Raw genomic sequence first — 57,671 nt, 5'->3', positions numbered from 1 at the left:
CAGCTGAACGCGCGCAGCATATCCGCGACCGTATCGCTGAAGATAAAAAGTAAACTGCCTCATCTTCCGGGCTGATGCTCTATCAGCCCGCTATAATTGCACAATTCTTCCGCATTAGATTTCCAGTTATCCGTAATTTACAACCAATGCTCACTTTCCGTCGAAGAGATGCGTATAATGCGCGGCGTTTATATATTTATGCGCCTTGCTAAAGGAGAAAAAGATGACGGCAACAGTTCCGGTAATCACCATTGATGGGCCTGGCGGTGCGGGCAAAGGCACGTTATGCAAGGCAATGGCAGAAACGCTGGGCTGGCATCTGCTGGATTCTGGAGCGATTTATCGCGTTCTTGCTCTCGCTGCGCTGCATCACCATGTTGATGTTGAATCCGAAGAGGCGCTGGTGCCGCTTGCCGCGCATCTTGATGTCCGTTTTGTCTCCACTGACGGTAGCCTGGAAGTCATTCTGGAGGGGGAGGACGTTAGCGCGGAAATCCGCACTCAGGATGTAGCCAATACGGCCTCTAAAGTCGCCGCTTTTCCGCGCGTGCGCGAGGCATTGCTGCGCCGTCAACGAGCCTTCCGTGAGCTGCCCGGTTTGATCGCTGACGGACGCGATATGGGAACCGTGGTATTCCCCGATGCGCCGGTGAAAATTTTCCTTGACGCTTCCGCGGAAGAACGTGCGCATCGCCGCATGCTTCAGTTGCAGGAGAAGGGCTTTAGTGTTAACTTTGATCGCCTTTTATCCGAGATAAAAGAGCGCGACGACCGCGATCGCAATCGTACAGTGGCGCCGCTTATCCCGGCTGCCGATGCCTTAGTTCTTGATTCCACAGAACTAAACATTGAGCAAGTGATTGAAAAAGCGCTACAATATGCGCGCGAAAAACTGGCTTCCGCTTAATCTTATCGTCGATAAAGCACAATAGCCTGCGAATTATAGCAGTACCCCGCAGCAACGGACTGTTAGCGGGTATGTTAAACAACCCCATCCGGCATGGAGCCTGGTGGACGTTAAATATGAAACCTGAAGATTAAACATGACTGAATCTTTTGCTCAACTATTTGAAGAATCCTTAAAAACAATCGAAACCCGTCCGGGTTCCATCGTTCGTGGTGTTGTTGTTGCTATCGACAAAGACGTAGTACTGGTTGACGCCGGTCTGAAATCTGAGTCTGCCATTCCGGCAGAGCAGTTCAAAAACGCCCAGGGCGAGCTGGAAATCCAGGTTGGTGACGAAGTTGACGTTGCTCTGGATGCAGTAGAAGACGGCTTCGGTGAAACCCTGCTGTCCCGTGAGAAAGCTAAACGTCACGAAGCTTGGATCACGCTGGAAAAAGCTTACGAAGACGCTGAAACTGTAGTCGGTATTATCAACGGCAAAGTTAAAGGTGGCTTCACTGTTGAGCTGAATGGTATTCGTGCGTTCCTGCCGGGCTCCCTGGTAGACGTTCGTCCGGTGCGCGACACGCTGCACCTGGAAGGCAAAGAGCTTGAATTCAAAGTCATCAAGCTGGACCAGAAACGTAACAACGTCGTTGTTTCTCGTCGTGCCGTTATCGAATCCGAAAACAGCGCAGAGCGCGATCAGCTGCTGGAAAACCTGCAGGAAGGCATGGAAGTTAAAGGTATCGTTAAGAACCTCACTGACTACGGTGCATTCGTTGATCTGGGCGGCGTTGACGGCCTGCTGCACATTACCGATATGGCATGGAAACGCGTTAAGCATCCGAGCGAAATCGTAAACGTTGGCGACGAAATCACTGTTAAAGTGCTGAAGTTCGACCGCGAACGTACTCGTGTATCTCTGGGCCTGAAACAGCTGGGCGAAGATCCGTGGGTAGCTATCGCTAAACGTTATCCGGAAGGTACCAAACTGACCGGTCGCGTGACCAACCTGACTGACTACGGCTGCTTCGTTGAAATCGAAGAAGGCGTTGAAGGCCTGGTTCACGTTTCCGAAATGGATTGGACCAACAAAAACATCCACCCGTCCAAAGTTGTTAACGTTGGCGATGTAGTGGAAGTTATGGTTCTGGATATCGACGAAGAACGTCGTCGTATCTCCCTGGGCCTGAAGCAGTGCAAAAACAACCCATGGCAGCAGTTCGCGGAAACCCACAACAAGGGCGACCGTGTTGAAGGTAAAATCAAGTCTATCACTGACTTCGGTATCTTCATCGGCCTGGACGGCGGCATCGATGGCCTGGTTCACCTGTCTGACATCTCCTGGAACGTTGCAGGCGAAGAAGCAGTTCGTGAATACAAAAAAGGCGACGAAATCGCAGCAGTTGTTCTGCAGGTTGACGCAGAGCGCGAGCGTATCTCTCTGGGCGTTAAACAGCTCGCAGAAGATCCGTTCAACAACTGGGTTGCACTGAACAAGAAAGGCGCAATCGTAAACGGTAAAGTGACTGCAGTTGACGCTAAAGGCGCAACCGTAGAACTGGCTGACGGCGTTGAAGGTTACCTGCGCGCTTCTGAAGCTTCCCGTGACCGCGTTGAAGATGCCACCCTGGTTCTGAGCGTAGGCGACGACGTTGAAGCTAAATTCACCGGCGTTGATCGTAAGAACCGTGCAATCAGCCTGTCTGTTCGTGCGAAAGACGAAGCTGATGAGAAAGATGCCATCGCAACTGTTAACAAACAGGAAGATGCAAACTTCTCCAACAACGCAATGGCTGAAGCTTTCAAAGCAGCTAAAGGCGAGTAATCTTAGTCTTTCGGGTTACAACAACCTGAATTATGACGAGTTTACTTGACAGATTGCAGGATTCGTCCTGTAATCAAGCACAAAGGGCGGCTACGGCCGCCCTTGTTTAAGCTGTTAGCTAATTTTGCCTTGAAGGAAACCGGAGGAATAATGACCAAGTCAGAATTGATAGAAAGACTTGCCAGCCAGCAATCTCACATTCCTGCGAAAGCAGTGGAAGATGCTGTTAAAGAAATGCTGGAGCATATGGCCTCAACGCTTGCTCAAGGCGAGCGCATTGAAATCCGCGGTTTCGGCAGCTTCTCTCTGCATTATCGAGCACCCCGCACCGGGCGTAACCCAAAAACTGGCGATAAAGTTGAACTGGAAGGTAAGTACGTTCCCCACTTTAAGCCGGGCAAAGAATTACGCGACCGCGCCAATATTTACGAAGAGTAAGTTTCGCTGAGCGGCGACAACATACTTAAACGTTAAAAAAGCACCTTTGGGTGCTTTTTTTATGCCTTTAAAGCTGTACTGGAAGTTGCCTCGCAAAACGTCAGTTCTTTTGCGTTAACAGAGAAAGTTCTCTGGATCGCGCAATCCACTTCTTTTCTGTCCTCAAAGACACTTTCTCTATTTAGCGCAACACTCCCTCTGACAGGGAGGTGCTAATGCGTTTACCACAACTTGCTGGCTGTGTGATTATCGGCATTCTGCCGCTGCTCTGGTTGCCCGATTTGCCCGGGCGTTCGGTTACCTGGGGACTGATGCTGCTGGCGCTGCTTATTGCGCAATGTCGCCGTAGAGCTGCGCAATACGCGGCATTGATAACGCTGTTTTTTGTCTGGGGAGTACTCAGCGCTCGCCAGGCCCTATGGCCGACACAGACGTTAACAAACGGGAATCGTCAGGTTGAGGTTGTGCTGACCGCAACAGATGGGCAGACAACTCATCAGGGCAGAATTGTCCGTCTGGATGGGCGACGGCTATTTCCCGCGCCAGGGGTAAGCCTCTACGGTAATTATTTGCCTGAACCGCCCTGTGCAGGGCAGGTTTGGGCCATGACGCTACGCGTGCGTCCGGTACATGGTCAGCTCAACGAAGGCGGGTTTGACAGCCAGCGCTATGCGCTATCACAGCATCGTCCGTTAACCGGACGCTTTATCAGCGCTGAAGTTCGCGAGCGAAACTGTAGTGTACGAGCGCGTTATCTGGCCTCGCTCAATCAAACCCTGGCGGAACTGCCCTGGCAATCGGTGATGCTGGGGTTAGGCATGGGGGAACGTCTGGCGATCCCTCGCGAGATAAAGATCCTGATGCAGGAAACCGGTACATCGCACCTGATGGCGATCTCAGGGTTACATATCGCGTTAGGAGCCACTCTGGGCTGGTTGCTGCTAAGGGGTTTGCAGTTCTTTCTTCCGTGCCGCTGGCTGGGCTGGCGGGCGCCGCTGCTTACTGGCCTGGCGAGCGCTATTTTTTACGCCTGGCTAACCGGAATGCAGCCGCCCGCGCTGCGCACCTGTGTTGCCCTGATCGTTGGCTGCGCGCTGCGGCTATCCGGGAAACGCTGGTCGCCATGGCAACTATGGCTCTGCTGCATTGGTGCAATACTGTTTGCCGATCCGCTGGCAGTGTTGTCAGAAAGCCTCTGGCTATCGGCGTTTGCCGTTGCGGCGCTTATCTTCTGGTATCAGCTGGCCCCGATGCCTGGCGGTAAAAGGTGCTGGCTGCTGCGCCAAAGCCTCGCGTTATGTCATCTGCAGATCGGCTTGATGTTTTTACTTGCACCTTTACAGATTGCTCTCTTCCACGGCATCAGCTTAACGTCGGTGCTGGCGAATTTGATTGCCGTGCCTCTGGTGACTTTTATCGTTGTTCCGCTGATTCTGACCGCCATGTTTTTACACCTCTGTGCTCCGCTCACCATTGAGATGGTGATATGGCAATCAGCAGACCGTATCCTGGCGGCGCTATTCGGGTTCCTGCGGCAGCTGCCGCCCGGCTGGCTCGAGCTGGATGCTCGCTGGCTTGGGATAAGCCTGCTGCCGTGGCCGGCGTTAATTCTCTGGCGTTTTCATGCGTGGCGCACGTTGCCGGCGTTTTGTTTAGCATGTCTCGGGCTATTAAGCTGGCCATTCTGGCGGAGTACGGCTACCAACGAATGGCGAGTCACCATGCTGGATGTCGGGCAGGGGCTGGCTATGGTGATTGAACGCCAGGGCGCGGCCCTTCTCTACGATACCGGACTCGCCTGGCCTGAGGGTGACAGCGGTGAGCAGATTATCATCCCCTGGCTACGCTGGCATCACTTGCATCTGGAAGGCGTCGTACTCAGCCACGAGCATCTCGATCACCGCGGGGGATTCAACTCGGTGTTAAAAGCATGGCCTCAAATATGGATACGAAGCCCTTTAGGCTGGGCGGGCCATTTAGCATGCCAGCGCGGTGAGATCTGGCAGTGGCGAGGTTTAACCTTTCGTGCGTTCTGGCCGCTGCCCGGCGCGACAAAGCAGGGGAATAATCGCTCATGCGTGGTGCGTGTTGATGACGGCAAGCACAGTATCCTGCTCACCGGGGATATCGAAACGCCAGCGGAGCAAGCGATGATTAGCCACTACTGGCAACATCTTGCGTCTACACTTATCCAGGTTCCCCATCACGGCAGTAATACGTCGTCCGGGACCGCCCTGTTGCGCAGCGTTGGCGGGGAGGCTGCGCTAGCTTCTGCTTCCCGCTATAACGCATGGCGTATGCCGTCAACCAAGGTGAAACAGCGCTATCGAAACCAGAATTATCAGTGGTTCGACACGCCGCATCAGGGGCAAATTACGGTTATTTTTTCCGCGGATGGCTGGCAAATCCATAGCTTACGGGATCAAGTTTTACCGCGATGGTATCATCAGTGGTTTGGCGGGAACGTTCAGAACGGGTAGAATATGCGGCTATTTCAACACAAGCTGGTTTATTGAATGCAGAACGATAAAGATCTTTCCACGTGGCAGACCTTCCGCCGACTCTGGCCGATTATAGCGCCGTTTAAACCCGGGCTAATCGTTGCAGCGGTAGCGTTAGTGCTTAACGCGGCTAGTGATACCTTCATGCTATCGCTTCTTAAACCGTTACTGGATGATGGTTTTGGTAAAACGGATCGCTCGGTGCTGATATGGATGCCGCTGGTGGTGATCGGATTGATGGTTCTGCGCGGCATCACCAGCTACGTTTCGAGCTACTGCATCTCGTGGGTGTCCGGCAAAGTCGTGATGACGATGCGCCGTCGTTTATTCAGCCACATGATGGGAATGCCGGTTGCATTCTTTGACAAGCAGTCCACCGGGACGCTTCTATCACGTATTACCTATGATTCGGAGCAGGTGGCCTCTTCCTCCTCCAGCGCGTTGATTACCGTCGTGCGTGAAGGCGCGTCGATTATTGGCCTGTTTGCGATGATGTTTTATTACAGCTGGCAGCTGTCATTGATTCTGATCGTTCTGGCGCCGATCGTGTCTATTGCTATTCGCGTGGTCTCGAAGCGTTTTCGTAATATCAGCAAGAATATGCAGAACACCATGGGCCAGGTGACGACCAGTGCAGAGCAGATGCTGAAAGGGCATAAAGAAGTGCTGATGTTTGGCGGTCAGACCGTCGAAACCAAGCGCTTTGCTAAAGTCAGCAACAAGATGCGTCTGCAGGGGATGAAAATGGTCTCCGCGTCCTCAATTTCTGACCCTATTATCCAGCTAATCGCCTCCCTGGCTCTGGCTTTCGTACTTTATGCGGCAAGCTTCCCGAGCGTAATGGAGACGTTAACGGCTGGTACAATTACCGTTGTCTTCTCCTCAATGATCGCGCTGATGCGTCCGCTAAAATCGCTGACTAACGTCAACGCGCAGTTCCAGCGCGGGATGGCCGCTTGTCAGACGCTTTTCGCTATTCTTGACTCCGAGCAGGAGAAAGATGAAGGCACGCGGGTTATCGAACGTGCGAAGGGCAACCTCGAATTTAAAAACGTTACCTTCAGATATCCGGGGCGTGAAGTCGCTGCGCTGCGCAATATTGACCTCAATATTCCGGAAGGGAAAACCGTGGCGCTGGTAGGGCGCTCGGGGTCGGGTAAATCGACCATCGCCAGCCTGATTACGCGTTTTTATGATGTTGATGAGGGGCAGATCTTGCTGGACGGCCACGACCTGCGTGAATACACGCTGAGTTCTCTGCGCGATCAGGTTGCGCTGGTTTCGCAAAACGTCCATCTCTTTAACGACACCGTGGCGAATAATATCGCCTATGCCCGAACCGAAGAGTACAGCCGCGAGCAGATTGAAGAAGCGGCCCGCATGGCTTATGCCATGGACTTTATCAATAAAATGGACAATGGCCTGGATACGATTATCGGTGAAAACGGCGTTATGCTTTCCGGCGGCCAGCGCCAGCGCATCGCTATCGCTCGCGCCCTGCTGCGCAACAGCCCGATTCTGATCCTTGATGAAGCAACTTCGGCGCTGGATACCGAATCAGAGCGCGCCATTCAGGCTGCGCTGGACGAACTGCAGAAAAACCGCACCTCGCTGGTTATTGCTCACCGTCTCTCGACGATTGAGCAGGCTGACGAAATTGTGGTAGTGGAAGATGGCCAGATCGTTGAACGCGGCAGCCATGCCGATCTGCTTGAACATAAGGGCGTTTACGCTCAGCTGCATAAGATGCAGTTCGGCGCATGATTGCGCGCATCTGGTCCGGCGAATCGCCTTTATGGCGGTTACTGCTTCCGCTCTCCTGGCTCTATGGCCTGGTGAGCGGGTTAATACGGCTAAGCTATAAACTGGGATGGCGAAAAGTGTGGCGAGCGCCGGTGCCGGTAGTGGTGGTTGGCAATCTGACCGCCGGCGGCAATGGCAAAACGCCGGTTGTTGTCTGGCTGGTGGAACAGCTTCAGCAGCGCGGTATTCGCGTCGGCGTTGTGTCACGCGGCTATGGCGGAAAAGCCGCGAACTATCCGCTGCTGCTTAATGTGGATACGCATACCGGGGAAGCGGGCGATGAGCCGGTGCTTATTTATCAGCGTACCGGCGCGCCGGTTGCCGTCTCGCCGGTACGCAGCGATGCGGTTCAGGCGCTGCTCGCCGCCAACGATCTTCAGCTTATCGTCACGGATGATGGTCTGCAGCACTATAAGCTGGCGCGTGACAAAGAGATTGTGGTGATTGACGGCGTACGTCGTTTTGGTAACGGCTGGTGGTTGCCTGCGGGTCCTATGCGCGAGCGCGCTTCGCGTTTGCGCAGCGTGGATGCGGTTATCGTTAACGGCGGTCTCGCCCGCCCGGGAGAGATACCTATGCAGCTTCGTCCCGGGCTGGCGGTGAATCTGCTGACCGGTGAACGCCGGGATGCGGCGGCGTTGGACAACGTGGTGGCGATGGCAGGAATCGGCCATCCGCCGCGTTTCTTCGCCACCCTCGAGAGCTGCGGCGTACGTCCGGTGAAAACCATCTCCCTGGCCGATCATCAGGCTCTGTCGCAGAGCGATGTCGCCGCGCTGGCGGCGCCGCAGCAAACTCTGCTGATGACCGAAAAAGATGCGGTGAAGTGCCGCGACTTTGCGCAGGCAAACTGGTGGTATCTACCGGTCGACGCGATAATGACTGACCAGCGCGCACAGCGCCTGCTCACGGATTTAGTGACGCTGGCGCAGCGCTAATTTCGCTTATCACCGCCTGCGCCGGAACCTTTTACGGAGAAGCTGCATGCCGGTATTGTCCCTCTCGCTTAAAGAAGCTCGCCATCTTCACCTGGCCGCGCAGGGGCTGCTGAAAAAGCCCCGCCGTCGCGCCAAACCCGAGGATGTTCTGCAAACCATTAAGCAGATGTCCCTGCTGCAAATCGATACCATCAACGTTGTTGCCCGCAGCCCTTATCTGGTGCTTTTCAGCCGCCTTGGCCACTATCCGCAGCGCTGGCTGGATGAGGCGCTTCGCGCCGGTGAACTGATGGAATACTGGGCGCATGAGGCCTGTTTCTTACCGCGCAGCGACTTTTCACTGGTGCGTCACCGTATGCTGACGCCGGATAAAATGGGCTGGAAATACCATACCGCATGGATGACCGAGCACGCTCCGGCCATTCAGGAACTGCTGGCCCATATTGCCGAAAATGGCCCGGTTCGCTCGGCAGACTTTGAACATCCGCGTAAGGGCGCCAGCGGATGGTGGGAGTGGAAACCGCATAAGCGCCATCTTGAAGGTTTATTTACCGCTGGAGAGCTGATGGTTATCGAGCGGCGCAACTTTCAGCGCGTTTACGATCTCACGCAGCGGGTCATGCCGGACTGGGAGGATGAGCGGGATGGCCTCTCTCAGGAGCAGGCCGAAGCCATTATGTTACGCAATAGCGCACGCAGCCTCGGGATCTTCCGCGCGCAGTGGCTGGCGGATTATTATCGTCTACGTCGACCCTCGCTACCCCCGCTGCTGGCGAGCTGGCAGGATGAGGGGCTGGTGAAACCGGTAAACGTTGAAACCCTGGGGGAAATGTGGCTTCACCGTGATGCGCTGAAGCTGCTGGAGTCCTCACCCGGCGGCAGGCTCGCCGCCAGCCACAGCGCGGTGCTCTCGCCTTTCGATCCGGTGGTGTGGGATCGCAAGCGGGCTGAGCAGCTATTTAACTTCACCTATCGCCTGGAGTGCTATACGCCCGCGCCGAAACGTCAGTATGGCTATTTCGTATTACCGCTGCTGCATCAGGGGAAGCTGGTGGGCAGAATGGATAGCAAAATGCATCGTAAAACCGGCGTTCTGGAAATTATCGCTCTGTGGCTGGAGGAGGGGGTCAAGGTGACCTCGGGACTCGAGAGCGGGCTAAAACGCGCCATTGATGATTTTGCCCTCTGGCAGGAGGCGACACGGGTGAGCTGCGGGAAGCTGCCGGCGGAACTTTTTGCCGGGCGGCAACAGGGTTGGGAAATTGACGCCGCCTGAGTCAGCGTATGATATGCTGCTAAAGAATCTATTCGGTCCATCTGGAGGAATCATGGATCACCGTTTACTTGAAATTATCGCCTGTCCGGTTTGTAACGGTAAGCTCTATTACAGCCAGGATAAGCAAGAACTGATCTGCAAACTCGATAGCCTGGCTTTTCCGCTGCGTGAAGGTATCCCCGTACTGCTGGAAACCGAAGCCCGCGCGCTTGCTGTAGAAGAGAGCCAGTCATGAGTTTCGTGGTTATCATCCCCGCGCGCTTCGCTTCTACTCGTCTGCCAGGCAAACCGCTCCAGGATATCAACGGCAAGCCGATGATTGTCCACGTCCTTGAGCGAGCCCGTGAATCCGGGGCCGAGCGTATTATCGTTGCCACCGATCATGCAGACGTAGCCCGAGCGGTTGAAGCCGCCGGCGGTGAAGTCTGCATGACGCGTGAAGATCATCAGTCTGGCACCGAGCGCCTGGCCGAGGTGGTTGAAAAATGCGCTTTCAGCGATGACACCATCATTGTGAATATCCAGGGCGATGAGCCGATGATCCCGCCCGCCATCGTGCGCCAGGTAGCCGAGAATCTGGCTGCCAGCACGAGCGGTATGGCAACCTTAGCGGTGCCAATCCACGATGCGGAAGAGGCGTTTAATCCGAATGCGGTCAAGGTTGTCATGGACGCAGCTGGCTATGCCCTCTATTTTTCTCGCGCCACCATCCCGTGGGATCGCGATCGTTTCGCTAAATCCCGCGAGGCTATCGGCGATTCGCTGCTGCGTCATATCGGGATCTATGGCTATCGCGCCGGTTTTATTCGTCGCTATGTTAGCTGGGCGCCAAGCCCGCTTGAACAGATCGAGATGCTCGAGCAGCTACGCGTGCTGTGGTACGGCGAGAAAATCCATGTCGCGGTGGCGGAAGTGGTTCCCGGTACAGGCGTCGATACGCCGGAAGATCTGGAACGCGTCCGCGCGGAGCTACGTTAATTTCCCTCCATCCCCTCCGCCAGGAGGGGATATCTTCAGGCCGTTTTTCCATACTTTTTTACGTCAATTTTGATCTTACCCGATGACAACCCCGGCGCAGGCGCTCATTATGAAACCAGTAGTGTTCATAGGGGTAATCAGAAATGGAACAGTTGCGTACCGAGCTGAGCCACCTGCTGGGTGAAAAACTAAGCCGCGTGGAGTGCGTCAGCGAGAAACCCTCGTCGGCGCTGTGGTCGCTATATGATGCGCAGGGAAACCCAATGCCGCTGCTGGCGCGCAGCTTTACGACGCCGGGCGTGGCGCGTCAGCTGGCGTGGAAGATATCAACCCTCGCGCGAAGCGGTACTGTCCGTATGCCGGTGGTCTACGGCGTAATGACGCACGAAGAGCATCCGGGCCCAGATGTACTGCTGATCGAAAGACTGCGCGGCGTTTCGGTAGAAGCCCCCGCCCGTACGCCGGAGCGTTGGGAACAGCTACAGGAGCAGATTGTTGAAGCGCTGCTGGCCTGGCACCGTCAGGATAGCGGCGGCTGCGTCGGGATGGTCGACAGCACTCAGGAAAATCTCTGGCCATACTGGTACCGCCAGCGTGTAGAGGTGCTATGGAGCACGCTGAACCTTTATCAGGATACCGGCCTGACGATGCAGGACAAACGCATTCTGTTCCGCACTCGCGAATGCCTTATGGATTTGTTTAAGGATTTCAATGATAACTGCGTGCTGGTCCACGGTAGCTTCACGCTGCGCAGCATGCTTAAAGATCCGCGCAGCGATCAGCTGCTGGCGATGGTAGGTCCGGGCATGATGCTCTGGGCGCCGCGTGAATATGAGCTATTCCGTCTGGTTGATAGCGGCCAGGAAGAGCAGCTGCTGTGGCACTATCTCCGCCGGGCGCCGGTAGCGGAAGCGTTTCTCTGGCGGCGCTGGCTGTATCTGCTGTGGGATGAAGTGGATAATCTGGTCAATACCGGACGCTTTGACCGCGTCCGGTTTGATCTGGCGGCTAAATCAATCCTGCCCTGGCTCGCCTGAAGATCCTTTCAGTCGCTGCCAGATGCGACCTAACGTTTCGTAACCAACCCGATCGCTATGCATTAGCCAGACCGGCGAGGGGATTGCCCGCTCCCATGGGTTGAGCGGTGACTCAATCGCCAGCTGGTTGGCCGGGGCGGGCAAGGGCGCCAGCCCGGCGCGGCGAAAGAAAATCATCGCCCGCGGCAGATGTGAAGCGGAAGTGACCAGCAGGAAAGGCGCATCGCCAATCGCCTCTTTCACCGCGGCGGCTTCCTCTTCGGTATCTTTGGGTTTATCGAGAACGATAATTTCGCTGCGCGGTACGCCCAGGGTCTCGGCTACCCGGGCACTGGTTTCCGCAGAACTTACCGGGTTGGTCTTCGCTCTTCCGCCGGTAAAGATCATTTTGGCTCCCGGATTTTCCTGCCACAGGCGGATGCCCTCCGTCAGCCGCGGCAGGCTGTTATTAATGAGATTTGAGCTGGGCGCCCAGGCTGGATTCCAGGTGTATCCTCCGCCCAGTACGACGACGTACTGTACGCGCTCTTCTCCCCGCCACGTCGGGTATTTATCTTCAATCGGTTTGAGCAAACTATCGGCCACCGGTTGCAGGCTTAATAGCAGCAACAGCAGCCAGCCGAAGCTGACGCAGAGCTTGCCGGTGCGCTGGAAACGGCTAAACCACAGCAAGGCGATGCCGACCACCATAAGCAACAGCAGCAGGGGAAGCGGCAGCATCATGCCGCCTAAAACCTTTTTCAGCGTAAAAAGCATGCCCAATGGTTCCTTTTTTAACCATATAACCAAAGATATACCCGGATCTTACAACAGATCGCTTCATTCTCCGCGCGGGTATGACAAAATAGCGGCTTTGTGTTGGCTTGTGGAGTCACCCGTGCAGGATCGTAATTTCGATGATATTGCTGAAAAGTTTTCGCGCAATATATACGGCACCACCAAGGGCCAGCTGCGGCAGGCGATCCTCTGGCAGGATCTACAACCGCTGCTGAACCAGATGGGGCCTGGGCCATTGCGAGTTCTTGACGCGGGCGGCGGCGAAGGGCAAACGGCGATCAAAGTGGCGGAAATGGGCCATCACGTCACGTTATGCGATCTCTCTGGTGAAATGGTGGCTCGCGCCAGGCAGGCGGCTGCCGATAAAGGTGTGATCGACAACATGCATTTTGTACAATGCGCGGCTCAGGATATTGAGCAGCATTTGGAAAGTCCGGTCGATCTGATACTGTTTCATGCGGTGCTGGAATGGGTAGCCGAACCACAGGCGATGTTGCGTACGCTGTGGTCGATGCTGCGCCCCGGCGGCGCGTTATCGCTGATGTTCTACAATGCTAACGGCCTGTTGATGCACAATATGGTCGCCGGCAATCTGGACTATGTGCAAATCGGCATGCCGAAAAAGAAAAAACGCACGCTGTCGCCGGACTATCCGCGCGATCCGCAGCAGGTTTACGGCTGGCTGGAAGAGATTGGCTGGCAGATTACCGGTAAGACCGGCGTGCGGGTGTTTCATGATTATCTGCGTGAAAAACACCAACAGCACGACAAATTTGCGGCGCTGCTGGAGCTGGAAACGCGCTACTGTCGCCAGGAGCCGTATATTAGCTTAGGCCGTTATATTCACGTCACCGCGCTTAAGCCGCAGATGCAAGGATAAACTATGAGTGAATTTTCCCAGACAGTCCCCGAACTGGTTGCCTGGGCCAGGAAAAATGATTTTTCTATTTCGCTGCCGGTCGACAGACTCTCTTTTCTGCTGGCGATTGCCACGCTGAACGGCGAGCGGATGGAAGGGGAAATGACCGAGGGAGAACTGGTGGACGCGTTCCGCCACGTCAGTGATGCGTTTGAGCAGACCAGCGAAACCATCAGCCAGCGCGCCAATAATGCCATTAACGATATGGTGCGCCAGCGTCTGCTGAACCGCTTTACCAGCGAAATCACCGAGGGTAACGCTATTTATCGCCTGACGCCGCTGGGCATCGGGATCACCGATTACTATATCCGTCAGCGCGAGTTCTCCACCCTGCGCCTGTCGATGCAGCTCTCCATCGTTGCCGGCGAACTCAAGCGCGCCGCCGACTCGGCAGAAGAGGGCGGCGATGAGTTCCACTGGCATCGTAACGTTTTCGCTCCCCTGAAGTACTCGGTTGCGGAAATTTTCGACAGTATCGATCTGACCCAGCGGATCATGGATGAGCAGCAGCAGCTGGTGAAAGATGATATTGCCCAGCTGCTGAATAAAGACTGGCGGGCGGCGATCTCCAGCTGCGAGCTGCTGCTGTCGGAAACGTCCGGCACCCTGCGCGAGCTGCAGGATACTCTGGATGCGGCGGGCGATAAGCTGCAGGCAAACCTGCTGCGTATTCAGGACTCGACCATGGCGCGCGACGATCTGAATTTTATCGATCGTCTGGTGTTCGACCTGCAAAGCAAGCTGGACCGCATCGTCAGCTGGGGTCAGCAGGCGATAGACCTGTGGATCGGTTACGATCGCCACGTGCATAAATTTATCCGTACCGCTATCGATATGGATAAAAACCGCGTCTTCGCGCAGCGTTTACGCCAGTCGGTCCAGACTTACTTCGACGCTCCCTGGGCGCTCACCCATGCGAATGCCGATCGTCTGCTTGATATGCGCGATGAAGAGATGGCGCTGCATGATGAAGAGGTTACCGGAGAACTTCCGGCGGATCTGGAGTACGAAGAGTTTAACGAAATTCGCGAACAGCTGGCAGCGCTGATTGAAGGTCAGCTGGCGGTCTATAAAGAGAAGGGACTGCCGCTGGATCTTGGTCTGGTGGTACGCGAATATCTGTCGCAGTATCCTCGCGCTCGCCACTTTGATGTCGCGCGCATTGTTGTCGACCAGGCGGTACGTTTGGGCGTAGCGCAAGCAGATTTCACCGGACTGCCGGCAAAATGGCAGCCGATTAATGATTACGGAGCCAAGGTACAGGCGCATGTCATCGACAAATATTGAACAAGTGATGCCGGTTAAACTGGCGCAAGCGTTGGCTAATCCGTTATTTCCGGCGCTGGATAGCGCCCTGCGCGCGGGCCGTCATATCGGCCTTGACGAGCTGGATAATCACGCATTTTTAATGGATTTTCAGGATTACCTGGAAGAGTTTTATGCTCGCTACAACGTCGAGCTGATTCGCGCGCCGGAGGGGTTTTTCTATCTACGCCCGCGCTCGACCACGCTGATCCCGCGCTCGGTGCTCTCCGAGCTGGATATGATGTTGGGCAAAATTCTTTGCTATCTCTACCTCAGTCCGGAGCGCCTGGCGAATGAAGGCATCTTCACCCAGCAGGAGCTTTACGACGAGCTGCTGACCCTGGCGGACGAAGCCAAGCTGCTGAAGCTGGTCAATAACCGTTCGACCGGCTCCGACCTTGACCGCCAGAAGCTGCAGGAAAAAATGCGCGCTTCGCTCAACCGGCTGCGCCGCCTCGGCATGGTGTGGTTTATGGGCCACGACAGCAGCAAATTCCGCATCACCGAATCGGTGTTTCGCTTCGGCGCCGACGTGCGCGCCGGTGACGACCCGCGCGAAGCGCAGCTGCGTATGATCCGTGACGGTGAAGCCATGGCGCTGGAAAATCGTCTGCAGCTTAATGATGAGAATGAAGAGAATCAGCCGGATAGCGGGGAGGAAGAGTAATGATTGAACGCGGTAAATTTCGCTCGCTGACGCTGGTTAACTGGAACGGCTTTTTTGCCCGCACCTTTGATCTTGATGAATTAGTGACCACGCTTTCCGGCGGTAACGGCGCCGGTAAATCCACGACCATGGCGGCCTTCGTCACCGCGCTGATCCCCGACCTGACGCTGCTGCATTTCCGTAATACTACGGAAGCCGGGGCCACCAGCGGCTCGCGAGATAAAGGGCTTCACGGTAAGCTGCGCGCAGGCGTCTGTTACTCGGTGCTGGACGTCATTAACTCTCGCCACCAGCGAGTGGTGGTTGGCGTACGCCTACAGCAGGTCGCCGGTCGCGATCGTAAAGTTGATATCAAGCCTTTTGCGATTCAGGGGTTGCCTACCTCCATCCAGCCGACTCAGCTGCTGACCGAAGCCCTTAACGAGCGCCAGGCACGCGTGGTGACGCTCAACGAGCTGAAAGATAAGCTCGAAGCGATGGAAGGGGTACAGTTCAAGCAGTTTAACTCTATTACCGAGTATCACTCTCTGATGTTCGATCTGGGCGTGGTGGCTCGCCGCCTGCGTTCAGCTTCCGACCGTAGCAAGTACTATCGCCTGATCGAAGCGTCGCTGTACGGCGGCATTTCAAGCACCATTACCCGCTCGCTGCGCGACTACCTGCTGCCGGAAAACAGCGGCGTGCGTAAAGCATTCCAGGATATGGAAGCGGCGCTGCGTGAAAACCGCATGACCCTGGAAGCGATCCGCGTAACGCAGTCGGATCGCGACCTGTTCAAACATCTGATCAGCGAAGCCACCAACTACGTTGCCGCCGACTATATGCGCCACGCAAACGAGCGACGCATTCATCTCGACAAAGCGCTGGAGTATCGCCGCGATCTGTTCAGCTCCCGCGCTCAGCTCGCGGCTGAACAGTATAAGCACGTCGATATGGCCCGCGAGCTGCAGGAACATAACGGCGCGGAAGGCGATCTGGAAGCCGATTATCAGGCCGCCAGCGACCATCTGAACCTGGTGCAGACCGCTCTGCGCCAGCAGGAAAAAATCGAGCGCTATGAGGCGGATCTTGATGAACTGCAGATTCGCCTCGAAGAGCAAAATGAAGTCGTTGCGGAAGCGGTTGACCAGCAGGAAGAGAACGAAGCCCGCGCCGAAGCCGCCGAGCTGGAAGTGGATGAGCTGAAAAACCAGCTTGCCGACTACCAGCAGGCGCTGGACGTGCAGCAGACCCGTGCGATTCAGTACAACCAGGCGCTGCAGGCGCTGGAAAGAGCAAAAGCGCTTTGCCATCTGCCGGATTTAACCCCGGAGAGCGCCGACGAGTGGCTGGAAACTTTCCAGGCGAAAGAGCAGGAAGCGACGGAGAAAATGCTGTCGCTGGAACAGAAAATGAGCGTGGCGCAAACTGCGCATAGCCAGTTTGAACAGGCATACCAGCTGGTGGTGGAGATCAACGGTCCGCTGGCGCGTAATGAAGCCTGGGACGTGGCGCGCGAGCTGTTGCGCGAAGGCGTTAATCAACGCCACCAGGCAGAGCAGGCGCACGGGTTGCGCAGTCGCCTGACGGAACTTGAACAGCGTCTGCGTGAACAGCAGGATGCTGAACGCCAGCTGAACGAATTCTGTAAGCGTCAGGGCAAACGTTACGATATCGACGAACTGGAAGCTCTGCATCAGGAGCTGGAAGCCCGCATAGCCTCGCTTTCCGACAGCGTTTCCTCCGCCAGCGAACGGCGGATGACCCTGCGTCAGGAGCTGGAACAGCTGCAGACGCGGACGCAAACGCTGATGCGCCGCGCGCCCATCTGGCTGGCGGCGCAGAACAGCCTCAATCAGCTGTGCGAACAGAGCGGCGAGCAGTTTGAGTCGAGCCAGGAAGTCACCGAATATCTCCAGCAACTGCTGGAGCGTGAACGCGAAGCTATCGTAGAGCGCGACGAAGTTGGCGCCCGTAAGCGCGCAATCGATGATGAAATCGAGCGCCTTAGCCAGCCGGGCGGTTCAGAAGATCAGCGCCTGAACGCGCTGGCGGAACGCTTTGGCGGCGTACTGCTGTCGGAAATCTATGATGACGTTAGCCTCGATGATGCGCCGTATTACTCGGCGCTGTACGGCCCTTCCCGCCACGCTATTGTGGTACCGGATCTGTCGCTGATTGCCGAGCAGCTGGAAGGCCTTGAAGATTGCCCCGAAGATCTCTACCTGATCGAGGGCGATCCGCAGTCGTTTGATGACAGCGTATTTAGCGTCGATGAGCTGGAAAAAGCCGTTGTCGTTAAGATTGCCGATCGTCAGTGGCGCTATTCACGCTTCCCGACGCTGCCGCTGTTTGGCCGCGCCGCGCGTGAAAGCCGCGTTGAAACGCTGCACGCCGAGCGTGAAAGCCTCTCCGAGCGTTTTGCGACCCTGTCGTTTGATGTGCAGAAAACCCAGCGCCTCCATCAGGCGTTCAGCCGCTTTATCGGTAACCATCTGGCGGTGGCCTTTGAGGACGACCCGGAAGAAGAAATCCGCAAACTGAATACTCGTCGCGGCGAGCTGGAACGGGCGCTGACCGCCCATGAGAGCGATAACCAGCAGAACCGGGTGCAGTATGAGCAGGCGAAAGAGGGTGTATCCGCGCTCAACCGCTTGTTGCCACGTCTGAATCTGCTGGCCGACGACTCGCTGGCCGATCGCGTCGATGAAATCCAGGAGCGGCTCGACGAAGCGCAGGAGGCCGCGCGCTTTGTGCAGCAGTATGGTAACCAGCTGGCTAAGCTGGAACCGATCGTTTCCGTTCTGCAGAGCGACCCGGAGCAGTTTGAACAGCTAAAAGAAGATTACGCGTACTCGCAGCAGACTCAGCGCGATGCGCGTCAGCAGGCGTTTGCGCTGACCGAAGTCGTGCAGCGTCGCGCCCACTTTAGCTACTCTGATTCCGCAGAGATGCTCAGCGGTAATAGCGATCTGAACGAGAAGCTTCGCCAGCGCCTGGAGCAGGCGGAAGCGGAGCGCGCCCGCACCCGCGAAGCGCTGCGTACCCACGCCGCGCAGCTCAATCAGTACAACCAGGTGCTGGCATCGCTGAAAAGCTCCTACGACACCAAAAAAGAGCTGCTCAACGATCTGCATAAAGAGCTACAGGATATTGGCGTACGCGCCGACGCCGGCGCCGAAGAGCGCGCCCGTTTGCGTCGCGATGAGCTTCATGCTCAGCTCAGCAACAACCGCGCGCGGCGTAACCAGCTTGAAAAAGCCTTGACCTTCTGCGAAGCGGAAATGGATAACCTGACCCGCAGGCTGCGCAAGCTGGAGCGTGATTACTGCGAAATGCGCGAACAGGTGGTCAGCGCCAAAGCCGGCTGGTGCGCGGTCATGCGCCTGGTGAAAGACAACGGCGTGGAGCGTCGTCTGCATCGCCGCGAGCTGGCCTACCTTTCGGCTGATGAGCTGCGCTCAATGTCGGATAAGGCGCTCGGGGCGCTGCGTCTGGCGGTCTCTGATAACGAACATCTGCGCGATGTGCTGCGTATTTCGGAAGATCCGAAACGCCCGGAACGCAAAATCCAGTTCTTTGTCGCCGTTTATCAGCATCTGCGCGAACGTATCCGCCAGGATATTATCCGTACCGACGATCCGGTGGAAGCGATTGAGCAGATGGAGATTGAACTCAGTCGACTGACGGAAGAGCTGACCAACCGCGAGCAGAAGCTGGCCATCAGCTCTCGCAGCGTGGCCAACATCATCCGCAAGACAATCCAGCGCGAGCAGAACCGTATTCGCATGCTCAACCAGGGGCTGCAGAGCGTCTCCTTCGGCCAGGTCAACAGCGTGCGGCTGAACGTCAACGTGCGGGAAACCCACTCGATGCTGCTGGACGTGCTGTCCGAGCAGCATGAACAGCATCAGGATTTGTTCAACAGCAATCGTCTGACCTTCTCGGAAGCGCTGGCGAAGCTGTATCAGCGCCTGAATCCGCAAATTGATATGGGGCAGCGTACGCCGCAGACCATTGGTGAAGAGCTGCTGGACTACCGCAACTATCTGGAGATGGAAGTGGAAGTTAACCGCGGTTCCGACGGCTGGCTGCGCGCTGAATCCGGTGCGCTATCGACCGGTGAGGCTATCGGTACCGGGATGTCGATTCTGGTTATGGTGGTGCAGAGCTGGGAAGATGAATCCATGCGCCTGCGCGGCAAGGATATTTCGCCGTGCCGCCTGCTGTTCCTCGATGAAGCCGCGCGTCTGGATGCCCGTTCTATCGCCACGCTGTTCGAACTGTGCGATCGACTGGAGATGCAGCTGATTATCGCAGCGCCGGAAAATATCAGCCCGGAAAAAGGCACCACCTACAAACTGGTGCGTAAAGTGGTGAACAATCACGAGCATGTGCATGTAGTAGGTCTGCGTGGCTTCGCGCCGCAGCTGCCTGAAACGCTGCCGGGAACGGCTAATGCTTCATAAGCTTGTACAATAAGTAGCCAAGGGGCGACATGATGTCGCCCTTTTTGTTATCCGTACCTGTATTTTAGGATTGTATAATCTTTTAACTTCTTTACATTTGGGAAGGCAAAAGCGTTTTCGTCTTCATATACTGAAAGTAAGCCCCATTTTAGCGGGCAGCAATGTGTTAACAGGGGGCAAGGGATGTTGCTTAAGAAACGGTATGGTCGTCAATTGTCAGCGCTCAGTCTGGGCCTGGCTTTTGCATTCGCTCCACTGTTCAATGTCCAGGCCGAAGAGCCTGAAATTGTACCATCGGATAGCTCAGCCACCATCAGCGAGCTCTCTTCCGCGCTCAGCCAAAGCGCAAACCAGTCTGCGGCGGTTGCCAAAATGGCTGGCGAGCAGGCGCTTCCTGCCGATGCGGCGGCGAAAAGCCGTGCCGATATTCAGGCGGTGCTGCCGTCCGGTTATCAACCCGTCTTTATGAATCCGCTGGTCTCGCTGTATGCGGCCAGGGATATGAAGCCGATGTGGGATAACCGTGAGGCGGTGCAGGCGTTTCAGCAGCAGCTGGCTGAAGTCGCTATTGCCGGTTTTCAGCCGCAGTTCACCACCTGGGTTGAGCTGTTAACCGACCCGGCGGTGAACGGTCTGGCGCGGGATGTTGTTTTGTCTGACGCCATGATGGGCTATCTGCATTTTATTAGTGGTATTCCCACTCAGGGCAACCGCTGGCTGTATGGCACCAAACCGTATGCCATGTCGACGCCGCCGCTATCGGTGGTTAATCAGTGGCAGGTGGCGCTGGATAGCGGTTCGCTGCCGCAGTTCATTGCGGGCCTGGCGCCGCAGCATCCGCAGTATGCCGCAATGCATCAGGCGCTACTGGCGCAGGTTGCCGATTCACGTCCGTGGCCGCAGCTCACCGGTAAGACCTCGCTACGTCCCGGGGAGTGGAGCAATGATGCCGGTGCGCTCAGGGAGATTTTACAGCGCACCGGTATGCTCGATGACTCGGCGAAAATTGCCCTGCCGGGCGATGACGTGGTGAGCCCATCCGCCGGGAAAAAGGCTAAAAACAGCGGCCGCGGCGTTTACGATCGCCAGTTGGTTGAAGGCGTTAAGCGCTTTCAGGCGTGGCAGGGGCTGGGCGCTGATGGCGTGATCGGTCAGGCGACCCGCGACTGGCTCAACGTCTCTCCCGCGCAGCGCGCCGGCGTGCTGGCCTTAAATATCCAGCGTTTGCGTCTGCTGCCGGGTAATCTTGCGACCGGTATTATGGTGAATATTCCAGCCTTTTCGCTGGTTTATTACCAGGATGGCAGCGAGGTGCTGGCATCACGAGTTATCGTTGGCCGCCCGGACCGCAAAACGCCGATGATGAGCAGTGCCCTAAACAATGTGGTGGTCAACCCGCCGTGGAACGTACCGCCGACGCTGGCGCGCAAAGATATCCTGCCGAAGGTGCGCAATAACCCCGGCTATCTTGAACAACACGGCTATACGATGATGCGCGGCTGGAACAGCAAAGAGGCCATCGATCCTTATCAGGTGGACTGGGAGACGATAACCGCATCGAATCTGCCGTTCCGCTTCCAGCAGGCTCCCGGCGCGCGTAATTCGCTGGGGCGCTATAAATTTAATATGCCAAGCTCAGATGCCATATATTTGCACGACACGCCAAATCACACTCTGTTCCAACGGGATGGGCGAGCGCTGAGCTCTGGATGTGTGCGGGTGAATAAAGCTTCAGAGCTGGCGAATATGCTGTTGCAGGACGCGGGCTGGAACGACGCGCGTATTTCGGATGCCCTCAAGCAGGGAAATACCCGCTATGTGAATATTCGTCAGAATATCCCGGTTAATCTCTATTATTTGACCGCCTTTGTCGGGGCTGATGGACGTACACAATATCGAACAGATATTTACAATTACGATCTCACCGCGCGATCCAGCGCACAAATCCTGCCTAAAGCTGAACAATTAATCAGATAAATGAAGTAGTTCAACGGATTCGGTTGTCCTATCTGTGTGTGAAAACGGGTCTTGCAGTCTGCAAGGCCCGAGTTTACTGGGGGGAGGCTGCCTTGACGTTGGCAATAATGCCCGGTAAGGTGCCTTTCGTGCGCCAGAAGTGCATATACATATAATCCTGCAAAAGCGTAATGGTGGTGAGCAAGCCAGGCCTTCGTCGCTGATATCGATTAGCCGCCGGAGAACAAGCGTATGCTGGCGGCTAACGGGCGGATTGCGGGAAAAGTATATTACGATTCATTTACCTGTAGACCTGATTATCATGGACAAATTTGACGCTAATCGCCGCAAACTGCTGGCGTTAGGTGGAGCCGCGCTCGGTGCTGCTGCCATTCTGCCTGCGCCGGCATTTGCCACCCTCTCGACCCCACGACCGCGTATTTTGACGCTGAACAACCTGCATACTGGTGAATCACTCAAGGCGGAGTTTTTCGATGGCAGAGGCTATATTCAGGATGAATTAGCAAGACTTAATCATTTTTTCCGCGACTATCGCGCGAATAAGATTAAGTCCATCGATCCCGGTTTGTTCGATCAACTCTATCGTCTGCAGGGATTACTTGGTACGAACAAGCCTGTCCAGCTTATTTCCGGTTATCGCTCTGTTGATACCAATAATGAGCTTCGCGCGCGCAGCCGGGGAGTAGCGAAACACAGCTACCACACCAAAGGCCAGGCCATGGATTTCCATATTGAAGGCATTTCGTTAAGCAATGTTCGCAAAGCCGCGTTATCTATGCGTTCAGGTGGTGTAGGATACTACCCACGTAGCAACTTTGTGCATATTGATACCGGGCCGGTACGGCACTGGTAACGAAAGGAGCCTCATGAACTATCGTATTATTCCGGTTACCGCGTTCGCGCAGAACTGTTCTTTAATCTGGTGCGAACAAACCAGGCTGGCGGCGCTGGTGGATCCCGGCGGTGATGCTGAGCGAATCAAACAGGAAGTCACCGCGGCAGGCGTCAGCCTGATGCAAATTCTGCTGACGCATGGCCATCTCGATCACGTTGGTGCGGCGGCGGAGCTGGCGCAACATTATGGCGTGCCGATTATCGGGCCGGAAAAAGAAGATGAGTTCTGGCTGGAAGGATTACCGGCACAGAGCCGGATGTTTGGTCTGGAAGATTGCCAGCCGCTTCAGCCGGATCGCTGGTTGAACGAAGGCGATGTAGTCAGCGTGGGGAACGTCTCTCTGCAGGTGTTGCACTGTCCCGGTCATACTCCAGGGCACGTGGTCTTCTTCGATGCCGCTTCCCGACTGCTGATTTCTGGCGATGTCATATTCAAAGGTGGGGTGGGGCGTAGCGATTTCCCTCGTGGCGACCATAGCCAGCTGATCGATGCGATTAAACGCAAACTCTTGCCGTTGGGCGATGACGTATCGTTTATTCCTGGCCATGGCCCTATGTCGACGCTTGGCTATGAGCGTCTGCATAACCCATTCCTGCAGGATGAGATGCCTGTCTGGTAAATTTGCCGGAAGAAAATAGATGAAAAGGCCGCGAATGCGGCCTTTTGCTTTTGCTACAGAGCGGGCTTACAGTACGGCAACAATCGCTTCGCACAGCGGCGCCATATTGTCTGGCGTCATGCCCGCGACGTTAATACGCCCGGATGCCACAGCGTAAATCGCAAACTCTTCGCGTAACCGCAGGACCTGCTCTTTGGTCAGGCCGCTAAACGAGAACATCCCGTTTTGCTGAATGATGAAAGAGAAATCACGGCTGGCGCCTTTTTCCTGCAGGGTATTAACGAACAGCAGACGCATGCGCTGGATGCGTTGGCGCATGTCGGTTAACTCTTGTTCCCAGATGGCGCGCAGCGCGTCATTGCTGAGAATGGTCGCCACTACCGAGGCGCCGTGAGCCGGCGGGTTAGAGTAGTTTGCGCGGATAACGGACTTCATCTGGCTGAAGGCGCGGTCTACCGTTTCCTGGTCAGCGGCAACCAGCGTGCAGGCGCCTACGCGTTCGTTATACAGGCCGAAGTTTTTCGAGTAGGAGCTGGCTACCAGCAGCTCTTTATGCAGCGCGGCGAAAGCGCGCAGGCCTTCAGCGTCCTCTTCCAGGCCCCGGGCAAAGCCCTGGTAGGCAAAGTCAAACAGCGGCAGCCAGCCTTTCTCTACGGAGAGCTGCGCCAGCTGTTGCCACTGTTCCAGCGTTGGATCGATACCGGTTGGGTTGTGGCAGCAGCCGTGGAACAGAACCACGTCACCGGCCTGCGCTTCGTTCAGGCTGGCCAGCAGTCCATCGAAGTCGAGTTTGTGGTTTGCGGCATCGTAGTAGGTATATTCGCGAACGTCGAGTCCGGCTGAATTGAATACGCTTTTATGGTTCGGCCAGCTTGGGTTGCTCACCCAAATACGTTTAACGTCGGTATTCTTCGCCAGAAAATCAGCGGCGACGCGCAGGCCGCCTGTACCACCGGGAGTCTGGGCGGTACGAGCGCGTTTATCATTGATAATCGCGCTGCCTTTCCCAAACAGCAGCTCCTGAGTGCAGCGACCAAACTCTGGAATACCATCAATACCCAGGTAATTTTTGGTGGTTTCATTTTCCAGCAGATACTGTTCTGCTTTCTTCACGCTAGTCAGGACCGGTGTTTTACCCGTTTCATCTTTATAAACACCAATTCCAAGATTAATTTTTGTTGGGCGGTCATCGGCACGAAACAGATCGGCCAGGCCCAGAATTGGGTCGGCAGGGGCGGCGGTAATGTTCTCAAACATGACGAGGTTCCATTGTGATTACTGAAGGGAAATCCGCTATCAGGTTAACGGGAGTTATGTTAATTGCCAACCGTTTGCGACAAAAAGCGAGAAGGTTTTTAAAAGTTACGATCTTCCTCTCAGGAACGCAGAAAAGCAGGACCGAAGTCCTGCTTTTTAGGCATATCACGAAGGGGTGTACTGCAAATTAGAACTGGTAAACGATACCAACCGCTGCCTGATCGTCGGTCGCGACTTTCGCAGCACGGGTGTAGTCGTTGTCGTCCAGCTGGTTGAATTTATACGCAGCGTAGACGTTCATGTTTTTGTTGAAGTAGTACCAGGTACCCACTTCGACGTATTTAACCAGGTCAGCATCGCCGCCGGAGAAGCCAGCGCGGGAGCGCAGGTCTTTACCTTTAGTCTGTACGTAGCCGATGGACGGACGCAGGCCGAAGTCGAACTGATACTGAACAACGGCTTCAAAGTTCTGAGTTTTGTTAGCGAAATAGTTGCCTTCGTTTTCCGGAGTCATGTTGTAGGTCTGAGAGTACATGACTGCAGCGTAGATGTTGTTCGCATCATACTTAGCGGAGGTTGCCCATGCTTCAGCTTTTTCGCCCTGACGGTCTGCTTTCTGGTCGCCGCTGCGGCTGGAGTTAGCATAACCAGCGGACAGCGCTACACCGTTGTCAAACGCGTAGGTAGCCGCGGTGCTGAAGCCGTCGCCGTTTTGTTTCTTCACAGCGCGTTCTTTGTTTTTACCCTGGTACTGCAGCGCAAAGCTCAGGCCATCAACCAGACCGAAGAAATCAGAGTTACGGTAGGTCGCAACGCCGTTGGTACGCGCGGTCATGAAGTTGTCGGTGTTGGTCCAGCCGTCGCCGCCCCATTCAACCAGCATATCGGTCGCCGCTTCAACGTCGTAGATGGCGCCGTAGTTACGACCGTAGTCGAATGAACCGTATTCACCGGCTTTTAAGCCAGCGAAAGCCAGACGGGTTTTCGTGGTCTGGGAGCCTTCAACGTTGGACGCATCCATGTTGTATTCCCACTGGCCGTAACCGGTCAGCTGATCGTTGATCTGGGTTTCGCCTTTCAGGCCGATACGGGCGTAGGTGGTGTCGTCGCTGCTGGTGTCACCGTTAGTGGTCCAGACGTGCTCGCCAACCATTTTTCCGTAAAAGTCGAGTTTGTTGCCGTTTTTGTTATAGATTTCTGCAGCGTTAGCTGCACCGGCTACCAGCAGGGCAGGAATTACCGCTGCCAGAATTTTGCGCTTCATCATTATTTATTACCCTCATTTATATTTTTTTATGAACACTTGCCACTGCCGCCAATACGTTTCGTCAATAAAAATTTACGGAACTATTGATGATAGTTTGGTGTCTGGAGGCATCTTTCCATTCAGAACAACGTTTCGCTAGCCTGAAAATGCTACCAATATCTCATATGAGTAACAAAAGGAAATTCTATGTAACTAAATGTGTATTTTTGGGAACTTTGTGAACTCTATCAACATTCCGTCCCTGTTCGCTGACAAAATCAGCTCTCTTTATATATCTATATGAATTAATTATGATTAATTTAGATAACAGAGGGGTTGTGCATTTTACAGCTGCTTTTTGCTTTTTTTTTATTCAGATCTTGTCGTTGCAAGATGTGCGGTGGTTGATTAAATAGTGAGCAATATAATCAGCAGGTTTGACGATTTTTGGGCATTAAGTGCGATTTGTAACTTCAGGTATGAGCGAAATAGTGCGTAACATATTTATGAATTTCGCGGGTTGATGTTTAAATTTCCTGAAATTCGTTAACGTAAATTGACATAAAAAAAGGCCGGCTTGCGCCGACCTTTGCGTGAGATAACAAAAAAATCAGAATGTGGCGTTACGTGGAGTGCGCGGGAACGGAATCACGTCACGAACGTTCTGTACGCCGGTCACGTAGGCAATCAGACGCTCGAAGCCCAGACCAAAACCGGAGTGCGGCACGGTGCCGTAACGGCGCAGGTCGCGGTACCACCAGTAGTCTTCTTTATTAAGACCCATTTCCGCCATGCGCGCGTCAAGTACGTCCAGGCGTTCTTCACGCTGGGAGCCGCCGATAATTTCACCGATACCCGGCGCCAGAACGTCCATTGCGGCGACGGTCTTCCCGTCTTCGTTAAGGCGCATATAGAACGCCTTGATCTCTTTCGGGTAGTTTTTTACGACTACCGGCGCTTTAAAATGCTCTTCCGCCAGATAGCGTTCGTGCTCGGAGGAGAGATCCACGCCCCAGTACACCGGGTTTTCGAACTGCTTACCGCAATTTTCCAGAATGGTGACCGCGTCAGTATAATCCACCTGAGCGAAATCCGCGGAAACGAAACGTTGCAGACGATCGATCGCATCTTTATCAACGCGTTCGGCAAAGAACTGCATGTCATCTGCCCGCTCTTCCAGAACGGCTTTGAAAACGTACTTCAGCATCGCTTCCGCCAGACCTGCCACATCGTTCAGATTAGCAAAGGCGACTTCCGGCTCCAGCATCCAGAACTCTGCCAGGTGGCGGGTGGTGTTGGAGTTTTCCGCACGGAAGGTTGGGCCGAAGGTGTAGATTTTGGATAGCGCGCAGGCGTAGGTTTCGCCGTTCAGCTGGCCAGAAACGGTCAGGAATGACTCTTTACCAAAGAAGTCCTTATCGAAATCGACTTTGCCCTGATCGTTGCGCGGCAGGTTTTCCAGATCCAACGTGGAAACGCGGAACATCTCGCCCGCGCCTTCGGTATCGGAAGCGGTAATCAGCGGGGTAGAAACCCAGAAGAAACCCTGTTCGTCAAAGAAGCGGTGCAGCGCCTGCGCCAGGGTATGGCGAACGCGCGCCACGGCGCCAATCAGGTTGGTGCGCGGGCGCAGGTGGGCAACTTCACGCAGGTATTCAATGCTATGGCGTTTAGCCGCCATCGGATAAGTTTCCGGATCGTCTACCCAGCCGCTTACTTCAACATGACTGGCCTGAATCTCAAAGCTCTGGCCCTGACCCTGGGATTCCACGACTTTACCGGTCACGATGACTGAACAGCCGGTGGTCAGGCGCAGCACTTCCTGATTGTAATTGGGAAGAGAATTACTAATAACGGCCTGTACAGGATCAAAGCAGGAACCGTCATAGACGGCGAGGAAAGAAAAGCCAGCTTTAGAATCTCGGCGGGTACGCACCCATCCGCGCACGGTGACTTCGCTGTCAACGGCAACGCGGCCCTGGAGTACGTCGGCTACAGGCACAACGCTCATAATAGTCTCTCTTGTTAGTCCAATAGAAAAATCTGTATACCCCTTCGACAGGGGGATATCTATGTTACCTGTCATCTTCCATCAGACAAGTAGATTTCGCGCAAGAAAGGGGTGTTTTAGGAAATAAATAAGGAGATTGTCTCCTTTACGACGGGAGAGCCTGATATTAAGAGAGTTTTGAGCATTGCCTTTATCCCGCGCAGGGCATTTCGCAATGAAAACAGGGCGGTGAATATGAAACACTTTTCTGAACGGAAAGGGGGATGATAATAAAAATGCGTCCGGTTTTACGGACGCATTTTTTCGCACAGTGTTAGCTGGCTTTTTTGACCGGCGGCAGATCGAAGGCTTTACGCAGGGCGCGCACGAAGGCTTTATCGTGGCAAATCGTTTTACCCGGGCTATCGGAAAGTTTCGCTACCGGCTTGCCGTTGCACTCCACCAGCTTAATAACAATATTCAGCGGCTTAACCTGGGGAATATCGCAGGTTAAACGTGTGCCGATACCGAAGCTCAGATTGACCCGTGAGGAGAAGTGGCGATAAAGATCGACCGCTTTCGCCAGGTCGAGATTATCAGAAAATACCAGCACTTTGCTCAGCGGATCGATGCCCAGCTTCTTGTAATGGGCAATAGCCTTCTCGCCCCATTCTACCGGGTCGCCGGAGTCGTGGCGCAGCCCCTGATAGCGGGTTGCAAATTCCGGCCCGAAATCGCGCAGGAAAGCGTCCATCGTGATGCAGTCAGTCAGTGCGATACCTAACCGATCGGGATACTCTTCCAGCCAGGCCGCGAGGGCCGCGCGCTGGCTGCTGGCCAGGTTCGGGCTGATCTGCTGGTGCGCCTGGAACCATTCGTGCGCCTGGGTTCCCATTGGCGTCAGGTTAAGCCGACGCGCCAGATCGTAGTTGCTGGTGCCGGTGAACCACGGCTCCTGCTGCAGACGCTGAACAATGGCCTGCTGCACCTCGCGTGAGAAGCGGCGGCGAGTACCGAAATCCATCAGGCGGAAGCCGGACATATCGACATCAGCGGTGAGACGGTTAAAGTCGGACAGCTTATGCTCAAGGGTATTCAGCGCTGTCGTCACGGTGATTTCCGGCGAGCGGTAGTGGTGCACCAGCTCGCTTATCACCGCCAGCAGCGGAACCTCCCACATGATGACTTCAAGCCATGGCCCGGACAGGCGAATATTCAGCTTACCGTTGTCATTAGTGACGGTAACCTGGCGCGGATCGTAGCGGAAGCCGCGTAGCCAGTCGAGATAATCTGGCGCAAAGAAGGGCAGGCTCGACAACCAGTGATATTCATCGTCCTGCAGCCTCAGGTCGCGCATCGTCTCAACCTGCTCGCGAATCGCATCGGCGTAGATGCCGAGCAGATCGTCCCCGCGGCAGCGGAACTCCGCCGCAACCTGTACATCATTGTAGCGGTGGAAGACAGCCTGCTGCATATGCAGCTTGTAGGCATCCGTATCAAGCAGCGAATGCAGTACAGGAGAAGTGAATTGGGTCATGGTGCGCAGTAGCATCCTCTCACTGGAGCGTTTCCATCAAAACCAAAGTGGTAAAAGGAGGCGGAGTATACCTGTAATACCCGACTCTGTCCCGCGGCGACGGCTGATGGCGACGCTAACGGTCATTTGCGAGGCCTAGTTTAATATATTGAACACGCATCACACCACAAGCTTTGCGCCTGGTCGAGCGCATTTCGTGCCTCTGGTGTTATCAGAATGTAGCAATTTTCATGTTTAGCATTGAAAAGATGAAGATTCTGCATAGCGAGATTTGTGCAACAGGAATAGACTGAGTCGACACTTTACAGGACATGCTAAAGGTTTTTTATGACACAACAGCCCCAAGCCAAATACCGCCACGACTATCGTGCGCCGGAGTATCTGATTAGCGATATCGATTTGACCTTTGACCTGGATGCCGCGAAAACCGTTGTTACGGCTGAGAGCAAGGTCTCCCGCCACGCGGCTGCGTCTGATGTGCCATTGCGTCTGGATGGCGAAGACCTGACGTTGGTTTCTCTGCTGGTTAATGGTCAGCCGTGGAGCGACTATAAGGAAGAAAATAACCAGCTGGCGATCGGCGGATTGCCGGAACATTTCACCCTCACTATCGTCAACGAAATCAGCCCGGCGGCTAATACCGCGCTGGAAGGGCTGTATCAGTCCGGCGAAGCGCTGTGTACCCAATGCGAAGCGGAAGGTTTTCGCCATATTACCTGGTACCTTGACCGTCCGGACGTGCTGGCGCGCTTCACTACCAAAATTATCGCCGACAAAGCCAAATACCCGTTCCTGCTTTCCAACGGTAACCGCGTAGCCCAGGGGGAGCTGGAGAATGGTCGCCACTGGGTTCAGTGGCAGGATCCGTTCCCCAAACCGTGCTACCTGTTTGCGCTGGTGGCCGGTGATTTCGACGTCCTGCGCGATACTTTCAAAACTCGTTCGGGACGTGAGGTTGCGCTGGAGCTGTATGTAGACCGCGGCAACCTCGATCGCGCTCCATGGGCGATGACTTCGCTGCAAAACTCAATGAAGTGGGACGAAACCCGCTTTGGCCTCGAGTACGATCTTGATATCTATATGATTGTCGCCGTTGACTTCTTCAACATGGGCGCCATGGAGAACAAAGGGCTTAACGTCTTTAACTCTAAATACGTGCTGGCGCGCACCGATACCGCGACCGATAAAGACTATCTGGATATCGAGCGCGTCATTGGCCACGAATATTTCCATAACTGGACGGGTAACCGCGTAACCTGTCGCGACTGGTTCCAGCTCAGCCTGAAAGAAGGCCTGACCGTTTTCCGCGATCAGGAGTTCAGTTCCGATCTCGGCTCACGTGCGGTCAACCGCATCAATAACGTGCGTACTATGCGCGGTCTGCAGTTCGCCGAAGATGCCAGCCCGATGGCGCATCCGATTCGGCCGGATAAGGTTATCGAGATGAACAACTTCTACACCCTGACGGTGTATGAGAAGGGCGCTGAGGTGATCCGCATGCTACATACGCTGCTGGGCGAAGAGAATTTCCAGAAAGGAATGCAGCTGTACTTTGAACGCCATGACGGCAGCGCCGCGACCTGCGATGATTTTGTCCAGGCGATGGAAGACGCTTCGAACGTTGATCTATCCCACTTCCGCCGCTGGTATAGTCAGTCCGGGACGCCGATCGTTACCGTCCATGATGACTACAATCCAGAAACGGAGCAGTACACGCTGACCATCAGCCAGCGCACGCCGCCGACCGCTGAGCAGGCTGAGAAGCTGCCGTTGCATATTCCGTTCGATATCGAACTCTACGACAACGAAGGCAAAGTCATCCCGCTGCAGAAGGGCGGTCACCCGGTGCATCATGTGCTGAACGTGACCCAGGCGGAGCAGACTTTTGTTTTCGATAATGTCTACTTCCAGCCGGTACCGGCGCTGCTATGCGAGTTCTCTGCCCCGGTGAAGCTGGAGTACAAATGGAGCGATCAGCAGCTGACTTTCCTGATGCGCCACGCGCGTAATGATTTTTCCCGCTGGGACGCGGCGCAGAGCCTGCTGGCAACCTATATCAAACTCAACGTTAACCGCCACCAGCAGGGGCAACCGCTGTCGCTGCCGATCCACGTAGCCGATGCTTTCCGCGCCATCCTGCTGGATGAGAAGATCGATCCGGCGCTGGCGGCGGAGATCCTGACGCTGCCTTCGGCGAATGAAATTGCTGAGCTGTTTGCTATTATCGATCCGCTAGCTATCGCCGCGGTGCGTGAAGCGCTGACCCGTACGCTGGCGAAAGAGCTGGCAGACGAGTTCCTGGTGATTTACAACGCCAACAAGCTTGACAGCTACCGCGTTGAGCATGCCGATATCGGCAAGCGTTCTCTGCGTAACACCTGCCTGCGCTATCTGGCGTTTGGCGACGCGGAGCTGGCGGATAAACTGGTTAGCGCGCAGTATCACCATGCGGACAACATGACCGACGCGCTGGCGGCGCTGGCGGCGGCAGTCGCTGCCCAGCTGCCGTGCCGTGATGCATTGATGCAGGAGTATGATGATAAATGGCATCAGGACGGCCTGGTGATGGATAAATGGTTTATCCTGCAGTCAACTAGCCCGGCCGATAACGTCCTGCAGACGGTTCGCGGCCTGCTGAATCATCGTTCGTTCAGCATGAGTAACCCGAACCGCGTCCGTTCTCTAATCGGCGCTTTTGCCGGCAGCAACCCGGCGGCGTTCCATGCCGAAGACGGCAGCGGCTATCAGTTCCTGGTGGAAATGCTCACTGAACTGAACAGCCGTAATCCACAGGTTGCGTCGCGTCTGATTGAACCGCTGATTCGTCTGAAACGCTATGATAACAAGCGTCAGGCGCTGATGCGCGGGGCGCTTGAGCAGCTGAAAGGTCTGGAGAATCTTTCCGGGGATCTGTTCGAGAAAATCAGTAAAGCGCTGGCATAACGCCAGCGCGAGTCCAAACCTGTCGCCCCGCTCGCGCTGCGCGAGCGGGGGAACGCCGCAGTCATTAACCGTGACTCACTAAGCGTGGTGAGGATTCATTCTTGCCGCGCTGCATCACCCGATGCAGCACTTCCGCTTCCAGTTCGGCCAGCTTCGCCGAGCCGGTGCGCCGCGGACGGGGGATGTCCACCAGCAGATCCAGACCTATTTTTCCCTCTTCTATCAGCAATACGCGATCGGCCATCGCCACCGCCTCGCTGACGTCGTGGGTGACCAGCAGGACGGTAAAGCCATGATCCTGCCACAGAGAAACGATCAGATCCTGCATTTCCAGACGAGTCAGCGCGTCGAGTGCGCCGAGCGGCTCATCAAGCAGCAATAATCCAGGACGATGAATTAACGCACGTGCCAGCGCTACGCGCTGCTTTTGCCCGCCGGAAAGCGCTGCAGGCCATTCACCGGCGCGGTCTTCAAGGCCAACGCTCGCCAGGGCCTTAAGCGCCGCCTCACGCCACTGGCCTTTCAGCCCCAGTCCGACGTTGTCGATCACCGTTTTCCACGGCAGCAGGCGGGCATCCTGGAACATCATCCGGGTATCGTCCTGGATTTGTGCCAGCGGCGTCGAGCCCGCCAGCAGCTGGCCGCCGTTGGGCTTTTCCAGCCCAGCCAGCAGCCGCAGCAGCGTACTTTTACCGCCGCCGCTGCGACCGACCACCGCGACGAATTGCCCGGTGGGGATATGCAGATCGAGTTCATTCAGAATCGTCTTGCTGCCGTAACGCTTGCTTACGCCGTTTAACAGCAGCGGAATTCCGGGATTAAGACGCGCGGTTGTCATGCGCTGGCCTCCTGAAGGTGATAAGCCGGATTCCAGCGCAGCCAGACGCGTTCAAGGAGCTGTGCGCTGAAGTCGGCCAGTTTGCCGAGAATAGCGTAAAGAATAATGGCGACGACTACGACATCGGTCTGCAGAAATTCGCGAGCGTTCATTGCCAGATAGCCAATACCGGCGTTAGCAGAAATGGTTTCCGCAACAATCAGCGTTAACCACATCAGGCCGAGCGCAAAGCGGATACCGACCATAATTGAGGGCAGGGCGCCGGGCAGGATCACGTGACGGAACAGCGCAAAGCCCGATAAGCCATAGCTGCGAGCCATCTCTACCAGTCCTCGGTCAATGTTGCGGATGCCGTGCCAGGTGTTGATATAAATCGGGAACATCGTCCCCAGCGCCACGAGGAAAATTTTGGCGCTTTCATCAATGCCAAACCATAAAATGACCAGTGGAATCAGGGCGAGGTGCGGCACGTTACGTAGCATCTGAATAGAGGTATCCAGCAGGCGTTCTCCCCAGCGCGAGAGGCCGCTGATAAGCCCGAGAACCAGACCAATGGAGCCACCAATACTGAAACCAATAAGTGCCCGCCACGAGCTAATGGCCAGATGCTGCCATAGTTCGCCGCTGGCGGAGAGCGTCCAGAAGGCTTTGAGCACGCCTTCCGGCGACGGTAAAATCCGGGTGGAAAGCCAGCCGATGGAGGAGGCGAATTGCCAAATAATCACGCTGCCCACCGGTAAAAGCCAGGGAGCTATGCGGATGAGAAATTTTTGCGAAAGCGTCGCCATGGAGTATTCCTTATTCGCTAGCGTATTGCCCTGTTAAGGGTAATACGCTGGTCGTTAAACATGCTCAACCCGCTGTAAGGTTTTCAGCGCCGGCGCGCGGCTGCTGGGGCGATGCAGCGCCTGCCAGAAAGTTTCCAGCGCCAGGTCGAGGCGACCCTGCAGATTCGGCGTAAACTGCGGTTTATGCTGATAATCCGTGACCTGGCTATCGTCAGCAAAAACGCCGTGGAGGATCTCCTGAGCTTTCAGCGCATTGAGTACCGGTTTTAAGGCGTAATCCACCGCCAGCATATGCGCGATGGTCCCGCCGGTAGCCAGCGGCAGAACGATTTTGCCTTCCAGCGCGCGTTCCGGCAGCAGATCAAGCAGCGTCTTGAGTGCGCCTGAAAAAGAAGCCTTATAGACCGGCGTGGCAATAATCAGCCCGTCCGCGCCGGCAAGCTGTTCATTAAGCGCGTGAAGAGCGGGGTTATCGAAGCGAGCATAGAGCAGGTCTTCCGGGGCAAAATTCTGCAGGTGCCAGTGGCAAACCTCGATATCCGCCGCGGAGAGGGTCTCTCTGGCGTATTCCAGGAGCGCGCTGGAGCGGGAAGGGTAACGCGGGCTACCCGCAAGTGTTATGACTCGCATATTCTCTCCTTATAACCAAATATTTTCATTTATCTATAATTGATAACATTTAGCCGCAGTGTGACAGAGCGCTTATCTTTCCCTAAATGATTTATCCGGCGTTGGATTGTCAGAAAGCGCATAACGAAGGGGTAAAAGTAAACGTTTGCGTCGGAGATAAGATTTTTTGTCGTAGGTCAATTCCCTTTCCGGGGTGGATCGCACATAATACGCCCCCGGTTTGCACACCGGGAATCCAGGAGAGTTCATGTACTACCCCTTCGTTCGTAAAGCCCTTTTTCAGCTCGATCCTGAGCGCGCTCATGAAGTCACTTTTCAACAATTACGCCGTGTTTCGGGTACCCCGCTGGAAATGTTGGTTCGCCAGAAGGTGCCGGCTAAGCCGGTGACCTGCATGGGACTCACATTCAAGAACCCGCTGGGCCTGGCCGCCGGGCTGGACAAAAACGGCGAATGCATCGATGCCCTTGGCGCAATGGGCTTTGGTTCCATTGAAATTGGTACCGTAACGCCTCGTCCGCAGCCGGGCAACGATAAGCCAAGGATCTTCCGCCTGGTTGATGCCGAAGGTTTGATCAACCGCATGGGCTTTAATAACCATGGCGTGGATAACCTGGTAGAGAACGTAAAAAAAGCGCATTTTGACGGCATTCTGGGGATTAATATCGGTAAGAATAAAGATACCCCGGTAGAGCAAGGCAAAGATGATTACCTGATTTGTATGGAAAAAATCTACGCTTACGCCGGATATATCGCCATTAATATCTCCTCGCCGAATACCCCGGGCTTGCGTACGTTACAATACGGAGAAGCTCTCGACGATCTGCTCTCTGGTATTAAAAATAAGCAGCGTGAACTCCAGGAAAAACATCAAAAATATGTTCCGCTGGCAGTAAAGATCGCTCCGGATCTTTCCGTCGAGGAATTGATCCAGGTTGCGGACAGTTTAGTCCGACATAATATCGATGGGGTCATTGCCACCAATACCACTTTGGATCGTTCACTGGTGCAGGGAATGAAACATTGCGATGAAACCGGTGGGCTTAGCGGGCGTCCGCTGCAGCTGAAAAGTACCGAAATCATCCGTATGCTATCTGAGGAATTAAATGGCCGTCTGCCAATTATCGGCGTCGGCGGTATTGACTCAGTGATTGCCGCTCGTGAAAAGATAGCCGCCGGTGCGACTCTGGTGCAGATTTATTCCGGATTTATTTTTAAAGGTCCGCCGCTGATTAAAGAAATTGTTACCCATATCTAATCTTTTCCCCTTCTGATACTCCACCAGGGCTTTATTTATAGCCCTGGTTGTTTTATATTCCTTCATTGTTGCTTATTTAGACATTTTAGTCTTTTCTTAATTTTTGAAATATTCTGTAGCAGTTTTGCTGTTTATTGCAGATGGATGTGAAAGAGGACGGGGGTAGAAATGCGGATTAAACCTGACGATAACTGGCGCTGGTATTACGATGAAGAGCATGACCGCATGATGCTCGATCTGGCTAATGGTATGTTATTCCGATCCCGTTTTCCCCGCCGGATGCTGACGCCAGATGCCTTCGCCCCTTCCGGATTTTGCGTTGATGACGCCGCACTCTATTTTTCATTTGAAGAAAAATGCCGCGACCTTGAATTATCCAAAGAACAGCGCGCTGAATTAGTGCTCAATGCGCTGGTCGCCATTCGTTTCCTTAAGCCGCAGATGCCGAAAAGCTGGCATTTCACTACTCATCAACAGAGCTGGCAGCCCGGTACCGGTGATGCCGCTAGCGCATGGCTGAGCGATACCGGTCAGCAGGTTAATCTGCTGGTGGTTGAGCCCGGCGAAAACGCTGCGCTGTGCCTGCTAGCGCAGCCGGGACTGACGCTTGCGGGGCGAGTGATGCAGTTGGGGGACGTGATTAAAATTATGAACGACCGACTGCAGCCAGCGACCGCCGTCGCCAGCTACAGCCTGGGCCAGGCGGTTTAAGGCGCCAGCCTTACCGCGGTTTTCGGTACGCAGCTGCAGCACAAAATGGTGCCATCGGCGGCGACCGCATTTTTCTTCAGCGCGCTGACTTCCCCTTCTTCCAGACGGATGCGACAGCTGCCGCAAATCCCTGCCCGGCAGGAGTAAGGAATGCGAATTCCCTGCTGTTCCAGCTGCTCCAGCAAGATCTGCTGATTATTACCGGTAAAGCTCAGTCCCTGCCACTCAATTTCCACCGTTGCGTTCTGCTGAGTCTCAGGCGCCAGCGAATTGTCGCTTTCCCCGGCGCCGTAGGCCTTCGCCGGGCCGCGGGCCAGCACTTCTAACTCATCGCCGACGCGGATCGTGCCGCTATTTCGCGCGATCAAATTCTGGCCAAAATCAACATCGCCATTATCCAGCGCCGTGCGGAATCCCTGTAGGGTGGTTAATGGCTCACCGCCAGGGTGCTTTTGCCCACGTTCCGCGCTGACGGTTGTCAACACGCAGCGGCTGCAGGGTTTCGCGACATCAAAAACGACCTCGCCAATACGCACCACTTTCCAGGTATCTTCCTCCCAGGCGGCCGCGCCGGTCACCAGCAGATTCGGGCGAAATTGTTCTATGCTTACGCTGGCCGGACAGCGATTTTGCAGGTCCCGCAGCGAGGCCTCATTGGCCAGCAGATAGGGAAAGCCGTCGGCAAAGGAGAGGGGGACGGCATCGTGACGTTTTACCCGACGGCTAAGCTCTGGCCCCAGCCAGCGCAGCTGAACGCTGCGGTTGAAAAAACCGCTTAGCCACTGGTTCACCCCGGCCGGGGCAATCAGGGCGGTAAAATGGTTGCCCCAGACTTCGGTCGGCTCCTGCTGCACGGAGAAATCGCTGAAGCGCACGATCGCGCTACTGCCGTCCGGAGCGGTCAGATGCAGACCATCATGGAGCGGCGCGGGAGTAAACTTGACCATTTGCGGGAACTGACGAGCGGTGATAAAGGTGCCATCGGTTTCCGTCACCATAAATATACGATCGAAGGCCAGCCCGCTGATGTCTGCATAAGCGTGGCTCAGGCCAATTCCCCGCATCGATTTGACGGGATGAATAAAAAGTCGCGAAAGGGTTACCATACGCTGCCCCTGGCTTTAAAAATAAGCCTTTAACTTTATGACATGGGGCGCATATTGGCTATAATGCGCACCAATTTTCTTTTAGTAAAAGTGACGATATGAATTCTCTGTTTGCCAGTACGGCTCGTGGGCTGGAAGAGCTGTTAAAAACTGAACTGGAAGGGCTGGGCGCGGTGGACTGCCAGTTGGTCCAGGGCGGGGTCCATTTTCAGGGAGATACGCGACTGCTGTATCAAAGCCTGATGTGGAGCCGACTGGCTTCGCGGATTATGCTGCCGCTGGGGCAGTGCAGCGTATACAGCGACCTGGATCTGTATCTTGGCGTGCAGGCCATTCCATGGACGGAGATTTTCAGCCAGGATGCCACTTTTGCCGTGCATTTTAGCGGGCTGAACGAAGAGATCCGCAACAGCCAGTATGGGGCGCTGAAGGTTAAAGATGCCATCGTCGACAGCTTTACGCGTAAGAATTTGCCGCGTCCCAACGTCGATCGCGAAAACCCCGATCTGCGCATTAACGTCTGGTTGAATAAAGAGACCGCTCATATATCTCTGGATCTCAGCGGCGAGGGCCTGCACCTGCGCGGCTACCGCGACGGTACCGGTATGGCGCCAATCAAAGAAAACCTGGCCGCGGCGATAGTGATGCGTTCCGGCTGGGCTACCGGTACGCCGCTGCTCGATCCCATGTGCGGTTCCGGTACGCTGTTGATTGAAGCGGCGATGCTGGCGACCGATCGGGCGCCGGGTTTACACCGCGGCCATTGGGGTTTCGGCGGCTGGGCGCAGCATGATGATGCTATCTGGAAAGAGGTGAAGTCCGAAGCGCAAACCCGCGCCCGTCAGGGGCTGGCGGCGTATGAGTCGCGCTTTTACGGTTCCGACGTTGACGCCCGGGTTATCGAACGCGCGCAGCGTAACGCCCGCCGTGCCGGTATTGGCGAGCTGGTTACCTTCGAAGTGAAAGATGTCGCCCAGCTGAGCAACCCGTTGCCGAAGGGCCCTTACGGGACAGTGATTAGCAACCCTCCATACGGCGAGCGTCTGGAGAGCGAGCCGGCGCTGATTGCCCTGCATAGCCTGCTGGGGCGGATTATGAAAAACCAGTTTGGCGGCTGGAACCTGTCGCTGTTTAGCGCCTCGCCGGATCTGCTGAGCTGCCTGCAGCTGCGCGCCGATAAGCAGTTCAAAGCGAAAAACGGCCCGCTCGACTGTGTACAGAAGAATTACCACCTTGCGGAAAACGAAGGCGGCAAAACCGCGATGCTGGCGGAAGATTTCGCCAACCGCCTGCGTAAAAACCTGAAAAAATATGAGAAGTGGGCGCGCCAGGAGGGTATTGAATGCTATCGCCTGTATGATGCCGACCTCCCGGAATACAACGTCGCTATTGACCGTTACGCCGATTGGGTTGTGGTGCAGGAGTATGCGCCGCCGAAAACCGTTGACGCGCATAAAGCCCGTCAGCGTCTGTTCGATATTATTGCTGCCACCATTGCCGTGCTTGGGATTGCGCCGAATAAGCTGGTGTTGAAAACCCGCGAGCGGCAGAAAGGTAAAAATCAGTACCAGAAAATGGGCGAAAAAGGTGAATTCATTGAGGTGCAGGAGTATAACGCGCGTCTGTGGGTTAATCTGACCGACTATCTGGATACCGGGCTGTTCCTCGACCACCGTATCGCTCGCCGCATGCTGGGGCAGATGAGTAAAGGTAAAGACTTCCTCAATCTGTTCTCCTATACCGGCAGCGCCAGCGTTCACGCCGGCCTTGGCGGCGCGCGATCCACGACCACGGTTGATATGTCGCGTACCTACCTCGAATGGGCTGAGCGTAACCTGCGCCTCAATGGTTTAACCGGTCGCGCGCATCGCCTGATGCAGGCCGATGTGCTGGGCTGGCTGCGGGAGACGACCGAACAGTTCGACCTGATCTTTATCGATCCGCCCACCTTCTCCAACTCGAAGCGTATGGATGACGCCTTTGACGTTCAGCGCGACCATTTGCGCCTGATGACCGATTTAAAACGTCTGCTGCGTAAAGGCGGCACGATTATGTTCTCAAACAACAAACGCAGTTTCCGTATGGATCATGACGGGCTGGCGCAGCTGGGCCTGAAGGCACAGGAGATTACGCAAAAAACGCTGTCTCAGGACTTTGCCCGCAACCGTCAGATTCACAACTGCTGGCTGATTACCGCAGCCTGAAAGGAATAAAGAATGTCTTTAATTAGTATGCACGGCGCCTGGCTCTCTTTCAGCGATGCGCCGCTGCTGGATAATGCTGAACTGCATATCGAAGATAACGAACGTGTCTGCCTGGTGGGGCGCAACGGCGCGGGTAAATCGACCCTGATGAAGATCCTCAACCGAGAACAAGGTCTTGATGATGGGCGCATTATCTATGAGCTGGATCTGGTTGTGGCGCGTTTGCAGCAAGATCCGCCGCGTGACGTCACCGGAACCGTGTATGACTTTGTGGCGGAAGGGATTGCTGAGCAAGCAGCATACCTCAAGGGTTATCACGATGTTTCGCAGCTGGTGATGACCGATCCGAGCGACAAGAATCTCAATGAGCTGGCGCGTCTGCAGGAACAGCTGGACAATTTAGGGCTGTGGCAGCTCGACAGTCGTATTAATGAAGTGCTGGAACAGCTGAATCTGGATCCTAACGCCGAGCTATCATCGCTCTCCGGCGGCTGGCTGCGTAAAGCGGCCCTCGGTCGCGCGCTGGTCAGCGGGCCGCGGGTGCTGCTGCTCGATGAACCGACCAACCACCTCGATATTGAAACCATCGACTGGCTGGAAGGTTTCCTGAAGATGTTTAAAGGCACCATCATCTTTATTTCGCATGACCGTTCCTTCATTCGCAATATGGCGACGCGTATTGTCGATCTCGATCGCGGCAAGCTGGTGACCTATCCGGGTAACTACGATCAGTATCTGCTGGATAAAGAAGAAGCGCTGCGCGTGGAAGAGCTACAGAACGCGGAGTTCGATCGCAAGCTGGCGCAGGAAGAAGTGTGGATCCGACAGGGGATCAAAGCGCGCCGCACCCGTAACGAAGGGCGCGTGCGGGCGTTAAAGGCCATGCGTCGCGAACGCGGCGAGCGTCGTGAAGTGATGGGCAGCGCGAAGATGCAGGTGGAAGAGGCTGCGCGTTCGGGCAAGATTGTGTTCGAAATGGAGAACGTCAACTACCAGGTTGATGGCAAGGTGCTGGTTAAAGACTTCACCGCCCAAATCCAGCGCGGCGACAAAATTGCGCTGATTGGCCCGAACGGCTGCGGCAAAACTACGCTGCTGAAGCTGATGCTCGGTCAGCTGCAGGCGGATAGCGGACGTATTCATGTAGGCACCAAGCTGGAAGTGGCCTACTTCGACCAGCACCGCGCGGAACTTGATCCGGATAAAACGGTGATGGACAACCTCGCGGAAGGTAAACAGGAAGTGATGGTGAACGGCAAGCCGCGCCACGTCCTGGGCTATCTGCAGGATTTTATGTTCCATCCGAAACGCGCGATGACGCCGGTGCGTGCGCTATCGGGCGGCGAGCGCAACCGTCTGCTATTGGCGCGTCTGTTCCTTAAGCCCAGTAACCTGTTGATTCTCGACGAACCGACAAACGATCTGGATGTCGAAACCCTCGAACTGCTGGAAGAACTTGTCGACGGCTATCAGGGAACCGTGATGCTGGTTAGCCACGACCGTCAGTTTGTCGATAATACGGTAACAGAGTGTTGGATCTTTGAAGGCGCAGGGCAAATTGGCCAATACGTTGGTGGCTATCATGACGCCCGCGGTCAGCAAGCGCAGTACCTTGCGCGTAAGCAGCCGATTTCCAAAAAGAGTGTTGAAGTTGCTCAACCGAAAGCAGAAAGTGTCAAACGTGCTGCCAGCAAACTAAGCTATAACCTGCAGCGCGAGCTGGAACAGCTGCCGCAGAAGCTGGAAGAACTGGAAGCCCAGCTGCAGAATTTGCAGGAGCAGGTTGCCGACCCTTCTTTCTTTGGTCAGTCGCATGACCATACGCAGCAGGTACTGGCGCAGCTGAGTGAAGCGGAGCAGGCGCTGGAAGCCGCCTTCGAACGCTGGGAATATCTTGAAGGGCTAAAAAACGGCGCATAAGCTGAGGAGTTTTCATGTGCGATCATCATCATGCTGCGCGGCATATTCTGTGCCGACAATGTGATCTGCTGGTGGCTTTGCCGCAGCTGGAGCATCGCCAGAAAGCTGCATGTCCGCGCTGCGGAACGACATTGACAACGTCATGGGACGCGCCACGGCAGCGTCCTACCGCGTATGCGCTGGTCGCGTTGTTCATGTTGCTGCTGGCCAATTTGTTTCCCTTCATCTATATGAAGGTCGGGGGGATTAGCAGCGAAATTGAATTGCTGGAAATCCCGAACGTCCTCTTCACCGAGGACTATGCCAGCCTCGGCACGTTCTTTTTGCTTTTCGTCCAGCTGGTGCCGGCTTTTTGTCTGGTCACTATACTCCTGCTGGTCAACCGGGTGCGCATGCCATCCGGGCTGAAAGCGTTTCTGGCGCGTATTCTGTTTCATCTTAAAACCTGGGGAATGGCGGAAATCTTTCTCGCCGGGGTACTGGTCAGCTTCGTTAAGCTGATGGCCTATGGCGATATTGGCGTTGGCCTGAGCTTTGTCCCGTGGTGTATGTTCTGCGTATTACAGCTGCGGACGTTCCAGTGCGTAGATCGCCGCTGGCTGTGGGATGATATTGCGCCAATGCCGGCTATCAAGCAGCCGCTGAAAGTTGGCGTGTCCGGACTGCGTCAGGGGCTGCGTTCATGCTCATGCTGTACAGCGGTGTTGCCGATTGATGAGGCCGTCTGTCCGCGCTGTCATACAAAGGGGACTGCCCGGCGTAAAAACAGCCTGCAGTGGACGCTGGCGCTGTTAATGACTTCGCTAATCCTTTATATGCCCGCCAATATTCTGCCGATCATGATTACCGATCTGCTTGGCGATAAAATGCCTTCCACCATTATGGCGGGGGTGATCCTGCTGTGGAGCGAAGGATCCTATCCAGTGGCGATGGTGATATTCATCGCCAGTATTATGGTGCCAACCTTAAAAATGATCGCCATTGGCTGGCTCTGCTGGAACGCCAGCGGCAGGGGGGATCGCGACTCAGAGCGCATGCATCTGATTTATGAAGTCGTCGAGTTTGTTGGCCGCTGGTCAATGATTGATGTGTTTGTCATCGCAGTCCTCTCCGCTCTGGTGCGCATAGGTGGGTTAATGAATATCTACCCGGCGATAGGGGCGGTGATGTTTGCGCTGGTGGTAGTGATGACAATGTTTTCGGCCATGACCTTTGACCCGCGTTTGTTGTGGGATCGTGAGCCAGATTCAAGCCATGAGGAAAGACTGCAGCATGGAAAATAAGAGCGGAGAAGCGAAGGTGCAAAAGGTGAAGAACTGGTCACCGGTGTGGATCTTCCCGATAGTGACGGCGCTAATTGGCGCCTGGATTCTGTTTTATCACTATAGCCACCAGGGGCCGGAAGTGACCCTGATCACAACCAACGCCGAAGGCATTGAAGGGGGAAAGACCCGCATTAAAAGCCGCAGCGTTGACGTCGGCGTGATTGAAAGCGCAACGCTGACGGACGACCTGACTCACGTGGAGGTTAAAGCCCGACTGAATTCTGGCATGGAAAAACTGCTTCATCAGGATTCGGTTTTTTGGGTGGTTAAGCCGCAGGTTGGTCGTGAAGGTATCAGCGGCCTCGGCACGCTATTGTCCGGCGCCTATATCGAACTGCAGCCGGGGACCAAAGGCTCTGTCCCTGCGCAGTATCCGCTGCTGGATTCACCGCCGCTGGCCTCACCCGATGCGAAAGGCATTCGTATTCTATTGGAAAGTAGCAAAGCAGGTCAGCTGTCACCCGGCGACCCGGTGCTTTTCCGCGGCTATCGTGTAGGTTCGGTGGAAACCAGCACCTTCGATGCGCAAAAACGCAATATCACCTATCAGCTGTTCATTAGCGCGCCTAACGATCGGCTGGTCACTAACAACGTGCGTTTCTGGAAGGACAGCGGTATTGCGGTGGATCTGACCGCGGCAGGCATGCGCGTTGAGATGGGATCGCTGTCGACCCTGTTTGGCGGCGGCGTCAGCTTTGATATCCCTGAAGGACTCCCGCTAGGGGAACCGGTGGCGAATAAAACCGAATATCATCTGTTTGACGATCAACGCAGCATTCAGGACTCTGTGTTCACTCAACACATTGACTACGTGATGTTCTTTAAAGATTCTATTCGCGGTCTGCAGCCCGGCGCGCCGGTTGAATTCCGCGGTATCCGTCTTGGGACCGTAGGCAAGGTACCATTCTTTATTCCAGGCCTGAAGCAGAACATAAACGACGATTACCGTATCCCGGTAGAAGTGCGAATTGAGCCGGAACGCCTGATCAATCAGTTAGGCGCCGATCCTGATATTCGTAAGCATATCGATGATCTAATGAATCGCGGGCTGCGCGGTTCGCTTAAAACCGGCAATCTGGTGACCGGCGCGCTGTATATCGATCTCGACTTCTATCCGAAAGCCCCTGCGCGCGGCAAGATGCAGGAATTTGGCGGTTATCCGATTATTCCGACCGTAAGCGGTGGTCTGGCGCAGATCCAGCAGCGCCTGATGGATGCGCTGGATAAGATTAATAATCTGCCAATTAATCCACTGCTGGAGCAGGCAACCAGTACGCTGGCGCAAAGTGAAAAAACCATGCAGCACGTACAGGCGACGCTCGACAGTCTGAATAAGATCACCTCAAGTCAGTCTATGCAGCAGCTGCCGGGTGATATGCAGAGTACGCTACGTGAACTTAATCGTAGTATGCAGGGCTTCCAGCCTGGCTCCGCGGCTTACAATAAGATGGTTGCGGATATGCAGCGTCTTGACCAGGTGCTGCGCGAACTGCAGCCGGTACTGAAAACGCTTAATGATAAGAGCAATGCGCTGGTATTTGAGGCGAAGGATAAAAAAGATCCGCAGCCGAAGGGAGCGAAATAATGAAGAAATGGCTAATAGCGGCGGCGGTATGCGCGTTGACGGCATGCAGCAGCGGCGGTGAGAGTAAAACTTACTACCAGCTTCCCGTGGCTCAGGGCGGCGCGCAAAGCGCCGCACACCAGAGCAAAAATTTGCTTTGGGTCGAGCAGGTCAGTATTCCGGATTATCTTGCCGGTAACGGGGTGGTCTATCAGACCACCGATGTTCAGTATGTGATTGCAAATAACAATCTGTGGGCGAGCCCGCTCGATCAGCAGCTAAGAACGACGCTGGTGGCGAACCTTAGCAATCAGCTTCCCGGCTGGGTCGTGGCTTCTCAACCGCTGGGTAGCGAGCAGGATACCCTAAACGTATCCGTCAGCGGTTTTCACGGTCGTTACGATGGTCGGGTTATCGTTAGCGGTGAGTGGTTACTGAAGCATCAGGGACAGCTGATTAAGCGGCCATTCCATATCGAGCTCAAGCAACAAGAAGATGGCTACGATGCGATGGTGAAAACGCTAGCTCAGGCCTGGACTCAGGAAGCGGCGGTGATTGCCAGCGAGATTAACCGCTTGCCATAAGTAAAATTAATAAGAAAAAAAGCCGCAGCGAAAATGAAAATCGCAGCGGCTTTTTTATTTGTCTCATCAGATTGTTACTTGTGCTGGTTCACAGTTTTTGTACAAATGAAGTTTCATGTAGCTCACAAATATGACAATGGCGTGAATTTTGCGCATTGACGCTATCCCCGATTCGCGGTATTCGTTAACCGTGGTTGCGTATTTAGTGACCATTGTTTTCTTTTCCACCAGATCAAAGAATGAGGGAAACGAGGCATGAAGAGACAAAAACGAGATCGCCTGGAACGGGCACATCAGCGTGGGTACCAGGCCGGTATTACCGGAAGGTCGAAGGAAATGTGTCCTTACCAGACCTTAAACCAGAGGTCTTATTGGCTGGGAGGCTGGCGAGAGGCCATGGAGGACAGGGTACAAATTGCCTGACTGTCTCTTTAAAAAGAAGCCTCCGCTGCGCGGGGGCTTCGCCGTCTATAAGCGTGACTGCTTATATCAGAATGAGGAAGTGTCCTGGAACAGGCCCACTTTCAGGTCGGTTGCGGTGTAGATCAGACGATCGTCAACCAGCACTTCACCATCCGCCAGGCCCATAATCAAACGACGATTTATCACGCGTTTGAAATGAATGCGGTAGGTTACTTTCTTCGCCGTTGGCAGTACCTGGCCGGTGAGCTTGACTTCACCTACGCCTAACGCACGACCTTTACCCTCGCCACCTAACCAGCCCAGGTAGAAGCCCACCAGCTGCCACATGGCATCCAGACCCAGACAGCCCGGCATTACCGGGTCACCAATGAAGTGGCAACCGAAGAACCACAGATCCGGGTTAATATCGAGTTCTGCCTCGACATAACCTTTGTCATAGTTACCACCGGTTTCGGTCATTTTGATGACGCGGTCCATCATCAGCATATTTGGCGCCGGCAGTTGAGGGCCTTTCGCGCCAAATAGTTCACCACGACCGGAGGCAAGAAGGTCTTCTTTTGTATAGGATTCGCGTTTATCTACCATGTTTTCAGTAAGCCTTATTTTGAGTTCGGGACGCAGGATAGCTAACACGTGTAAGCTGAACAAGTCCGATCAGTTCGAACCTGAACCGCCTAACCAGCGTAGCGGCCACGGAAAGCGATGACGACTCTCTTGCTGTGTCGCCTGCGCAATCCGCTCCTGTATGGTTTGCCGTAAAGTTTGTCCTTCGCCGTCCCAGAGTAACTGGGTCAGAATGGGCAGCGCTTCGGTTACGTCATCGACCGCCCAGATAAAGAACTGTTCATCCGCAACCGCCTGTTGCAGCTCCTGCGCAAGGCTCAGATGACGAACGTTGGCGGAAGGAATAATGACGCCTTGTTTACCGGTTAGCCCACGCTGCTGACAAATAGCAAAGAAGCCTTCAATTTTCTCATTGAGCCCGCCTACCGGCTGTACGCGACCAAACTGATCGACTGAGCCGGTAATGGCGATACTTTGATTAATCGGCACATTGGCCAGAGAACTGATCAGCGCGCACAGTTCGGCCATGGATGCACTGTCGCCATCCACTTCACTGTATGACTGCTCGAAGGTCAAAGATGCGGTGAAGGGGAGCTGTTGTTCAAGCTCCAGCTCGGACATCAGGAATGCCTGCATAATCATCATGCCTTTCGCATGAATATTGCCACCCAGTTCCGCCTTGCGCTCAACATCAATAAATTCACCGTCGCCAATATGCACAACGCAGCTGATACGAGAAGGCTCGCCAAACGCGCGCGGATGGCCCGGAAACTCGATGACTGAGAGGGCGTTGATCTGCCCTACGCATTCGCCTTCCGTCTCGATCAGGATTTGCTCCTGCAGGATTTCATCCTGGATGCGTTCGGCAAGATAGCCTTCGCGCCACAGACGACGCTCAAGCATGGTTTGCATCTCTTCGGCGCTAATCTCGTCACCTTCACAGAAGGCGGTGGCTTCGCGAAGCTGGCGGGCGATCCACAGTATGCACAGGGGCAAGGTTTCCTGGTCACCGGTATAGCGAGCGCCTTCCTGAATCAACAGCGGCCAGGCGGTAGCGGACAGCCCCGGAAGTTCGAGCCGCTGGGCATTTTGCCAGACCCATTGACACCACTGCTTAAGCGTCTCTGCATCAGCGATTTGCAGGTTATCTTCATATTCGCTGTAGATAGCCTGAGCAGAAAGCTCGGGCTCCATCTCCTGAAAATCAGCAAGAGATTCCCGCTCGCCGACCAGGATCACTTTCAGGCTCAAAGGCATAGAGGGAATGCTCACCGGAAGAGGGCGAGACTCATCAAATGACAGCCAGTCAAAACGCTGGCGAGCCACCATATTTTTTAGCCGCATCCATAGCAGAGGCTGAGCCAGTAAGGCCCGCAAGGAGAGGATCAGTACGCCGCCATTAGCCCGATGGACAAGACCCGGTTGTAAAGCGATCTCGCCGTTAAACTGGCGCACGCAGCCAAATAGCTGCTCCGCTTCGACCCAATCTGCCGCTTCGACCGGCACGACGCTTGCGAAATTATCTTCAGCGGTTTGCGCCGGCGAGAGCGAGATTTTTCCGCCATCAATCTGATAGCGTACTCCGCAGAGGGATTCCGGCGGTTGATGTAAAGTACGAGTTTCGTTAGCGAGCCATTGCAGGTACTCCGGCTCTTCCGGAATTTTAACCAGCATAAATGGCGAAATGGCTGGAGTGACCAGAAGCTGCTCCAGGGCATAGAATAAACGGGGTTGCAGTTCGCCTGAGAGGGATGCCTCTGCGTGAGCTAAGTCGGCTTGTGCAAACAGCGCCTGATAACTTTCCGTATCAGGAGCGAGGTCGTTTCGGGTAAGTTTCGTAATGGTCAAAGTCGCTGTTTTTTAGTCAGATGTAAAACGCGCGATTATACATTATGCGGCGTCTGAGCACACGGGGGATTGCGATTGTCACGGCGATCGGCCATCTACCAACATCACGAAAGATGATTTATTCTCAGCACATCGAGAAAAAACTGATATCCTGAAATGAGTTACACGGTCACATTGAGATCGCAATGAAATATCAACAACTGGAAAATCTCGAAAGCGGCTGGAAATGGACATATCTGGTAAAAAAGCATCGGGAAGGTGAGCTTATTACCCGCTACATTGAAGCCAGCGCTGCGCAAGCGGCGGTCGATCTATTACTGACGCTTGAAAATGAACCCGTGCTGGTGAATACCTGGATTGAGCATCATATCAACCCAGAGCTGGTTAACCGCATGAAGCAGACGATCCGCGCGCGACGCAAACGTCATTTTAACGCGGAGCATCAGCATACGCGTAAAAAGTCTATCGATCTGGAGTTTATGGTCTGGCAACGCCTCGCCGGTCTGGCTCAAAGACGGGGTAAAACGCTGTCGGAAACCATTGTGCAGTTGATTGAGGATGCTGAGCATAAAGAGAAGTATGCCAGCAAGATGTCGAGCCTGAAGCATGATTTGCAGGTTCTGCTAGGTAAAGAATAGCAATTGGGGCGAGGGTATAAGCGCCTCAACGTTCTGCAGCTTTGACTTTGATGACAGCAGTTGAAGCAAAAAAAACCCCGCATCGCGGGGTTTTTTATTAACGAGATAACTTAAGCCTGCGGCTGAGTTACAACGTCTTTGTAGCCTTTAACTTCGATTTCTACACGACGGTCCGGCGCCAGGCAGTCGATCAGAGCTGCGCGTGCTTTCACGTTGTCACAGGTGTTGCCAGTAACCGGGTTGGATTCACCCATACCGCGAGCGGAGATTTTGCTGGCCGGGATACCTTTAGATACCAGGTAATCAACAACGGACTGAGCACGTTTCTCAGACAGCTGCTGGTTGTAGGCATCGGAACCGATACGGTCGGTGTAGCCCAGAACAACTGCGGAACCGTCTTTCGGATCCATGTTGCTCAGCTGGGTGTACAGCTGATCCAGAGCCTGCTGACCTTCTGGTTTCAGAGTAGATTTGTTGAAGTTGAACAGAACGTCAGACTTCAGGGTGAAGTGCTTGGTAGTCACTTCCGGAGCCGGAGCCGGAGCCGGAGCTACAACCGGAGCAACATCTTCCTGACCGAAACGGTAGGAAACACCCAGGCTCAGCATGCCGTTATCAGGACGGGTACCAACGGTGCCTGCGTCGCCGATATTGTTAACCCACTGGTATTCCAGACGGGTTGCGATGTCACGAGTAACAGCCCACTCTAAGCCACCCGCGAATACCGGGGATACGCCAGTGTCGTGTTCGCTACGGGAAACACCGGTAGAAGCGTAGTTACCTTTGGAGTCAGCGCGCCAAACCATGCCGCCCAGACGGGTATAGATGTCCAGATCGTCAGTGATTGGGTAACCCAGTTTAGCAGTCAGCTGAACGCCCTGAGCTTTGAAAGCGCCGTTGTCTACGCTGCCTTTATAAGCCATGCGGCCCAGCCAGTCGTAACCCATTTCGAAACCGAGGTACGGGTTAACCTGGTAACCACCGAACGCACCAGCACCCAGCTGATCGTTACGAACTGGACCATTGTTACCTTTGAAACCGTTACCGTAGAAACCGGTATCGTGATACTGGGACCAGCCCAGCTTACCACCTGCATACCAGGTGTTATCTTTCGGAGCGGCCTGCGCTACGGTAGCGAAGCCAGCCAGTGCCACTGCAATCGCGATAGCTGTCTTTTTCATTTTTTGCGCCTCATTATCATCCAAAATTCGCCATGAAGGTTCAGAAGACCTCACGGTTAAATCCTTCACCCGGGGCGTGACTTGTTGTTAACTGTGCTGATACATGCAGCGTAAGCCGATCACCCCTGGCGATGTAAAGTCTACAACTTAGTTAGAAACTTACAAGTGTGAACTCCGTCAGGCATATGAAAAAAAAGGGTTGTGTACACTATGTTTAACAAATAGGGTTGGCTTCAATCGAGGCAAAAAAAGTCGCGAACCCGCATCAGACAAGCATTTTAACAAAAACGCCCGCGATGAAAGCCAATCTCAGTCGCGGGCAAAAAAAATTCCAGGATTAATCCTAAACTCAGTTAATGATACAGGTTTGAGTGAATTTTTAGCCCGGAATGTTGTCTGCCAGGCTGAGCGGTATTTCTTACCGGACGCATGATAAAGCCCATCGCGTGACCTTCTTCTGCAGCGGCAACCAGTCGTTCATGTTCCTCAACGGTGAGTTCTTCCGACAGCCAGCCAATGACCACGCTATAGTTTCCCGTGCGCAGTGAGCGAACCATTGATTCGAGCGTATTAGCAGGGGAGAGCTGACTGATTTGCATCACCTTGGATAGCGGTAAACCGGATGACTGCACCCATTCGCGACTCAGCTTCTGCTGTGGTGTCAGCCAGAGCTGCCAGCGCGACTGCTGACCAAGCTGTTGTAATAAAGGAAGCAGTAGCAGTTGCGTCATCATGGGCTGATCTTCTCGATAGACTATTTCACTGATCAGCCCGTTAGCTGGCTGTTCGGCAGCGTCATGAGAGCGACGACGTACTGAAGTAGAAGTCAGTGGTGAACGATTTGCGTGAGCTGATGTAAACATAGTCTATCCCGCCTGTGGGTTACTGTATGCATATACAGTATATGCGACAGGATGAAAGATCAACTCTATTTTCTCGTTTTCTGGATGAAATTTGTACATCTTTGGCAATGAAGACAAGCTGACAGCGTTGAGTGATGGGGTGTACAGAATGTGAATTCATCGTTGTGGTCATTTCTTCTTTAAAAAATTCCTCCCACAAATTATGACGTTAACCATTTACAAATCGCGGGTGACGCCATGCTTTATGTTCTCCGGGTTGATTAATATTAATTAAGCATTTTACCTTTCCTGCTTTTTACTTCATCAAAAGGCTATTTTCGGAAAGCTGCTCGCAAAAAAACAAGCTGAGTAAAATAAAGAGATAATTCATGTTGCTGCATAAAGGGAACTCCCTTATTTTCTTATTAGCGGATCCGTTAGCAAATTTATGTCTTATTTACATGATTAACAAAGGAATAATCATGAAGAAACTCGTATGTCTTAGGATCCATCAGTTTCGGGCATGTTTGTCTCCATTAGGAAAAATAAGCTGTCGGCCCTTATTTGGTGGCTATAGCCTGGCGATAGATAATACCGTGTTTGCCATGATGGCTGAGGGGGAGATCTATCTTCGGGTTTGTGAGCAGAGTGCGCAGTATCGCGTGGCGCATAAAAACCCGCTGTTGAAGATGCAGAAGAATGGCCGTCTGGTTGCGCTTAAGTACTATCATATAGATGAAGGGCTTTGGCGTGACAGCAAAATGCTTTTTCATTTATCAGCGCTATCATTACAGACCGCTCGTAATGAAAAACATCGGCAGCGACATTCCGGAAGATTAAAGAATCTTCCAAATATTAGTTTTCACATGGAGCTCCAGTTGATTAATTCAGGTATCAAAGATGAATTAACGCTGCGAAAAATTGGCGCTAAAGAAGCCTGGCTCAGACTACGAAAAATGAATAAAGCGCTAACGGTAAACGTCCTTTATTCATTAGAGGGAGCTATTGCGGGCGTGCATGCGGCCACGCTCCCGACGCAACAGCGTCAGGAGCTTGAGGAGTGGGCGGCGGTACAGGTACAGGAGATGGAGGCCTACTCAGGTTGAATCTCAACCTGTCGCTGTAGCCGACAAATTTCTGGCAGTAGCGCCAGCAGCAGTCCAATTTGCTGCAGAACTAAAGGCTCTTTGCTGTCGGCGCGAGGGTCAAGATGGTGGATCCGGGTCTGCAGGCTTGCTAAAGCCTGCTGTACCCGTAGTTCATCGGTTGGCGAATGGTGCAGCGCGTCATCCACATAACACACGGCATCGTCCAGCAGCGCCAGAATATCTGGTGTTGTCAGCTTTTCCCTGTGGGCTCCCAGAGCAGAGATGTAGCTGGTAAAGGTATGGTTCAGGCAGAGCAAACGAAAAGCAGTTTCCCGCATTTGTGAGCCCGCTTTGGGTTCTGTTGATAAGTTCGATACGACAGAGGCCAGTTCGCTATCCCGGTTATGCGCGGCTCTGCGTGCAACACGATAGGCCAGGCGGTTGTCGCGCCCCTGGTGATATTGCTCAAGAATGGCATCTAAATATCGGCAGTTGGCATTGATTGCTTGCTCGAGCACTCGAGGGAGATTGCGGAATTTCCAGTCCGGCCAAATAAAACTCACTGCGGCCCAGGCGATAGCGCAGCCAATCAGAGTGTCGAATATGCGCGGTAGGGCAACTTCAAAACCTTCTCCCAGGAGGTTAAAACAGAGCAAGACAAGGAGCGTAATGAACATTGTCGCGTGGGCGTACTGCACATTACGGAAAGCGAAGAACAGCACGCCGGTCAGGACAATCAAAAGCAGCTGGCCTTCAACGGACGGGACGAGGAGCAGTACCGGCAGGCCGATGGCCACACCAATCAAGGTCCCGATTATCCTTAACGCCAGCCGATGGCGAGTGGCGTTATAGTTTGGCTGACAAACAAACAGGCTGGTCAGTAATATCCAGTAGCCATGGTTCAGTCCGGTCAATTGGATAAAGGCATAACCAGCGCACAGGACTATCGACATTCGAACTGCATGACGAAACAGGGCTGACTCAGGAGACATATTACTGCGCAAGCGCAGCCAGATATCGCTAAATCCGTTAGGCTGGTCGTCGGCTAACAGGTTTTCCGTACTGTGAATGGACTGTTCGGTGGTCTGGACTGATTCAATTGTCGCCAGCTGGGCGTCAATAGCCCGTAAGTTATTCAGCAAAAAACCCAGCGCTTTAATCTGTTCCGCTGGCGCGCCGCTGGCCTTAACGCGATCGAGCGCTGCGTCAAGATGCATAAAAGCGCGCTCAAAATGAGTGTCGTGCAGGTAGGGCTCGCGCAGCAGAATGGCACGCGACAGTTTCTGGCAGGCCTGCGCCTGCATTGATAGCATACGCTGAAAGCGGAACATCACATCGCTATAACGAAAATGTTCGCGTAGCGTTTGGTACTGAATATGCGATGAACTCGCACGTTCATGGATATCCTGCGCCACGAAATAGTACTGTAACGTGCGGCGAGTACCGCGCTGGCCGCGATCTCCGCGCAGACGAGTCAGCAGGGAAACTTTGGTCTGGTTCAGCGTAGTCACCAGCTGGCCGTTGGCTATTGCCAGGTCATAGAGCGGGGCCTGGCTTTCATCTTCTATATCCGGATCGAATAGCCGGGATTTAAGCTCCAGATAGCGGGCGAGCTGCTCATAGCTACGTGCCAGATTGTCCTGAAGGGGACGGATAGGGAAAATCAGATGCCCGGCGAGGGTGAGCAGGTTGTACCACACCGCGCCAGCCAGCAAAAACAGCGGCTGGAGATACCATTGGCTGTAAAGCGTTACCCCCAACATGGTGTAGATGGCAATTAATAGCGCGCCAAAGGCGATGGTGGCGTAGCGTTGTCCCAGACCACCAAGCAAAATAAAGCCGATAGTGGAAACGGTTAATCCTGCCGCGAATAACCAGGGCCAGGGGAAGAGAAGCTCCACCGAGGCCGAAGCGATAAAGAAGCATACAAGGGTAATGGCCAGATTACGCAGACGTCCTGCCAGACGATCGTCCAGGTCAGTCAGCGCCGCGGCCACGACGCCAAGCGTTAAAGGGATGGTGAGTTTTACTTCGCCGAGCCACCAGGGAAATGCGGTCGTACCGCAGAGTGCGATGAATATCCTGATGTAATATAACCAGGCACTGTTCCAGGTATAGCGGCGTAGCAGGGGGCTGAGCATTTCTCTGTTCCATTCAATTACTGAAAGCGGCGACGCGCGTTGGCTTCACGCGCAGCACGAGCGGTCTCAACGGAAACGACTCGCCGGCCTACCGGCCACAAAGCAATCGCGGCGATTTTAAAATTGGCGATGCCTACCGGAATGCCGATGATGGTCAGACACTGGGCGATCCCACAAAAGATATGCATCAGGCACAACCACCAGCCGAAGAAAATAAACCATAAAATATTCAACAACGTTCCGCCCGCGTTAAGCAGGCTATTCTTTCCCTGAGGGTCGAGTTCATCAACATGAATGGCTTCATTACCATAGGGAAGGAGAGAGAGTTTTGTTATCTCCCAGCAGGAGCGGGTGAGAGGCAGCGTAAAAATCAGTACTATGCTGACCAGCGTCGCCAGAAGCCAGCCGAGCGTGGTGGCGAATCCGCCAAGGATAAAGTTTAAAATATTCAGAACGGTACGCATAAACCCTCGGTTTAATTCTGTAGATAATAAGGTCCGGCCATTGTAGCGTTTTTTACGCTGGAGCACCCGGTCGCTGGCGGTTAAACTTAAAAACATCCAACCTGATTGAAATTCGACATTATATGGAACTCAGAGCGACAACATTGGGCAAACGCATGGCTCAACACCCTTATGACAGGGTGCAACTTCTTAATGCCGGAGTAAAGGTTTCCGGTGATAGCCATGAATATCTTATACCTTTCAATCAGTTATTATCTATTCATTGCAAGCGTGGGCTAGTGTGGGGAGAGCTGGAATTTATCCTACCGGGCGAGAAAGTTGTGCGATTGCATGGTACCGAATGGACCGAAACTCAGCGTTTTTACCATCATCTGAATGCTCTCTGGCAGCAGTGGAGCGCGGAAATGAGCGAGATTTCCGCCGATCTGCTGCGCCAGCAGTTGGCTGATGTGGCGCGTTCAAGCGCCGAGGGTAAATGGTTGACGCGTCAGCAGGTGTCCGATATTCAGCAGAAAATTCGCCATGCCCTTAGCGGCCTCCCCGTGCCGACAAGCCGCCTTGAGGGATTTGAAAACTGCCGTGAATTATGGCGGCAGTGCCAGAGGTGGGTGGGGGATACGGAAAAGGCCAGGCTTGAGCATAACCAAAAATTTACTGAATCAATGCTGGAACAATATCGGGGATTTTTTGCTGCAGTTGAATCATCGCCGCTGAATCCGGCTCAGGCGCGCGCCGTGGTGAACGGCGAGCGTTCATTGCTGGTACTGGCAGGGGCCGGAAGCGGTAAAACCTCTGTTTTAGTGGCGCGAGCAGGTTGGCTATTGACCCGGGGCGAAGCGGCAGCTGAGCAAATTTTGCTGCTGGCTTTTGGTCGACAGGCCGCGCAGGAGATGGATGAGCGCATTCGCGAACGCCTCGGAACCGACGAGATCTCCGCGCGCACTTTTCATGCTCTGGCTTTGCATATTATTCAGCAGGGCAGTAAAAAAGCGCCGATGATTAGCAAGCTGGAAAACGACAGCGCTGCGCGGCAAAAACTTCTGCTCGAAAGCTGGCAGCAGCAGTGTCAGGAGAAAAAAGCGCAGGCGAAAGGCTGGCGACTGTGGCTGGAGGAAGAAATGGGCTGGCCGATCCCTGAAGGGGATTTCTGGCAGGATAAAAAGCTGCAGCGCCGCATCGCCAGCCGCCTCGATCGCTGGGTTAGCCTGATGCGCATGCATGGCGGCTCGCAGGCTGAGATGATCGCCGGGGCGCCTGAGGAGGTACGCGATCTTTTTAGTAAGCGCGTCAAGCTGATGGCCCCTTTACTAAAAGCCTGGAAAACGGCGTTAAAAGATGAAAATGCCGTCGACTTCTCCGGTCTGATTCATCAGGCGATAAATATTCTCGATAAAGGCCGCTTTGTCAGTCCGTGGAAGCATATTCTGGTGGATGAATTTCAGGATATCTCTCCGCAGCGGGCGTCACTACTCGCCGCGTTACGTCGACAAAATACGCAGACCACGCTGTTTGCCGTTGGCGATGACTGGCAGGCTATCTATCGTTTTAGCGGTGCTCAACTCTCTTTGACGACGGCTTTTAATCACTATTTTGGCGAAGGGGATTGTTGCGCGCTGGATACGACCTACCGATTTAATAGCCGGATAGGCGAGGTCGCAAACGGATTTATCCAACAGAACCCGCATCAGTTGACGAAACCACTCAACAGTCTGATTGCAGGCGACAAAAAAGCGGTGACGTTGTTAGCGGAGGATAAACTCGACGATCTGCTCGATAAAATGAGCGGTTACGTCAAGCGAGAACAACGGATCTTGCTGTTAGCGCGTTACCATCATTTGAAGCCAGCGGCGCTGGAAAAGGCTGCAACACGCTGGCCCCATCTTCAGCTCGATTTCATGACTATTCATGCCAGCAAAGGGCAGCAAGCAGATTACGTCATTATCCTTGGTCTTCAGGAAGGTGATGATGCGTTTCCGGCTTCGGCGCGTGAGTCGATTATGGAGCAGGCACTGCTACCACAACCGGAGGATTTTGCCGATGCAGAAGAGAGACGTTTGCTGTATGTCGCACTTACGCGCGCGCGTCTGCGGGTCTGGTTGTTGTTTAATAAAGAGCAGCCGTCACCGTTTGTTGATATGTTGAAGGCGCTGGACGTGCCGGTTGCGAGAAAGCCGTAATGACTGGCGGCGAGGCCGCCAGCGTGGTTTATTTCAGACGCTCAGCGAGATAACGCTGGTAATCAGGAATCAAAATATCGACCGGATCGCTAAAGTGGGGAGACTGGATGATAAAGTCGGCGGTCGAGACATTCGTTGCAACGGGAATATTCCACACGGTTGCCAGACGGAGTAACGCTTTAACATCAGGGTCATGCGGCACCGCATTCAGCGGGTCCCAGAAAAAAATCAAAACATCAATTTTACCTTCTGATATCAGGGCTCCTACCTGCTGGTCGCCGCCCATTGGGCCGCTCAGCATAGCGTGCACCTCCAGCCCGGTTGCGCGTGATACCAGATTACCGGTTGTACCTGTTGCCGATAGCGTATGTTGTGCCAGAAGTTGCTGGTGGCGCTCTACCCATTTCATCAGCATATCTTTACAGTGATCGTGAGCAACCAGCGCAATATGTTTACGTGCTGGCAGTGTACGTGTTGTTAGTTCCATCATTTCATTCCACATTTTGACCTGCAGACAGATTACTGGAAGTGTCTGCTGCTGCAAGCATCGGGATGAAAAAATTTGACGCATCTGCGGGTTAGCACTAATGCTGGTTCATTCGGATTAGCATACACTTGGGCTAAATAGCAGGAGGATGATGATGAAAGAGAACGATATCGCAGGTATTCTGACCTCGACCCGGACTATCGCCCTGGTGGGGGCAAGCGACAAACCCGATCGCCCAAGCTATCGGGTGATGAAGTACCTTCTGGAGCAGGGATATCATGTCATTCCGGTTTCTCCTAAGGTTGCGGGTACTACGCTGCTGGGGCAAAAAGGATATGCCACGCTGGCCGAGGTGCCGGAAAAAGTGGACATGGTTGATGTCTTCCGCAACTCAGAAGCAGCCTGGGGCGTTGCCCAGGAAGCGGTGGCTATCGGTGCTAAAACTTTGTGGCTACAGCTAGGGGTCATCAATGAACAAGCGGCAGTGCTCGCCCGAGACGCCGGTCTAAACGTGGTGATGGATCGCTGTCCGGCGATAGAAATTCCGCGATTAGGATTAGCCCGCTAAACCTAAAACCCCGCTTGACGCTGAGGAATCCCCAGTAATGGGCGGGTGAAAAAA

47 protein-coding genes (1 of these 47 running past the window's edge) are annotated in these 57,671 nt (G+C 54.3%); 31 read left to right on the top strand and 16 right to left on the bottom strand.

Annotated elements, in window-relative coordinates; genetic code table 11:
• The 11 genes from HMPREF3178_RS16785 to HMPREF3178_RS16735 form a co-directional block, all read left to right on the top strand.
• Window positions 1–53, top strand: the 3' portion of a protein-coding gene (locus tag HMPREF3178_RS16785; RefSeq protein ID WP_004100700.1) for a metalloprotease LoiP. 715 nt of this gene lie to the left of the window's left edge; the window shows 53 of its 768 coding nt (coding positions 716–768); the start codon falls outside the window, past its left edge; its stop codon occupies window positions 51–53.
• A 170-nt stretch (window positions 54–223) separates the two neighbouring features.
• Window positions 224–907, top strand: coding sequence for a (d)CMP kinase (gene cmk, locus HMPREF3178_RS16780; protein WP_004100701.1), 684 nt, complete (start codon window positions 224–226; stop codon window positions 905–907).
• A 136-nt stretch (window positions 908–1,043) separates the two neighbouring features.
• Window positions 1,044–2,717, top strand: coding sequence for a 30S ribosomal protein S1 (gene rpsA / locus HMPREF3178_RS16775; protein WP_004100702.1), 1,674 nt, complete (start codon window positions 1,044–1,046; stop codon window positions 2,715–2,717).
• Between the two features lie 150 nt (window positions 2,718–2,867).
• Window positions 2,868–3,155, top strand: a complete 288-nt coding sequence (ihfB, locus tag HMPREF3178_RS16770) for an integration host factor subunit beta (RefSeq protein WP_004100704.1) — start codon at window positions 2,868–2,870, stop codon at window positions 3,153–3,155.
• A gap of 215 nt (window positions 3,156–3,370) precedes the next feature.
• A complete protein-coding gene (locus HMPREF3178_RS16765; RefSeq protein WP_070585307.1) occupies window positions 3,371–5,635 on the top strand; it encodes a ComEC family protein in 2,265 nt (754 codons plus the stop codon).
• Window positions 5,636–5,671: 36 nt separating this feature from the next.
• The gene (msbA, locus tag HMPREF3178_RS16760; protein ID WP_017146199.1) at window positions 5,672–7,420 is read left to right on the top strand and encodes a lipid A ABC transporter ATP-binding protein/permease MsbA; all 1,749 of its coding nucleotides are present in this window, start codon (window positions 5,672–5,674) and stop codon (window positions 7,418–7,420) included.
• Window positions 7,417–8,397 (top strand): tetraacyldisaccharide 4'-kinase, encoded by a 981-nt coding sequence (lpxK, locus tag HMPREF3178_RS16755; RefSeq protein WP_017146198.1) that lies wholly within the window; start codon window positions 7,417–7,419, stop codon window positions 8,395–8,397. The genes msbA and lpxK overlap by 4 nt, the downstream gene beginning before the upstream one ends.
• Window positions 8,398–8,443: 46 nt before the next feature.
• Entirely contained in the window at window positions 8,444–9,673 is a 1,230-nt protein-coding gene (locus HMPREF3178_RS16750; protein WP_016808061.1) for a winged helix-turn-helix domain-containing protein, read from the top strand.
• 52 nt (window positions 9,674–9,725) lie between these two features.
• Window positions 9,726–9,908: a protein YcaR gene (ycaR, locus tag HMPREF3178_RS16745; protein WP_004100713.1), complete on the top strand. Its 183-nt coding sequence runs from the start codon at window positions 9,726–9,728 to the stop codon at window positions 9,906–9,908.
• A complete protein-coding gene (gene kdsB / locus HMPREF3178_RS16740; RefSeq protein WP_004100715.1) occupies window positions 9,905–10,651 on the top strand; it encodes a 3-deoxy-manno-octulosonate cytidylyltransferase in 747 nt (248 codons plus the stop codon). The genes ycaR and kdsB overlap by 4 nt, the downstream gene beginning before the upstream one ends.
• A gap of 143 nt (window positions 10,652–10,794) precedes the next feature.
• Window positions 10,795–11,688 (top strand): YcbJ family phosphotransferase, encoded by an 894-nt coding sequence (locus tag HMPREF3178_RS16735; RefSeq protein ID WP_004100717.1) that lies wholly within the window; start codon window positions 10,795–10,797, stop codon window positions 11,686–11,688.
• On the opposite strand, the gene elyC is transcribed toward HMPREF3178_RS16735, so the two are convergent.
• Window positions 11,665–12,444 carry an envelope biogenesis factor ElyC gene (gene elyC / locus HMPREF3178_RS16730; protein WP_017146197.1) on the bottom strand — a complete coding sequence of 260 codons (780 nt, stop codon included), beginning with the start codon at window positions 12,442–12,444 and terminating at the stop codon, window positions 11,665–11,667. The genes HMPREF3178_RS16735 and elyC overlap by 24 nt on opposite strands.
• Before the next feature lie 121 nt (window positions 12,445–12,565).
• Between elyC and cmoM the strand changes: the two genes are divergently transcribed.
• The 7 genes from cmoM (at window position 12,566) to HMPREF3178_RS16695 (ending at window position 23,295) form a co-directional block, all read left to right on the top strand.
• Window positions 12,566–13,345, top strand: a complete 780-nt coding sequence (gene cmoM, locus HMPREF3178_RS16725) for a tRNA uridine 5-oxyacetic acid(34) methyltransferase CmoM (RefSeq protein WP_004100721.1) — start codon at window positions 12,566–12,568, stop codon at window positions 13,343–13,345.
• A 3-nt stretch (window positions 13,346–13,348) separates the two neighbouring features.
• Entirely contained in the window at window positions 13,349–14,671 is a 1,323-nt protein-coding gene (gene mukF, locus HMPREF3178_RS16720; protein WP_004111885.1) for a chromosome partition protein MukF, read from the top strand.
• The gene (gene mukE, locus HMPREF3178_RS16715) at window positions 14,652–15,356 is read left to right on the top strand and encodes a chromosome partition protein MukE (protein ID WP_017146196.1); all 705 of its coding nucleotides are present in this window, start codon (window positions 14,652–14,654) and stop codon (window positions 15,354–15,356) included. Before mukF ends, mukE begins: the two co-directional genes overlap by 20 nt.
• A complete protein-coding gene (gene mukB / locus HMPREF3178_RS16710) occupies window positions 15,356–19,804 on the top strand; it encodes a chromosome partition protein MukB (RefSeq protein ID WP_017146195.1) in 4,449 nt (1,482 codons plus the stop codon). Before mukE ends, mukB begins: the two co-directional genes overlap by 1 nt.
• 183 nt (window positions 19,805–19,987) lie before the next feature.
• Window positions 19,988–21,781: a L,D-transpeptidase gene (ldtD, locus tag HMPREF3178_RS16705; RefSeq protein WP_004111890.1), complete on the top strand. Its 1,794-nt coding sequence runs from the start codon at window positions 19,988–19,990 to the stop codon at window positions 21,779–21,781.
• 301 nt (window positions 21,782–22,082) lie between these two features.
• Window positions 22,083–22,634 (top strand): YcbK family protein, encoded by a 552-nt coding sequence (locus HMPREF3178_RS16700; RefSeq protein WP_004100731.1) that lies wholly within the window; start codon window positions 22,083–22,085, stop codon window positions 22,632–22,634.
• A 13-nt stretch (window positions 22,635–22,647) separates the two neighbouring features.
• Window positions 22,648–23,295 (top strand): MBL fold metallo-hydrolase, encoded by a 648-nt coding sequence (locus HMPREF3178_RS16695; RefSeq protein WP_004100733.1) that lies wholly within the window; start codon window positions 22,648–22,650, stop codon window positions 23,293–23,295.
• Window positions 23,296–23,361: 66 nt separating this feature from the next.
• Here the strand turns inward: HMPREF3178_RS16695 and HMPREF3178_RS16690 are convergent, their stop codons facing one another.
• From HMPREF3178_RS16690 to pncB, 4 genes are all read right to left on the bottom strand, one after another.
• Complete coding sequence (locus HMPREF3178_RS16690) at window positions 23,362–24,552, bottom strand: amino acid aminotransferase (RefSeq protein ID WP_004100734.1); 1,191 nt, start codon at window positions 24,550–24,552, stop codon at window positions 23,362–23,364.
• Window positions 24,553–24,739: 187 nt separating this feature from the next.
• Window positions 24,740–25,819 carry a porin gene (locus tag HMPREF3178_RS16685; protein WP_004100735.1) on the bottom strand — a complete coding sequence of 360 codons (1,080 nt, stop codon included), beginning with the start codon at window positions 25,817–25,819 and terminating at the stop codon, window positions 24,740–24,742.
• A 589-nt stretch (window positions 25,820–26,408) separates the two neighbouring features.
• A complete protein-coding gene (gene asnS / locus HMPREF3178_RS16680; protein WP_004100736.1) occupies window positions 26,409–27,809 on the bottom strand; it encodes an asparagine--tRNA ligase in 1,401 nt (466 codons plus the stop codon).
• Between the two features lie 313 nt (window positions 27,810–28,122).
• Window positions 28,123–29,325, bottom strand: coding sequence for a nicotinate phosphoribosyltransferase (gene pncB / locus HMPREF3178_RS16675; protein ID WP_004100738.1), 1,203 nt, complete (start codon window positions 29,323–29,325; stop codon window positions 28,123–28,125).
• 327 nt (window positions 29,326–29,652) lie between these two features.
• On the opposite strand from pncB, the gene pepN reads away from it, so the two are divergent.
• Entirely contained in the window at window positions 29,653–32,268 is a 2,616-nt protein-coding gene (pepN, locus tag HMPREF3178_RS16670; RefSeq protein WP_004100740.1) for an aminopeptidase N, read from the top strand.
• A 64-nt stretch (window positions 32,269–32,332) separates the two neighbouring features.
• Here the strand turns inward: pepN and ssuB are convergent, their stop codons facing one another.
• Genes ssuB through ssuE form a run of 3 tightly spaced genes read right to left on the bottom strand, consistent with a single transcriptional unit; the run spans window position 32,333 to window position 34,524 of the window.
• A complete protein-coding gene (ssuB, locus tag HMPREF3178_RS16665) occupies window positions 32,333–33,106 on the bottom strand; it encodes an aliphatic sulfonates ABC transporter ATP-binding protein (protein ID WP_004111897.1) in 774 nt (257 codons plus the stop codon).
• The gene (ssuC, locus tag HMPREF3178_RS16660; protein ID WP_004100742.1) at window positions 33,103–33,894 is read right to left on the bottom strand and encodes an aliphatic sulfonate ABC transporter permease SsuC; all 792 of its coding nucleotides are present in this window, start codon (window positions 33,892–33,894) and stop codon (window positions 33,103–33,105) included. Before ssuC ends, ssuB begins: the two co-directional genes overlap by 4 nt.
• 54 nt (window positions 33,895–33,948) lie before the next feature.
• On the bottom strand, window positions 33,949–34,524 hold the full coding sequence (ssuE, locus tag HMPREF3178_RS16655) for an NADPH-dependent FMN reductase (protein ID WP_004100743.1): 576 nt from the start codon (window positions 34,522–34,524) through the stop codon (window positions 33,949–33,951).
• A gap of 247 nt (window positions 34,525–34,771) precedes the next feature.
• Here ssuE and pyrD point away from each other — a divergent pair, with 247 nt between their 5' ends.
• Together pyrD and zapC are read left to right on the top strand one after the other, a co-directional pair.
• Window positions 34,772–35,782 (top strand): quinone-dependent dihydroorotate dehydrogenase, encoded by a 1,011-nt coding sequence (gene pyrD, locus HMPREF3178_RS16650; protein WP_004100745.1) that lies wholly within the window; start codon window positions 34,772–34,774, stop codon window positions 35,780–35,782.
• Window positions 35,783–35,950: 168 nt separating this feature from the next.
• Window positions 35,951–36,493, top strand: coding sequence for a cell division protein ZapC (zapC, locus tag HMPREF3178_RS16645; protein WP_004100747.1), 543 nt, complete (start codon window positions 35,951–35,953; stop codon window positions 36,491–36,493).
• On the opposite strand, the gene HMPREF3178_RS16640 is transcribed toward zapC, so the two are convergent.
• Window positions 36,490–37,599, bottom strand: coding sequence for a YcbX family protein (locus HMPREF3178_RS16640; protein WP_016808052.1), 1,110 nt, complete (start codon window positions 37,597–37,599; stop codon window positions 36,490–36,492). The genes zapC and HMPREF3178_RS16640 overlap by 4 nt on opposite strands.
• A gap of 98 nt (window positions 37,600–37,697) precedes the next feature.
• Here HMPREF3178_RS16640 and rlmKL point away from each other — a divergent pair, with 98 nt between their 5' ends.
• The 6 genes from rlmKL (at window position 37,698) to rmf (ending at window position 45,619) form a co-directional block, all read left to right on the top strand.
• Entirely contained in the window at window positions 37,698–39,803 is a 2,106-nt protein-coding gene (rlmKL, locus tag HMPREF3178_RS16635; RefSeq protein WP_017146193.1) for a bifunctional 23S rRNA (guanine(2069)-N(7))-methyltransferase RlmK/23S rRNA (guanine(2445)-N(2))-methyltransferase RlmL, read from the top strand.
• Between the two features lie 12 nt (window positions 39,804–39,815).
• Window positions 39,816–41,723 carry an ABC transporter ATP-binding protein gene (locus tag HMPREF3178_RS16630; RefSeq protein ID WP_017146192.1) on the top strand — a complete coding sequence of 636 codons (1,908 nt, stop codon included), beginning with the start codon at window positions 39,816–39,818 and terminating at the stop codon, window positions 41,721–41,723.
• 14 nt (window positions 41,724–41,737) lie between these two features.
• Complete coding sequence (gene pqiA / locus HMPREF3178_RS16625; protein ID WP_004100751.1) at window positions 41,738–43,006, top strand: membrane integrity-associated transporter subunit PqiA; 1,269 nt, start codon at window positions 41,738–41,740, stop codon at window positions 43,004–43,006.
• Window positions 42,996–44,633: an intermembrane transport protein PqiB gene (gene pqiB / locus HMPREF3178_RS16620; RefSeq protein WP_004100756.1), complete on the top strand. Its 1,638-nt coding sequence runs from the start codon at window positions 42,996–42,998 to the stop codon at window positions 44,631–44,633. Before pqiA ends, pqiB begins: the two co-directional genes overlap by 11 nt.
• Window positions 44,633–45,196, top strand: coding sequence for a membrane integrity-associated transporter subunit PqiC (gene pqiC, locus HMPREF3178_RS16615; protein WP_017146191.1), 564 nt, complete (start codon window positions 44,633–44,635; stop codon window positions 45,194–45,196). The genes pqiB and pqiC overlap by 1 nt, the downstream gene beginning before the upstream one ends.
• A 255-nt stretch (window positions 45,197–45,451) precedes the next feature.
• Complete coding sequence (rmf, locus tag HMPREF3178_RS30050; RefSeq protein WP_004100764.1) at window positions 45,452–45,619, top strand: ribosome modulation factor; 168 nt, start codon at window positions 45,452–45,454, stop codon at window positions 45,617–45,619.
• 66 nt (window positions 45,620–45,685) lie between these two features.
• Here the strand turns inward: rmf and fabA are convergent, their stop codons facing one another.
• Both fabA and HMPREF3178_RS16600 read right to left on the bottom strand, forming a co-directional pair.
• Complete coding sequence (gene fabA, locus HMPREF3178_RS16605; protein ID WP_004100765.1) at window positions 45,686–46,204, bottom strand: bifunctional 3-hydroxydecanoyl-ACP dehydratase/trans-2-decenoyl-ACP isomerase; 519 nt, start codon at window positions 46,202–46,204, stop codon at window positions 45,686–45,688.
• 69 nt (window positions 46,205–46,273) lie between these two features.
• Window positions 46,274–48,031: an AAA family ATPase gene (locus HMPREF3178_RS16600; protein WP_017146190.1), complete on the bottom strand. Its 1,758-nt coding sequence runs from the start codon at window positions 48,029–48,031 to the stop codon at window positions 46,274–46,276.
• 185 nt (window positions 48,032–48,216) lie between these two features.
• On the opposite strand from HMPREF3178_RS16600, the gene matP reads away from it, so the two are divergent.
• Window positions 48,217–48,669 carry a macrodomain Ter protein MatP gene (gene matP / locus HMPREF3178_RS16595; RefSeq protein ID WP_004100768.1) on the top strand — a complete coding sequence of 151 codons (453 nt, stop codon included), beginning with the start codon at window positions 48,217–48,219 and terminating at the stop codon, window positions 48,667–48,669.
• Window positions 48,670–48,779: 110 nt separating this feature from the next.
• On the opposite strand, the gene ompA is transcribed toward matP, so the two are convergent.
• Together ompA and sulA are read right to left on the bottom strand one after the other, a co-directional pair.
• Window positions 48,780–49,850 (bottom strand): porin OmpA, encoded by a 1,071-nt coding sequence (gene ompA / locus HMPREF3178_RS16590; RefSeq protein WP_004100770.1) that lies wholly within the window; start codon window positions 49,848–49,850, stop codon window positions 48,780–48,782.
• Between the two features lie 353 nt (window positions 49,851–50,203).
• A complete protein-coding gene (gene sulA, locus HMPREF3178_RS16585) occupies window positions 50,204–50,713 on the bottom strand; it encodes an SOS-induced cell division inhibitor SulA (RefSeq protein WP_024273980.1) in 510 nt (169 codons plus the stop codon).
• A gap of 461 nt (window positions 50,714–51,174) precedes the next feature.
• Between sulA and HMPREF3178_RS16580 the strand changes: the two genes are divergently transcribed.
• Window positions 51,175–51,798 carry a TfoX/Sxy family DNA transformation protein gene (locus HMPREF3178_RS16580; RefSeq protein WP_004100775.1) on the top strand — a complete coding sequence of 208 codons (624 nt, stop codon included), beginning with the start codon at window positions 51,175–51,177 and terminating at the stop codon, window positions 51,796–51,798.
• Here the strand turns inward: HMPREF3178_RS16580 and yccS are convergent.
• Both yccS and HMPREF3178_RS16570 read right to left on the bottom strand, forming a co-directional pair.
• Window positions 51,786–53,921 carry a YccS family putative transporter gene (gene yccS / locus HMPREF3178_RS16575; RefSeq protein WP_004100780.1) on the bottom strand — a complete coding sequence of 712 codons (2,136 nt, stop codon included), beginning with the start codon at window positions 53,919–53,921 and terminating at the stop codon, window positions 51,786–51,788. The genes HMPREF3178_RS16580 and yccS overlap by 13 nt on opposite strands.
• 17 nt (window positions 53,922–53,938) lie before the next feature.
• Window positions 53,939–54,385: a YccF domain-containing protein gene (locus HMPREF3178_RS16570; protein WP_004100782.1), complete on the bottom strand. Its 447-nt coding sequence runs from the start codon at window positions 54,383–54,385 to the stop codon at window positions 53,939–53,941.
• 122 nt (window positions 54,386–54,507) lie between these two features.
• Here HMPREF3178_RS16570 and helD point away from each other — a divergent pair, with 122 nt between their 5' ends.
• Window positions 54,508–56,562 carry a DNA helicase IV gene (gene helD, locus HMPREF3178_RS16565; protein ID WP_070585305.1) on the top strand — a complete coding sequence of 685 codons (2,055 nt, stop codon included), beginning with the start codon at window positions 54,508–54,510 and terminating at the stop codon, window positions 56,560–56,562.
• 28 nt (window positions 56,563–56,590) lie between these two features.
• On the opposite strand, the gene mgsA is transcribed toward helD, so the two are convergent.
• Entirely contained in the window at window positions 56,591–57,049 is a 459-nt protein-coding gene (gene mgsA, locus HMPREF3178_RS16560; RefSeq protein ID WP_017146187.1) for a methylglyoxal synthase, read from the bottom strand.
• A 154-nt stretch (window positions 57,050–57,203) separates the two neighbouring features.
• Here mgsA and HMPREF3178_RS16555 point away from each other — a divergent pair, with 154 nt between their 5' ends.
• Window positions 57,204–57,617, top strand: a complete 414-nt coding sequence (locus HMPREF3178_RS16555) for a CoA-binding protein (RefSeq protein WP_004100789.1) — start codon at window positions 57,204–57,206, stop codon at window positions 57,615–57,617.
• The last annotated feature ends 54 nt before the right edge of the window (window positions 57,618–57,671 follow it).

The organism is Klebsiella sp. HMSC09D12, from assembly GCF_001808475.1.
Lineage (GTDB): Bacteria > Pseudomonadota > Gammaproteobacteria > Enterobacterales > Enterobacteriaceae > Klebsiella > Klebsiella oxytoca.
The sequence above is the reverse complement of the archived record's forward strand: the minus strand, read 5'-3'. Positions and strand labels throughout refer to the sequence as shown.

What these genes read in the sequence shown, in the direction of transcription:
- ompA (WP_004100770.1), bottom strand. Translation starts at nt 49,850, where the DNA reads ATGAAAAAGACAGCTATCGCGATTGCAGTGGCACTGGCTGGCTTCGCT.
- HMPREF3178_RS16765 (WP_070585307.1), top strand. Translation starts at nt 3,371, where the DNA reads ATGCGTTTACCACAACTTGCTGGCTGTGTGATTATCGGCATTCTGCCG.
- pqiB (WP_004100756.1), top strand. Translation starts at nt 42,996, where the DNA reads ATGGAAAATAAGAGCGGAGAAGCGAAGGTGCAAAAGGTGAAGAACTGG.
- rpsA (WP_004100702.1), top strand. Translation starts at nt 1,044, where the DNA reads ATGACTGAATCTTTTGCTCAACTATTTGAAGAATCCTTAAAAACAATC.
- HMPREF3178_RS16690 (WP_004100734.1), bottom strand. Translation starts at nt 24,552, where the DNA reads ATGTTTGAGAACATTACCGCCGCCCCTGCCGACCCAATTCTGGGCCTG.
- cmk (WP_004100701.1), top strand. Translation starts at nt 224, where the DNA reads ATGACGGCAACAGTTCCGGTAATCACCATTGATGGGCCTGGCGGTGCG.
- ssuC (WP_004100742.1), bottom strand. Translation starts at nt 33,894, where the DNA reads ATGGCGACGCTTTCGCAAAAATTTCTCATCCGCATAGCTCCCTGGCTT.
- ihfB (WP_004100704.1), top strand. Translation starts at nt 2,868, where the DNA reads ATGACCAAGTCAGAATTGATAGAAAGACTTGCCAGCCAGCAATCTCAC.
- fabA (WP_004100765.1), bottom strand. Translation starts at nt 46,204, where the DNA reads ATGGTAGATAAACGCGAATCCTATACAAAAGAAGACCTTCTTGCCTCC.
- pncB (WP_004100738.1), bottom strand. Translation starts at nt 29,325, where the DNA reads ATGACCCAATTCACTTCTCCTGTACTGCATTCGCTGCTTGATACGGAT.
- helD (WP_070585305.1), top strand. Translation starts at nt 54,508, where the DNA reads ATGGAACTCAGAGCGACAACATTGGGCAAACGCATGGCTCAACACCCT.
- mukF (WP_004111885.1), top strand. Translation starts at nt 13,349, where the DNA reads ATGAGTGAATTTTCCCAGACAGTCCCCGAACTGGTTGCCTGGGCCAGG.
- pqiC (WP_017146191.1), top strand. Translation starts at nt 44,633, where the DNA reads ATGAAGAAATGGCTAATAGCGGCGGCGGTATGCGCGTTGACGGCATGC.
- ycaR (WP_004100713.1), top strand. Translation starts at nt 9,726, where the DNA reads ATGGATCACCGTTTACTTGAAATTATCGCCTGTCCGGTTTGTAACGGT.
- elyC (WP_017146197.1), bottom strand. Translation starts at nt 12,444, where the DNA reads ATGCTTTTTACGCTGAAAAAGGTTTTAGGCGGCATGATGCTGCCGCTT.
- HMPREF3178_RS16685 (WP_004100735.1), bottom strand. Translation starts at nt 25,819, where the DNA reads ATGATGAAGCGCAAAATTCTGGCAGCGGTAATTCCTGCCCTGCTGGTA.
- msbA (WP_017146199.1), top strand. Translation starts at nt 5,672, where the DNA reads ATGCAGAACGATAAAGATCTTTCCACGTGGCAGACCTTCCGCCGACTC.
- HMPREF3178_RS16700 (WP_004100731.1), top strand. Translation starts at nt 22,083, where the DNA reads ATGGACAAATTTGACGCTAATCGCCGCAAACTGCTGGCGTTAGGTGGA.
- ssuE (WP_004100743.1), bottom strand. Translation starts at nt 34,524, where the DNA reads ATGCGAGTCATAACACTTGCGGGTAGCCCGCGTTACCCTTCCCGCTCC.
- HMPREF3178_RS16570 (WP_004100782.1), bottom strand. Translation starts at nt 54,385, where the DNA reads ATGCGTACCGTTCTGAATATTTTAAACTTTATCCTTGGCGGATTCGCC.
- mukB (WP_017146195.1), top strand. Translation starts at nt 15,356, where the DNA reads ATGATTGAACGCGGTAAATTTCGCTCGCTGACGCTGGTTAACTGGAAC.
- ssuB (WP_004111897.1), bottom strand. Translation starts at nt 33,106, where the DNA reads ATGACAACCGCGCGTCTTAATCCCGGAATTCCGCTGCTGTTAAACGGC.
- HMPREF3178_RS16750 (WP_016808061.1), top strand. Translation starts at nt 8,444, where the DNA reads ATGCCGGTATTGTCCCTCTCGCTTAAAGAAGCTCGCCATCTTCACCTG.
- HMPREF3178_RS16580 (WP_004100775.1), top strand. Translation starts at nt 51,175, where the DNA reads ATGAAGAAACTCGTATGTCTTAGGATCCATCAGTTTCGGGCATGTTTG.
- zapC (WP_004100747.1), top strand. Translation starts at nt 35,951, where the DNA reads ATGCGGATTAAACCTGACGATAACTGGCGCTGGTATTACGATGAAGAG.
- HMPREF3178_RS16695 (WP_004100733.1), top strand. Translation starts at nt 22,648, where the DNA reads ATGAACTATCGTATTATTCCGGTTACCGCGTTCGCGCAGAACTGTTCT.
- HMPREF3178_RS16735 (WP_004100717.1), top strand. Translation starts at nt 10,795, where the DNA reads ATGGAACAGTTGCGTACCGAGCTGAGCCACCTGCTGGGTGAAAAACTA.
- HMPREF3178_RS16630 (WP_017146192.1), top strand. Translation starts at nt 39,816, where the DNA reads ATGTCTTTAATTAGTATGCACGGCGCCTGGCTCTCTTTCAGCGATGCG.
- yccS (WP_004100780.1), bottom strand. Translation starts at nt 53,921, where the DNA reads ATGCTCAGCCCCCTGCTACGCCGCTATACCTGGAACAGTGCCTGGTTA.
- pepN (WP_004100740.1), top strand. Translation starts at nt 29,653, where the DNA reads ATGACACAACAGCCCCAAGCCAAATACCGCCACGACTATCGTGCGCCG.
- HMPREF3178_RS16555 (WP_004100789.1), top strand. Translation starts at nt 57,204, where the DNA reads ATGAAAGAGAACGATATCGCAGGTATTCTGACCTCGACCCGGACTATC.
- pqiA (WP_004100751.1), top strand. Translation starts at nt 41,738, where the DNA reads ATGTGCGATCATCATCATGCTGCGCGGCATATTCTGTGCCGACAATGT.
- kdsB (WP_004100715.1), top strand. Translation starts at nt 9,905, where the DNA reads ATGAGTTTCGTGGTTATCATCCCCGCGCGCTTCGCTTCTACTCGTCTG.
- matP (WP_004100768.1), top strand. Translation starts at nt 48,217, where the DNA reads ATGAAATATCAACAACTGGAAAATCTCGAAAGCGGCTGGAAATGGACA.
- mukE (WP_017146196.1), top strand. Translation starts at nt 14,652, where the DNA reads ATGTCATCGACAAATATTGAACAAGTGATGCCGGTTAAACTGGCGCAA.
- ldtD (WP_004111890.1), top strand. Translation starts at nt 19,988, where the DNA reads ATGTTGCTTAAGAAACGGTATGGTCGTCAATTGTCAGCGCTCAGTCTG.
- asnS (WP_004100736.1), bottom strand. Translation starts at nt 27,809, where the DNA reads ATGAGCGTTGTGCCTGTAGCCGACGTACTCCAGGGCCGCGTTGCCGTT.
- rmf (WP_004100764.1), top strand. Translation starts at nt 45,452, where the DNA reads ATGAAGAGACAAAAACGAGATCGCCTGGAACGGGCACATCAGCGTGGG.
- rlmKL (WP_017146193.1), top strand. Translation starts at nt 37,698, where the DNA reads ATGAATTCTCTGTTTGCCAGTACGGCTCGTGGGCTGGAAGAGCTGTTA.
- sulA (WP_024273980.1), bottom strand. Translation starts at nt 50,713, where the DNA reads ATGTTTACATCAGCTCACGCAAATCGTTCACCACTGACTTCTACTTCA.
- pyrD (WP_004100745.1), top strand. Translation starts at nt 34,772, where the DNA reads ATGTACTACCCCTTCGTTCGTAAAGCCCTTTTTCAGCTCGATCCTGAG.
- mgsA (WP_017146187.1), bottom strand. Translation starts at nt 57,049, where the DNA reads ATGGAACTAACAACACGTACACTGCCAGCACGTAAACATATTGCGCTG.
- lpxK (WP_017146198.1), top strand. Translation starts at nt 7,417, where the DNA reads ATGATTGCGCGCATCTGGTCCGGCGAATCGCCTTTATGGCGGTTACTG.
- HMPREF3178_RS16640 (WP_016808052.1), bottom strand. Translation starts at nt 37,599, where the DNA reads ATGGTAACCCTTTCGCGACTTTTTATTCATCCCGTCAAATCGATGCGG.